Annotated in this window: 53 protein-coding genes, 2 tRNA genes and 2 pseudogenes (1 of these 57 only partly in view); 26 read left to right on the forward strand and 31 right to left on the reverse strand. The window is 62.9% G+C overall.

Going from position 1 to position 55,380, the window contains the following annotated elements; translation table 11 throughout:
• The first annotated feature begins 450 nt into the window (after positions 1-450).
• Both HUI96_RS05875 and HUI96_RS05880 read left to right on the forward strand, forming a co-directional pair.
• On the forward strand, positions 451-1,386 hold the full coding sequence (locus HUI96_RS05875) for a hypothetical protein (RefSeq protein ID WP_188253727.1): 936 nt from the start codon (positions 451-453) through the stop codon (positions 1,384-1,386).
• A 1-nt stretch (position 1,387) separates the two neighbouring features.
• Positions 1,388-1,873, forward strand: coding sequence for a hypothetical protein (locus tag HUI96_RS05880; protein WP_188253728.1), 486 nt, complete (start codon positions 1,388-1,390; stop codon positions 1,871-1,873).
• Positions 1,874-1,908: 35 nt separating this feature from the next.
• On the opposite strand, the gene HUI96_RS05885 is transcribed toward HUI96_RS05880, so the two are convergent.
• The 4 genes and pseudogenes from HUI96_RS05885 to HUI96_RS30235 form a co-directional block, all read right to left on the reverse strand.
• The gene (locus HUI96_RS05885; protein ID WP_188253729.1) at positions 1,909-2,898 is read right to left on the reverse strand and encodes an IS1595 family transposase; all 990 of its coding nucleotides are present in this window, start codon (positions 2,896-2,898) and stop codon (positions 1,909-1,911) included.
• Positions 2,899-2,972: 74 nt separating this feature from the next.
• A complete protein-coding gene (locus HUI96_RS05890; protein ID WP_188253730.1) occupies positions 2,973-3,614 on the reverse strand; it encodes a hypothetical protein in 642 nt (213 codons plus the stop codon).
• Positions 3,615-3,746: 132 nt separating this feature from the next.
• Entirely contained in the window at positions 3,747-4,043 is a 297-nt protein-coding gene (locus HUI96_RS05895; RefSeq protein WP_188253731.1) for a hypothetical protein, read from the reverse strand.
• 254 nt (positions 4,044-4,297) lie between these two features.
• A pseudogene (locus HUI96_RS30235) lies at positions 4,298-4,519 on the reverse strand (transposase); the annotation flags it as partial.
• Positions 4,520-4,754: 235 nt separating this feature from the next.
• Between HUI96_RS30235 and HUI96_RS05900 the strand changes: the two are divergent.
• On the forward strand, positions 4,755-6,764 hold the full coding sequence (locus HUI96_RS05900) for a putative bifunctional diguanylate cyclase/phosphodiesterase (protein WP_188253732.1): 2,010 nt from the start codon (positions 4,755-4,757) through the stop codon (positions 6,762-6,764).
• A 3-nt stretch (positions 6,765-6,767) separates the two neighbouring features.
• Here the strand turns inward: HUI96_RS05900 and HUI96_RS05905 are convergent, their stop codons facing one another.
• The 3 genes from HUI96_RS05905 to HUI96_RS05915 form a co-directional block, all read right to left on the reverse strand.
• Positions 6,768-7,784: an ABC transporter permease gene (locus tag HUI96_RS05905; RefSeq protein WP_188253733.1), complete on the reverse strand. Its 1,017-nt coding sequence runs from the start codon at positions 7,782-7,784 to the stop codon at positions 6,768-6,770.
• A gap of 52 nt (positions 7,785-7,836) precedes the next feature.
• Complete coding sequence (locus HUI96_RS05910; protein ID WP_188254152.1) at positions 7,837-9,303, reverse strand: sugar ABC transporter ATP-binding protein; 1,467 nt, start codon at positions 9,301-9,303, stop codon at positions 7,837-7,839.
• A gap of 93 nt (positions 9,304-9,396) precedes the next feature.
• Complete coding sequence (locus HUI96_RS05915) at positions 9,397-10,437, reverse strand: sugar ABC transporter substrate-binding protein (protein WP_188253734.1); 1,041 nt, start codon at positions 10,435-10,437, stop codon at positions 9,397-9,399.
• A 449-nt stretch (positions 10,438-10,886) separates the two neighbouring features.
• On the opposite strand from HUI96_RS05915, the gene HUI96_RS05920 reads away from it, so the two are divergent.
• The 4 genes from HUI96_RS05920 to HUI96_RS05935 all read left to right on the forward strand — a co-directional run bounded on the left by HUI96_RS05920 (position 10,887) and on the right by HUI96_RS05935 (position 15,743).
• Positions 10,887-13,049, forward strand: a complete 2,163-nt coding sequence (locus tag HUI96_RS05920; protein ID WP_188253735.1) for a PBP1A family penicillin-binding protein — start codon at positions 10,887-10,889, stop codon at positions 13,047-13,049.
• 147 nt (positions 13,050-13,196) lie between these two features.
• A complete protein-coding gene (locus tag HUI96_RS05925) occupies positions 13,197-13,778 on the forward strand; it encodes a DUF1214 domain-containing protein (protein ID WP_188253736.1) in 582 nt (193 codons plus the stop codon).
• A complete protein-coding gene (locus tag HUI96_RS05930; RefSeq protein ID WP_237683988.1) occupies positions 13,759-14,343 on the forward strand; it encodes a DUF1254 domain-containing protein in 585 nt (194 codons plus the stop codon). Before HUI96_RS05925 ends, HUI96_RS05930 begins: the two co-directional genes overlap by 20 nt.
• Positions 14,344-14,735: 392 nt before the next feature.
• Entirely contained in the window at positions 14,736-15,743 is a 1,008-nt protein-coding gene (locus tag HUI96_RS05935; protein ID WP_210320063.1) for a DUF2336 domain-containing protein, read from the forward strand.
• Here HUI96_RS05935 and HUI96_RS05940 read toward each other — a convergent pair.
• The 3 genes from HUI96_RS05940 to HUI96_RS05950 form a co-directional block, all read right to left on the reverse strand.
• On the reverse strand, positions 15,730-16,074 hold the full coding sequence (locus tag HUI96_RS05940; RefSeq protein WP_188253738.1) for a DUF1491 family protein: 345 nt from the start codon (positions 16,072-16,074) through the stop codon (positions 15,730-15,732). The genes HUI96_RS05935 and HUI96_RS05940 overlap by 14 nt on opposite strands.
• 264 nt (positions 16,075-16,338) lie before the next feature.
• Positions 16,339-17,016 carry a peptidoglycan-binding domain-containing protein gene (locus tag HUI96_RS05945; protein WP_337918005.1) on the reverse strand — a complete coding sequence of 226 codons (678 nt, stop codon included), beginning with the start codon at positions 17,014-17,016 and terminating at the stop codon, positions 16,339-16,341.
• A gap of 46 nt (positions 17,017-17,062) precedes the next feature.
• Complete coding sequence (locus HUI96_RS05950) at positions 17,063-18,844, reverse strand: sensor histidine kinase (protein WP_237683989.1); 1,782 nt, start codon at positions 18,842-18,844, stop codon at positions 17,063-17,065.
• 445 nt (positions 18,845-19,289) lie between these two features.
• Between HUI96_RS05950 and HUI96_RS05955 the strand changes: the two genes are divergently transcribed.
• Together HUI96_RS05955 and HUI96_RS05960 are read left to right on the forward strand one after the other, a co-directional pair.
• Positions 19,290-19,643, forward strand: a complete 354-nt coding sequence (locus HUI96_RS05955) for a DUF5330 domain-containing protein (RefSeq protein WP_188253740.1) — start codon at positions 19,290-19,292, stop codon at positions 19,641-19,643.
• An 81-nt stretch (positions 19,644-19,724) separates the two neighbouring features.
• A complete protein-coding gene (locus tag HUI96_RS05960; protein ID WP_188253741.1) occupies positions 19,725-20,153 on the forward strand; it encodes a SufE family protein in 429 nt (142 codons plus the stop codon).
• Positions 20,154-20,161: 8 nt separating this feature from the next.
• Here the strand turns inward: HUI96_RS05960 and HUI96_RS05965 are convergent, their stop codons facing one another.
• Positions 20,162-20,965, reverse strand: coding sequence for a DUF6456 domain-containing protein (locus tag HUI96_RS05965; RefSeq protein WP_237683990.1), 804 nt, complete (start codon positions 20,963-20,965; stop codon positions 20,162-20,164).
• 2 nt (positions 20,966-20,967) lie between these two features.
• A complete protein-coding gene (locus HUI96_RS05970; protein ID WP_237683991.1) occupies positions 20,968-21,258 on the reverse strand; it encodes a helix-turn-helix domain-containing protein in 291 nt (96 codons plus the stop codon).
• A gap of 322 nt (positions 21,259-21,580) precedes the next feature.
• Here HUI96_RS05970 and HUI96_RS30240 point away from each other — a divergent pair.
• Positions 21,581-21,841, forward strand: a pseudogene (locus HUI96_RS30240) (cytoplasmic protein); the annotation flags it as partial.
• 97 nt (positions 21,842-21,938) lie between these two features.
• Here HUI96_RS30240 and HUI96_RS05975 read toward each other — a convergent pair.
• Both HUI96_RS05975 and HUI96_RS05980 read right to left on the reverse strand, forming a co-directional pair.
• Positions 21,939-22,373, reverse strand: coding sequence for a MucR family transcriptional regulator (locus HUI96_RS05975; RefSeq protein ID WP_188253743.1), 435 nt, complete (start codon positions 22,371-22,373; stop codon positions 21,939-21,941).
• Positions 22,374-23,065: 692 nt separating this feature from the next.
• Complete coding sequence (locus HUI96_RS05980) at positions 23,066-23,374, reverse strand: SH3 domain-containing protein (RefSeq protein ID WP_337918007.1); 309 nt, start codon at positions 23,372-23,374, stop codon at positions 23,066-23,068.
• Positions 23,375-23,485: 111 nt separating this feature from the next.
• Between HUI96_RS05980 and HUI96_RS05985 the strand changes: the two genes are divergently transcribed.
• Complete coding sequence (locus tag HUI96_RS05985; RefSeq protein ID WP_188253744.1) at positions 23,486-25,594, forward strand: S9 family peptidase; 2,109 nt, start codon at positions 23,486-23,488, stop codon at positions 25,592-25,594.
• A 21-nt stretch (positions 25,595-25,615) separates the two neighbouring features.
• Here HUI96_RS05985 and HUI96_RS05990 read toward each other — a convergent pair whose 3' ends face one another.
• Complete coding sequence (locus HUI96_RS05990) at positions 25,616-25,975, reverse strand: winged helix-turn-helix transcriptional regulator (protein WP_188253745.1); 360 nt, start codon at positions 25,973-25,975, stop codon at positions 25,616-25,618.
• 102 nt (positions 25,976-26,077) lie between these two features.
• Here HUI96_RS05990 and HUI96_RS05995 point away from each other — a divergent pair, with 102 nt between their 5' ends.
• The gene (locus HUI96_RS05995) at positions 26,078-26,782 is read left to right on the forward strand and encodes a glutathione S-transferase family protein (protein WP_188253746.1); all 705 of its coding nucleotides are present in this window, start codon (positions 26,078-26,080) and stop codon (positions 26,780-26,782) included.
• Between the two features lie 22 nt (positions 26,783-26,804).
• Here HUI96_RS05995 and HUI96_RS06000 read toward each other — a convergent pair whose 3' ends face one another.
• The 4 genes from HUI96_RS06000 to HUI96_RS06015 all read right to left on the reverse strand — a co-directional run bounded on the left by HUI96_RS06000 (position 26,805) and on the right by HUI96_RS06015 (position 29,954).
• Positions 26,805-27,764 (reverse strand): cytochrome c, encoded by a 960-nt coding sequence (locus tag HUI96_RS06000; RefSeq protein ID WP_188253747.1) that lies wholly within the window; start codon positions 27,762-27,764, stop codon positions 26,805-26,807.
• A 12-nt stretch (positions 27,765-27,776) separates the two neighbouring features.
• Complete coding sequence (locus HUI96_RS06005; protein ID WP_188253748.1) at positions 27,777-28,214, reverse strand: c-type cytochrome; 438 nt, start codon at positions 28,212-28,214, stop codon at positions 27,777-27,779.
• A 151-nt stretch (positions 28,215-28,365) separates the two neighbouring features.
• Positions 28,366-28,965, reverse strand: coding sequence for a superoxide dismutase (locus HUI96_RS06010; RefSeq protein ID WP_188253749.1), 600 nt, complete (start codon positions 28,963-28,965; stop codon positions 28,366-28,368).
• A 110-nt stretch (positions 28,966-29,075) separates the two neighbouring features.
• Entirely contained in the window at positions 29,076-29,954 is an 879-nt protein-coding gene (locus HUI96_RS06015; protein ID WP_188253750.1) for a branched-chain amino acid aminotransferase, read from the reverse strand.
• 145 nt (positions 29,955-30,099) lie between these two features.
• Between HUI96_RS06015 and HUI96_RS06020 the strand changes: the two genes are divergently transcribed.
• Together HUI96_RS06020 and HUI96_RS06025 are read left to right on the forward strand one after the other, a co-directional pair.
• Positions 30,100-30,759, forward strand: a complete 660-nt coding sequence (locus HUI96_RS06020) for a haloacid dehalogenase type II (protein WP_188253751.1) — start codon at positions 30,100-30,102, stop codon at positions 30,757-30,759.
• A 150-nt stretch (positions 30,760-30,909) separates the two neighbouring features.
• Positions 30,910-31,662, forward strand: coding sequence for a L,D-transpeptidase (locus tag HUI96_RS06025; RefSeq protein ID WP_188253752.1), 753 nt, complete (start codon positions 30,910-30,912; stop codon positions 31,660-31,662).
• Positions 31,663-32,003: 341 nt separating this feature from the next.
• Here the strand turns inward: HUI96_RS06025 and HUI96_RS06030 are convergent, their stop codons facing one another.
• The gene (locus HUI96_RS06030) at positions 32,004-33,560 is read right to left on the reverse strand and encodes a helicase HerA-like C-terminal domain-containing protein (protein ID WP_188253753.1); all 1,557 of its coding nucleotides are present in this window, start codon (positions 33,558-33,560) and stop codon (positions 32,004-32,006) included.
• Between the two features lie 213 nt (positions 33,561-33,773).
• Here HUI96_RS06030 and HUI96_RS06035 point away from each other — a divergent pair, with 213 nt between their 5' ends.
• The 3 genes from HUI96_RS06035 to HUI96_RS06045 all read left to right on the forward strand — a co-directional run bounded on the left by HUI96_RS06035 (position 33,774) and on the right by HUI96_RS06045 (position 37,555).
• Positions 33,774-35,216, forward strand: a complete 1,443-nt coding sequence (locus HUI96_RS06035) for a methylmalonyl-CoA mutase subunit beta (RefSeq protein WP_188253754.1) — start codon at positions 33,774-33,776, stop codon at positions 35,214-35,216.
• Positions 35,213-37,336 (forward strand): methylmalonyl-CoA mutase, encoded by a 2,124-nt coding sequence (gene scpA / locus HUI96_RS06040; protein WP_188253755.1) that lies wholly within the window; start codon positions 35,213-35,215, stop codon positions 37,334-37,336. The genes HUI96_RS06035 and scpA overlap by 4 nt, the downstream gene beginning before the upstream one ends.
• A 66-nt stretch (positions 37,337-37,402) precedes the next feature.
• Positions 37,403-37,555: a hypothetical protein gene (locus HUI96_RS06045; protein WP_188253756.1), complete on the forward strand. Its 153-nt coding sequence runs from the start codon at positions 37,403-37,405 to the stop codon at positions 37,553-37,555.
• A gap of 57 nt (positions 37,556-37,612) precedes the next feature.
• On the opposite strand, the gene greA is transcribed toward HUI96_RS06045, so the two are convergent.
• Positions 37,613-38,086, reverse strand: a complete 474-nt coding sequence (gene greA, locus HUI96_RS06050) for a transcription elongation factor GreA (RefSeq protein ID WP_188253757.1) — start codon at positions 38,084-38,086, stop codon at positions 37,613-37,615.
• Between the two features lie 105 nt (positions 38,087-38,191).
• Between greA and HUI96_RS06055 the strand changes: the two genes are divergently transcribed.
• Positions 38,192-39,565 (forward strand): TIGR03808 family TAT-translocated repetitive protein, encoded by a 1,374-nt coding sequence (locus HUI96_RS06055; RefSeq protein ID WP_188253758.1) that lies wholly within the window; start codon positions 38,192-38,194, stop codon positions 39,563-39,565.
• Positions 39,566-39,625: 60 nt separating this feature from the next.
• On the opposite strand, the gene HUI96_RS06060 is transcribed toward HUI96_RS06055, so the two are convergent.
• Positions 39,626-40,639, reverse strand: coding sequence for an asparaginase (locus HUI96_RS06060; protein ID WP_188253759.1), 1,014 nt, complete (start codon positions 40,637-40,639; stop codon positions 39,626-39,628).
• Between the two features lie 78 nt (positions 40,640-40,717).
• Between HUI96_RS06060 and HUI96_RS06065 the strand changes: the two genes are divergently transcribed.
• Entirely contained in the window at positions 40,718-41,506 is a 789-nt protein-coding gene (locus HUI96_RS06065; RefSeq protein WP_188254156.1) for a DUF3750 domain-containing protein, read from the forward strand.
• Here the strand turns inward: HUI96_RS06065 and HUI96_RS06070 are convergent.
• From HUI96_RS06070 to HUI96_RS06080, 3 genes are read right to left on the reverse strand one after another with little or no spacing between them, the layout of a single operon-like run.
• Positions 41,500-42,009 carry a hypothetical protein gene (locus tag HUI96_RS06070; RefSeq protein ID WP_188253760.1) on the reverse strand — a complete coding sequence of 170 codons (510 nt, stop codon included), beginning with the start codon at positions 42,007-42,009 and terminating at the stop codon, positions 41,500-41,502. The two genes, HUI96_RS06065 and HUI96_RS06070, sit on opposite strands and share 7 nt — an antisense overlap.
• Positions 42,010-42,028: 19 nt before the next feature.
• The gene (locus HUI96_RS06075; protein ID WP_188253761.1) at positions 42,029-42,772 is read right to left on the reverse strand and encodes an SDR family NAD(P)-dependent oxidoreductase; all 744 of its coding nucleotides are present in this window, start codon (positions 42,770-42,772) and stop codon (positions 42,029-42,031) included.
• Positions 42,769-43,935, reverse strand: a complete 1,167-nt coding sequence (locus HUI96_RS06080) for an acetyl-CoA acetyltransferase (RefSeq protein WP_188253762.1) — start codon at positions 43,933-43,935, stop codon at positions 42,769-42,771. The genes HUI96_RS06075 and HUI96_RS06080 overlap by 4 nt, the downstream gene beginning before the upstream one ends.
• A gap of 200 nt (positions 43,936-44,135) precedes the next feature.
• On the opposite strand from HUI96_RS06080, the gene betI reads away from it, so the two are divergent.
• The 5 genes from betI to HUI96_RS06105 all read left to right on the forward strand — a co-directional run bounded on the left by betI (position 44,136) and on the right by HUI96_RS06105 (position 48,330).
• Positions 44,136-44,726 (forward strand): choline-binding transcriptional repressor BetI, encoded by a 591-nt coding sequence (betI, locus tag HUI96_RS06085; RefSeq protein ID WP_188253763.1) that lies wholly within the window; start codon positions 44,136-44,138, stop codon positions 44,724-44,726.
• A 70-nt stretch (positions 44,727-44,796) separates the two neighbouring features.
• Positions 44,797-45,438, forward strand: coding sequence for a glutathione S-transferase family protein (locus HUI96_RS06090; protein WP_188253764.1), 642 nt, complete (start codon positions 44,797-44,799; stop codon positions 45,436-45,438).
• Positions 45,435-46,424 (forward strand): threonine/serine dehydratase, encoded by a 990-nt coding sequence (locus HUI96_RS06095; protein WP_188253765.1) that lies wholly within the window; start codon positions 45,435-45,437, stop codon positions 46,422-46,424. The genes HUI96_RS06090 and HUI96_RS06095 overlap by 4 nt, the downstream gene beginning before the upstream one ends.
• A complete protein-coding gene (gene betA / locus HUI96_RS06100) occupies positions 46,417-48,069 on the forward strand; it encodes a choline dehydrogenase (protein WP_188253766.1) in 1,653 nt (550 codons plus the stop codon). The genes HUI96_RS06095 and betA overlap by 8 nt, the downstream gene beginning before the upstream one ends.
• A 184-nt stretch (positions 48,070-48,253) precedes the next feature.
• Positions 48,254-48,330: transfer RNA gene (locus tag HUI96_RS06105), tRNA-Pro, on the forward strand.
• A gap of 312 nt (positions 48,331-48,642) precedes the next feature.
• On the opposite strand, the gene HUI96_RS06110 is transcribed toward HUI96_RS06105, so the two are convergent.
• A tRNA-Ser gene (locus HUI96_RS06110) sits at positions 48,643-48,730 on the reverse strand.
• 662 nt (positions 48,731-49,392) lie between these two features.
• On the opposite strand from HUI96_RS06110, the gene HUI96_RS06115 reads away from it, so the two are divergent.
• Entirely contained in the window at positions 49,393-49,950 is a 558-nt protein-coding gene (locus HUI96_RS06115) for an OmpA family protein (RefSeq protein WP_188253767.1), read from the forward strand.
• A gap of 262 nt (positions 49,951-50,212) precedes the next feature.
• Positions 50,213-51,112 (forward strand): DUF1259 domain-containing protein, encoded by a 900-nt coding sequence (locus HUI96_RS06120; RefSeq protein ID WP_188253768.1) that lies wholly within the window; start codon positions 50,213-50,215, stop codon positions 51,110-51,112.
• A gap of 40 nt (positions 51,113-51,152) precedes the next feature.
• Here HUI96_RS06120 and HUI96_RS06125 read toward each other — a convergent pair whose 3' ends face one another.
• From HUI96_RS06125 to oppB, 5 genes are all read right to left on the reverse strand, one after another.
• On the reverse strand, positions 51,153-51,374 hold the full coding sequence (locus tag HUI96_RS06125; RefSeq protein WP_188253769.1) for a hypothetical protein: 222 nt from the start codon (positions 51,372-51,374) through the stop codon (positions 51,153-51,155).
• Between the two features lie 235 nt (positions 51,375-51,609).
• Positions 51,610-51,858, reverse strand: coding sequence for a glycine zipper domain-containing protein (locus tag HUI96_RS06130; protein WP_188253770.1), 249 nt, complete (start codon positions 51,856-51,858; stop codon positions 51,610-51,612).
• Between the two features lie 215 nt (positions 51,859-52,073).
• On the reverse strand, positions 52,074-53,717 hold the full coding sequence (locus HUI96_RS06135; protein WP_188253771.1) for an ABC transporter ATP-binding protein: 1,644 nt from the start codon (positions 53,715-53,717) through the stop codon (positions 52,074-52,076).
• 1 nt (position 53,718) lies between these two features.
• Positions 53,719-54,837: an ABC transporter permease gene (locus HUI96_RS06140; RefSeq protein ID WP_188253772.1), complete on the reverse strand. Its 1,119-nt coding sequence runs from the start codon at positions 54,835-54,837 to the stop codon at positions 53,719-53,721.
• Positions 54,830-55,380, reverse strand: partial view of an oligopeptide ABC transporter permease OppB gene (oppB, locus tag HUI96_RS06145; protein ID WP_188253773.1) — the 3' portion only. The gene runs 373 nt beyond the window's last position; the window shows 551 of its 924 coding nt (coding positions 374-924); the start codon falls outside the window, past its right edge; the stop codon is at positions 54,830-54,832. Before oppB ends, HUI96_RS06140 begins: the two co-directional genes overlap by 8 nt.

The following is a 55,380-nucleotide window of genomic DNA, read 5'->3' on the forward strand; positions in this document are numbered from 1 at the left end:
GGCGCTCACCGTCGCCCTACAATAAGGGGGTCAAAATTGGACGCCGATCAGGGGTCAGTTTTGCGCGCCGATTGACATCGCGGCCATCCTTTCCTGAAAAGACCGTGACGTAGAGGCGAAGGAGGTTTACCTCTACAACCGACCATGAGGCGATGGCTTCCATAGCAAGGGCGGCCAACTCGGGGCGCTGCAACAGGATGCCGGGGCTAGTGTGCGAGAACTCGAAGGTTGCGGTTCGTGAGACTCGGGATAAAGGTTGAGGCAATGCCGGACACCGTGAAAGAAGCAGATGAAAAGCGGTTCAACGAGACGCTGAAGCGGATGTTGAAGAGTCCGCCGCAGCCGCACGAGACAGTAAAGCACAAGACGAAACCTACAGTGCCACCAACACAGCCATTGTCCAAGAAAGAGTGAGCGTGATATCCCTTCTCCAGCAGGGGGAGGGGTGCAATGGCCAAGACTCGGCTAAAGACTGTCGTTTATAGGCGTGCGGTTTGGGTTGACGGACATGACCCAAAAAAGACTCTGGAATACTATCTGCGTGTAGCCCACAGAAAGCTTCCCAAGATCGGCAATCGGAAGTTTGTTCGCTCAGACGGTCAGATAATCAAGGGCAACAAGCCGAAGGACAACCCTGGCGGCGGGCTGCTCCTACATCTGGTCGCGGGGACTCCTGGGGATCATGCGAGCACTGTCCCTGCCGGTGATGACGACCTTGAAGAATTCGAGGTTGGGATAACTCCAGCGCCGGCCAAAAAAGACTACATGGACGGCGACGTATTTGCGCTGGTGCGAAACGACCACGTCTTCCTGTGTTCTACCGTGCTGAGGGATGCGTCGTTTTCTACCTATTGCCGCGAGTTGTTTAAAAGGGCGGGTATCAACGACGGCGCTGACAAGTTCGAGCTTCAAAACGTTGGCAACGTCGACAAGGTCAAGCTCATCAAGGCTCAAGGTGTAAAGGCGGTCGAAATGCGCGCAACGCTTTATGAGGCCAGCACCAGTTACATTGGGCGCAAGGACGATGCAGCGGGGGCTGTAGGCGCGGCGTTTAAGCATTTGAAGGCGCTGTTTGGCGGTGCCGTGCCTGTGGATTTGGAGAATGTAAGCGTCTCTCTATCGCTATCGTTCGATACCAGAAAAAAAGATGGCCGGATTTCCGGTGATAAACTGATGCGCAAACTCGCCAATGACGTAGTTGATGACGAGGAGGACGACTACGTTATTGTCACCGGGAACAACCAGCGAATAAGTCAAAAGGAAGTCTTTGTTCGCCAGAAGGTAACAATTGATCGCCACGGAAAATCCGTGTTGCGCGATAGTGCATGGGAATCCCTCCGTAAATTCGAGAGTGATCTGAAAAAATCCGGCATGATGGCGCAATGATATGCGAGCGCTCTATATTGCGTTCTCGTTCTTATGCGGGTGTTTTGTCTCGATATACTGGGGGGAGTATGTCGTTGGCAATGAGGCCGCTATCGGCATCTTTGTAACCGTCTACACGGTTCTAGCGGGCTTTCTTGTTGCGGTAATTGCTATTCTGGGAGACCCATCTCTTCTGCCATCCGGCTCTTGGCGATCAGCCGAAGGCCACCGGCAGGAGATAGAGGACAGGTTGATACGGCATACTTGGCTATTTGTTCTTTACCTCGTGACCATTGGAGTGATTTTTGTCGGCGCCCTTCTGAGCAAGGCGCCGGAAGATGTCGTATCAAGCTGCGTTAAGGCTATCATCGCACATATTCATTTAGGGCTTGGTGTCGCCGCATTCATATTGACCTTGGGAATGCCGAAGATGCTTATGGATATTCAACGAAAACGTGTAGACGCTGAGATAGATCGCAGGCGTGCCGAAGCGGGTATCAAGGACTAATCTTTCGTTTTCGAAGAAGCCTTCGCGCCTTCTGCTTAGGCGTGACCGGCTTCACCAGTCCGCCGATAGGTTAGGCGCTTACCTTCGATCATGGCGAGCAACTGGTCGTGACGCTCAGCGTCATTGACGCCAAGTGCCATGCGGCGGTTGTAGCGGAAATCGAATTCAGCAAGGTAACGGTGAAGATGGGCCTCACCGCAATGCTGATACACGCCGACCATGCCGCGCTTGAAAACCGAGAACACGTTCTCAATCGTGTTGGTGTGGACGACGATCTCGCCGTCGCGGCGAGCGTATTCCTTCGCAGAGTGTTTCACGGTGTCGTGCTTGGCGTACTCCTTGCCAGTCTCGACATAGAGGCGGGACTCGTCGGTGTAGAGGGTCGTATCGCGGGTCACGTTGCGGACCAGCACTTCGCGCACGGTGGAGGCCGTGGCGTTCTGTAGGTGGAACATGCGGGCCTTGCCGCCGCGCTCCACGAGGCCAACCACGATACGCTTCTCAGCGCCACCGGCCTTGCCCGACTTGGTGGGCTTCCAGTTCTTGCGAGCGCGCGGGCGGGCATATTCGCGGGGCGTCTCGCGCTTGCCGATGTAGGTTTCGTCGGCCTCAACGGTTTTACCTTCGCCACCGATCGGGCCGGACGACTTTACGTCTTCCTTCATGGCCTCGCGAATGCGATGCGTCATGAACCAAGCGGTCTTGTAGGTGACGCCCAACATGCGGTGCAGCTGGTGCGAGGACAGGCCCTTCTTGGAAGAGGCGAGCAGGAAGGTAGCCAGCAGCCACTTGTTGAGCGGGATCTTGGAGCGCTCGAAAACAGTCCCGACCGTCACAGTGAACTGTTCGCGGCATTCCATGCAGTTGTAGAGGCCAGGACGATGCGCCTTGCCCTTCATGGCAGTGATGCGGTCGGCCTGAGCGTTACCGCAATGCGGGCAGTTCGGACCATGCGGCCAACGCTGAGCCTCAAGGTGCTTACGGGCCTCGTCAGCGTCGGTGAAGATCGGATGATCAAGCTTCATGGGTCTGCCCTCTCGATAGCTTGACCCTACGGAATGGGACTTGCTTTGTCAAGTATATAATTAGGATTATTTTCCTAATTATATACTTTACGTACCAGGAAAATAGTCCTATGATTCGCGATGACAGGCCGGCAGAGAACGCGCTTGCGGAAGAGGTCTTCTCTGCTGGGAATAGAGAGGTTTATGACTCTTGCCCTAGTAATGTTTTTGAGCGGTCGGGTTCTAGCTTCCGCCACTAATGCATCGTGGGCGGCGATTCCCCTTCTGTTGTTCTCTTCAATCATTTTGGAAAGGAGGAACTTCCAGAAGCGGATGTCCCCTTCCGACATCGACGCAAGGCGCATGGAAACCGTGAAAGCGGCATCGATCTGGTCGCCTCGTACCGCTACGCCAACCTTGAACTGTTCAAGCGGACTGACTGAATGGGCGGCAAATTTGTCCGCGTTCGCCATCAATACGTCGTGGAACTCGGCTGCATTTTCATGCAGACCCTCGATATCGCCTCGCACCATTCTTGTCCGAGCGCCGTGAGTAAAGCACCTTCGATATGCAATGAGGCTTGAAGTGAATACGGCGGACCCAATGATGTCGTCGTCGGTTTCTAGCAGGATATCGAGATAGGAGACGACGCGTTGTAGATCATGAAGGATGCCAGACAGGTCGGCCATATCTCTGGCCAGTTGAGACCGGTATTCGTAAAGGACCACGCTCTGCATGCCGGAAGACCCCAAAGACAAAGACCAGGAAAATGGCGACGGGATGCTTCGCCGGCCTGCTGAACACCCATCCCGATCCGAAGACCGGAAAGGGAGAGAAGAAGCGGAAGAATACCAAGAGGGATGATGAACCTAGTTCAGGATAATAGGATCACCGCGGCGGCGGCCAGCACCACCCTTCCGGATCTCCTCAAGGGTCTTCTCAACAAGCTCCTCCCCGCCGCCCGTATAGAGAGCTGCCATGAAGGCGATGGTATTCGCTGCCGGGCCCGCGAATTCCCACTTGCATTCGGAGAACGTGTTACTTTTCAAAGCGGGCGGCATAAGCCCTGAAAAGAGCAAGGTGCATCTTTCAAAGGCGCAGCCCTCGAATGTACCGCCGTCCAAGTTTACAAGCGTGTCCTTGAACTTCTTATTGAATGCGAGCATGTCAAAGTTCCTGTCTGTGGTGCCACAGGAGGACTTGGCGTGAATCGCGATACGCGGGACAGGGTCGTGATCACAAAGAAGCCCGCCAACGGCTTGTTTCAGCAAAAGGCGACCGGCTGAACCATAGTCGCTTTTACCTTTTCACGATCCGTTCCTTTCGAGCAAGATTCATTGCGCATTAATCCCCGGTTGAATTAGAATTTGTGCTTCTCTTCTTGTGTCTCGTAACAAGTCGTAGCGCATTCTGCTTAGGCCTAACCGTCTTCATTAGCCAATCTATAAATCAAACGTTTGTCACGCGCGCCGCGAAGAAGATTTTCCGCGCTCCGTATCTTCAATGCCAAGGGCAGAGCGGCGGTTGTACCTGAAATCGAACTCGCAAGGTGGCGGTGAAGATGGGCTTCACCGCAGTGCCGTTAAACACCGATCATGCCGCGCTTGTACACTGAGCAGACGTCCTCGATCGTGTTTGTGTGAACGAGGTGTTCGCCTTTCCTGGCGTGCGTCTCAGCCGCCCCCAATACCCTGACTTTTCCGCTTAAACTTAAGCAGCCCGCAACCTTTGCCGGATAGTGGCCTCGCATTCTGGAATGCCGGCCAGGCGGCAGCGGTATGCCGACGGCTGCAGCCGGCTTGGTCGCGGTCCATACCGTCTCCTTCCAGCAAAAACACGAACGGAGTCCGGCCCAAAGCCGCGACCGGAGTATCTGCATGCGGGTCGTCTCGTGCATCGTCACCCTCCACAATTTGTGGCTCGTGGCCCTGGCGGCGGTGGTCTGCATCGGCGGAGCCTGGGTCGGCTTCGGGCTCTTCCGGCGGGCCCGGGAGCGGCGGGAGGTGCAGAAGGCGGGCTGGATCTTCCTCGCCGCAGTCGCTGCTGGCGCGGCGGTCTGGTGCACGCATTTCATCGCCATGCTCGCCTACGAGAGCGGCGCGCCCGTCACCTATGACCCGATCCTGACCATGGTGTCGCTGCTGGTGGCGATCGCCGGCATGGGGCTCGCCTTCTGGACCGCGCTTGAACCCGGCAGGGCTTCCGTCGTGCTCGGCGGTGGCATCCTCGGCGTTTCGGTCTCGGCCATGCACTACACCGGGATGATGGCCTATCATGTCGACGGCCTCATCTCCTGGGATGCCCCCTACGTGGTCGCTTCGGTGCTGATCGCGGCCGGCGCCGGCGTCGCTGCCATGCTCGCCTCTCTCGCCGACCGCAAGCTGCTGGCGCACGCCTGCTTCGTCCTCGCGGTCGTCGGACTTCATTTCACCGGCATGACCGCCGTTTCCGTCACGCCCTTCGCGACCGGCGCGGAGATTGCCGATCCGCAGGTCATCGCGGCTATGGCGGTGGCGGTGGCCGGCGTTGCCATCATCGTCATCGGCACGGGTGTGGCCAGCTACATGATCGACTCGGATGTCTCCGAGAAGAACCTCGATGCGCTCCGCCAGATGGCGCTGAACGATCCGCTGACCGGACTGCCCAACCGCACCAGTTTCAGCAACTATCTCGGCCATGAGCTGGAGCGGGCGCGAGCCGGCGGCACTAAGGTTGCCGTCATTGGCATCGATCTCGACAAGTTCAAGGAGATCAACGACCTGCGTGGCCACGAGGCGGGCGATCAGGCGCTGCAGATCATCGCCGGCCGCCTCGCCGCCCTCCTGCGCGACGGTGAGTTCGTCGCCCGCATCGGCGGCGACGAGTTCGCCGCGGTGAAGCGCTTCGACGAACAGCGCGAGTTGCACGACTTCGTCGCGCGCCTGGAGCGTGAGCTTTTCGCGGTGATGCGGATCGACGACTTCGACGTCGTCCCCGGCGCCAGCATCGGTATCTCGGTCTATCCCCAGGACGGCGGCACTGCGGCAAGGCTAATCGGCAACGCCGACCTTGCCATGTACCGGGCCAAAGCGGACGTGGCGCGTGCGGTCTGCTTCTATGAGGCAGATATGGACGAACTCGCCCGCGCCCGGCGCGATCTGGGGCTTGATCTGCGCCGCGCCATCGACCGGGGAGAACTGCAACTGCACTATCAGGTACAGACGACCGTCAGCAGCCGCGAGGTGGTCGGCTACGAAGTGCTCCTCAGGTGGAAGCATCACCGCCTCGGCTATGTCTCGCCGGCCGAGTTCATCCCGCTGGCGGAGGAGACCGGAACGATCCTTACCATCGGCGAATGGGTGCTGCGTGAGGCTTGCAAGGAAGCGGCATCATGGCCGCAGCCTGACAAGATCGCCGTCAATCTTTCACCGGTCCAGCTCGCCCATTGCGACCTGCCGCGTCTCGTCCACCAGATCCTTGTGGAGACGGGACTGCCCGCCTCACGGCTGGAGCTGGAGATCACCGAGTCGTCGATCATCCAGGACAAGGTGCGCTCGCTTCATGCCCTTCGGCAGATCCGCGCGCTCGGCGTGACCATCGCCATCGACGACTTCGGCACCGGCTATTCGTCGCTGGACACCCTGCGCTCATTCCCCTTCGACAGGATCAAGCTCGACCGCTCGTTCATGAGCGAGGTGGAGCAGAGCGCCCAGGCCCGCGCCATCATCCGGGCCGTCCTTGCGCTCGGCAAGAGCCTCGACATCAGTGTGCTCGCCGAGGGCGTCGAGACCGAGGGCCAACTGAAGCTGCTGCAGTCGGAAGGCTGCGACGAGGCGCAGGGCTATCATCTGGGCCGGCCGGAGCCCCGCCGCAGTTCTCCCCAGGCGGACGCGGCAGCCGCCGCGTGACGCCTACTCCCGCGCGCTTTCCCTCAGCTTCTGCGCATAGACGTTAATCACCAGCGCCGCGAGCAGGATCAGCCCGCGGATCAGGATTTTTAGGAAACTGTCGATCTGGATGTGGTCGAGGCCGTTGTTGAGCACGCCCAGTACCAGCAGGCCGATGATGGTGTTGCCGATACCGCCGCGCCCGCCGAACAGGCTGGTGCCGCCCACCACCACCGCCGCGATCGCGTCGAGCAGGAAAGTGTCGAACTGGTTCTGCTGGGCCGAGCCGAAATAGGCGACGCCCAGCATCCCGGCGATGCCCGAGCACATGGCGCAGATGATCATCACCGCGGCGATGATCATCTTGACGTTGACACCGGAATATTCGGCCGCCTCGCGGTTGCCGCCGACCATGTACACGTAGCGGCCGAAGCGCGTGTAGGTGAGCACGACATGCGCCACCAGCATGAAAGCCAAGCAGACCACGATGGTCCACTTAATCCCGAAGATCGTGCCGGAGCCCAGCGTGGTGATGATCTCGGGGTAGTTGTAGGCGATCTGTCCGCGCACCAGCATGGCCGAGATGCCGTTGGCGATCTGCATCATCGCTAGCGTCATGATGAACGACGGGATGCCGATCGCGGTCACGCCGAAGGCGGTGACGAGCCCGATGCTGAAGCAGGCGGCGAGCGTCAGGATGATCGCGATCCAGCCCTGCACCGGCATGTTGGCGATGTTCACATAATCCGGCTGGACCGTGAAATAGGCGACCAGGATGCCGATGGCGTTGGCGACCGCCGCCACCGACAGGTCGATCTCTGCCGTCAGGATGACGAAGGTCAGGCCGACCGCGATGATGCCGGTGATCGAGGCCTGCGACAGGATGTTCATCAGATTGTCGAACGTCCGAAAACTTTCGGCCTGCGTCGAGAAGAAGATCACCAGCACGATCAGGGTGAAGACCGGCGCGATGTTGCGCATCTGCTCGGCCATGAAGCGGCCGAAGGTGAAAGGCCGGGCCGTTTCGGTGGTGACGCTCATGTTAGCTGGTCCAATGGTCAGATGGGATTGTGAACGAGCTGGCAAGAGAACATTACGCAGCCGCCAGAAGGTCGCCCTTGTCGAGATGGCCGTGGGCGAATTCGCGCGCGACCACGCCGCGTTTCAGCACCGTGACCCGGTCCGCCAACGTCAGGATCGTCTCCGGCTCGGTCGACAGCACCAGCACGGCCACCCCGCGGTCGCGCAACGACTTGACGATGCGGATGACGTCTTCCTTGGCGCCGACATCCATGCCGCGCGTCGGCTCCGACAGGATCAGCACCTTCGGCAGTTCCGTCAGCCATTTTGCCAGCGCCACCTTCTGTTGGTTGCCGCCCGACAGGCTGCCCAAAGCGATGCCCGGCAGCGGCGGACGGATCTGCAGGTCCTTGATATGGCGCTGCGTGATATCCCGCTCACGGCCGGGGCGCAGGAAGAGGCGGTCGATCTTGTCGAGGATCGCGATCGAGACGTTCTTGTATACCGGCTCGGTGCGGAACAGCATCATGCGCCGGTTCTCCGGCACATAGGCGATCCCCGACCGGCGCGCGCTTGCCGTGGAGCGGAACGAGACCGGTCTGCCGTCCAGCCGGATCTCGCCTTCCGTTAGTCGGCCCTTGCCGAAGAGGGCGCGTGCAAGCTCCACCTGGCCGCACCCCATGAACCCGTAGACGCCGGTGATCTCGCCGCGGCGCAGGTCGATGGAGATATCCTGGATCATCGAGCCGTCGCTCAGGCTGCGAGCGGAGAGCACCACAAGCCGGTTGTCGTCGCCGGAGAGCTCGGTGCTCTCGCCCATGTGCATCTCGGCGGTACCGCGCCCGATCATGTGGGCAATGACACTGTCCTTGGTGAGCGCTGCCGTCTCTTCGGTGATGACCTTGCGACCGTTGCGGAACACCGTGATGCGGTCGGAAATCTCCAGCACGTCGTCGAGGAAATGCGAGATGAAGACGATGGTGCGCCCCTGGGCGCGCAGTCGGCGCAGCGCCTCGAACAGCCGCGCTACTTCGGGCGGCGAAAGCGCCGAGGTCGGCTCGTCGAGGATGATGATCCTGGCACCGGAAAACAGCACGCGGGAAAGCTCGATCAGTTGCTGGATGCCGACCGGCAGGCTGCCCATGCGCGCGGAGGGGTCTATGTCGAGGCCGAGGCTGGCGAGTTGCCGCTTCGCCTCGCGCTTCATCCGGCCCCAGTCCACCACGCCGCCGGCCATCAGCGGCTGGACGCCCAGGAACACGTTCTCGGCGACGCTGAGGTCCGGCACGATCGACAGTTCCTGGTGAACCATGCCGATGCCGGCGGCGAGCGCGTCGGCGGGCGAGCGCAGTTGCACGGGCTGTCCGGCAACGCGCATCTCGCCCTCGAACCCGTGATAGACGCCGGCAATGATCTTCATCATCGTCGACTTGCCCGCACCGTTCTCGCCGACGAGGCCGTGCACCTCGCCCTCGGCAAGATCGAAGTCGACCTCCCGCAGCGCTTGGACGCCGCCGAAGGTCTTGGACACCCTGACCATTTCCAGGATGGGCGCCGCGCGGGCACCATTGGGAGCCGGGGGCGAAGCGTCCCCGGCAATCAGGTCGACATTGTCAGCCAAGGGATCGGCCGATCACATCAGGAAGTTCTTCTGCAGCCAGAGATTGCCCGGTGCGGTATCGGCCGTGATCACCGGCCCATCCGCCCAGATGTAGTTCGGGATTTCCTTGCCGCTCTTCTCGCCGCCGACCACGGCCGCGACGCCGGCGGCCACCGCCCAGCCGTGGATACGGCTGGAAGGATTGCGCACCGTGGCGACCATGGTGCCGTCGAGGACGGCATTCACCGCCGGCGGCATTGCGTCGACGCCGCCGATGACGATGCCGGTGCGGCCCTTGGCCTTCATCACGTTATGGGCAGCGAGCGCCATGTCGTCATTGTGGAAGAAGGCGCCCGCGATGTCCGGATATTTCGTCAGCAGCGATTCCCAGATGCGGGCGACCTTGGTCACGTCCCAGTCGGCCGGCTGCTCGTCAAGCACCTTGACGTCCGGATAATTGGCGACGACTTCCTTGAAGCCCTTGGCGCGTCCTTGAGCGCCGGTGTGGCCGAGTGCGCCCTGGGTCATGATGACGTTGCCCTTGCCGCCGATCTTCTTCATGATTTCGGTGGTCACCACCGATCCCATGAAGATGTTGTCCGGTGCGATGAAGGTGTGCAGCGCCAGTTGGCCCTCCGGCGCCATCATCGTGTCCATGGCGATCACCGGCGTGCCGGCATCGATCACCTTCTTGATCGGGTCGTTGAGCGTGCCGATGCCGAAGGTCTGGAGCGCAACGAAGTCCCACTTCTGGGTGGCGAGATTGTCGACTGCCGCGCGCTGCTTGGTGGCCGAGAGCTCACCGTCGAACCAGGTGATCTCGACATTCATCAGCTTGCCCCAGGCTTCGGCCGCCTGTTTGCCCTGCGCGCACCATGTCGCCTGCAGTCCGGCATTGCCCATCGCAGCCTTCAGCGGCTTTCCGGAAGGTTTCAACTCCTGCGCGATAGCAGGATCGAAGCCAGCGGAGCCAATGAGTGCGCCGGCGAGAGCGGTGGCGCCAATTGCTTTGAAGATGTCGCGGCGTGTTTTGGATTCCTCGATAAGATCTTCTAGCACTGAAGTACCTCCCATTGTCCGGCAACTGCCGGCCTATGCCTATCGCCCGCGCCGGATCAATTCGCCCTCCTGAGAACTCCTCCTACTCATGAGGTATTTCTGCGCGTTTCGAAAAATTGGTCCGAAAACACCGAAAGGTCAACAAGCTACACGGTGTCGATCAACTGTATTTTACGGCGGTGAGACACGGCTGGCTGTCGGATGGACTCGGCTGCGAATGAGGATAGCTTGCCTAAGATCAATACGGCCGTGGCGGCAACATGACCTGGCGCTTACGGAACCCCGAATGGCAGATTGCCGTTCAGTAACGGCAGCGTGACCTGCGCTCGCATCAACTGGATCCCGGCTGTGACAAGCGTGCGATTGTGAACCTGGTATAAATGGGCAATGTGCTTGAGTGAGTTCCACCTAGAATTCGCCCGCATGCGCGAAGAATTTAGCTGCGTGATCGACCGGAAACCCGCGTGACAGACAATCCGTTCAGCCGAAAGAAGCCAAAGGCGCCGAAGGGCGGCATCCTGCTCGCCATCGACGCCTGGATCGACTCCACCTTCTATGAGGCGGGCTTCAGGCTGGGAGAAGCGTGGGAGAACATCACGATCTTCTTCCGACGCTTTCGTGTGAAAGGCTGGCAACGTGTCGGCGCCGAGCTTCTCGGAGAAGGGTTGACGCTCGGCGCCGCCGGGTCTGTCGTCATGCTTGCGCTCGCGCAACCTTCCATGAACGCGACGGCCGGCGACTGGAAGAGCCAGGACGATTTCGCCGTCGCCTTCACCGACCGACAGGGCAACGAGATCGGGCGCCGCGGCATCATCCAGCGCGACTCCGTTCCGGTCGACCAGATGCCCGACCACCTCATCAAGGCAGTGCTGGCGACCGAGGACCGGCGCTTCTTCGAGCATTACGGCATCGACTTCTTCGGACTGATCCGCGCCATGGCCGAGAACGTGCGCGCCAACTCGGTCGTCCAGGGCGGCTCCAGCCTCACCCAGCAACTCGCCAAGAACCTGTTTCTGTCCAACGAGCGCACCTTGGAGCGCAAGATCAAGGAAGCGTTCCTGTCGGTGTGGCTGGAATTCAATCTCTCCAAGAAGGAGATCCTCCAGCTTTATCTCGACCGCGCCTATATGGGCGGGGGCACGTTCGGCGTCGCCGCCGCGGCCGACTTCTATTTCGGCAAGGAGGTCAAAGATCTCGACCTGGCCGAGTCCGCCATGCTCGCCGGGCTCTTCAAGGCCCCCGCCAAATATGCGCCTCACGTGAACCTGCCGGCAGCGCGAGCGCGCGCCAACATCGTGCTCAACAACCTGGTCGAAAGCGGCTTCATGAGCGAGGGCCAGGTCCTCGTGGCGCGCCTGCACCCGGCCGACGTCGTTGACCGCGGCAAGAGCAAGAGCCCGGATTACTTCCTCGACTATGCCTTTGAGGAAGCCAAGCGCCTGGCCGAGAAGTCGGGTGTGCGCTCAATGGTGGCGCGTACGACGATCGATATGGACATCCAGCGGGCCGCCGAGGAGTCGCTGGAATTCAATCTGCGTCAGTACGGAAAGGAATACCGCGCCAGCGAAGGTGCCATCGTGGTGCTCGACACCAATGGGGCAGTGCGGGCGATCGTCGGCGGCCGTGACTATGGCGAGAGCCAGTTCAACCGTGCGACCCGCGCGGCACGGCAGACCGGGTCTTCCTTCAAGCCCTACGTCTACGCCACGGCCATGGAGCATGGCTTCAAGCCGAACTCCGTCATCTCCGACGGGCCGATCAGTTGGGGCGGCTGGGAGCCGAAGAACTACGGCCGCAACTATTCCGGTAAGACGACGCTCGCGATGGCGCTCATCAAATCCATCAACACCGTGCCGGTCAGGCTCGCCAAGGACCATCTCTCGATACCGCCGATCAAGGCGATGGCCGAGGCCATGGGGGTCGAGACGCCGCTCAACGGCCACAAGACGATGGTGCTCGGCACGTCCGGCATGACAGTGATGGACCAGGCGACCGGCTATAATGCCTTCGCCAATGGCGGCTTTGCCGGCACGCGCCATTCGATCCTTCAGATCCTCACCCATTCTGGCGAGGTCATCTACGATCACGACCGCGATGCGCCGAAGCCCCACCGGGTCCTTTCCGAACAGGCCGCCGCCTCGATGAACTCGATCCTCGTGCAGATTCCGGAGATCGGAACGGCGCGGCGCGCCGCCCTGCCTGGCATCCGCTCGGCCGGCAAGACCGGCACGACCCAGTCCTATCGGGACGCCTGGTATGTTGGCTTCACCGGCAACTACACCGCCGCCGTCTGGCTCGGCAATGACGACTACTCGCCCACGAACGAGATGACGGGAGGTTCTCTCCCGGCCATGGTGTGGCAGCGCCTGATGGCCTATGCCCATCGCAACGTGGACCTGAAGCCGATCCCCGGCATCGAGCACCCGTTCGTGGATCCGAAGGTCTTGGCGAAGGCCGCAGAGGCCGAGAAGAAGCAACAGGAGGCGCAGCCTGCCGCGTTCGAACCCGATCGTCCCGCCCCCCTCTCGCCTGCGACAACTCGATTCCTGCGCGGCCTCGCGCTGGAATTCAGCCAGGCTCCCGCCATTGCCGAGCCAGTCGGCCAGGAAAAGCTCTCTGCCCTCTGATCCTGCTTTTCGCTACGCGCCTCCGCTGCCTCCGGCCCGTTTCGCGAAGGCGCCGTCCAGCACGCTTCTCTTGTCACAGCGTCGGCCTTGTCGCGCGGGCCTCGGCAAGCTAGGCCGAAGCTCTCCCAGAAACTCAGGGCCAATACGGTGAGAACTGCGCTGCTTGCCCTTGTTGCACTTTCCGTCGCCATCGGCGGCGGCGCAGCCAGCGTCTGGTATGCGCTGCAGGCGCAGGAGGGGATCGGCGCCGTCACGATCGGCCGCTGGACCACCTACCCGGAACTCGGCACTCCGGACGCCAATCCCTATCTGCGGGCGCGAGTGGCCCGTGACGGGCTGCTGGCGCTCGGGCGCACCGAGGGTCTCTCTTTCGTCTCGGAACGCGATACGCGCGGCCGACTCATCCAGCGCCGATGCCGCTACACGATCAGAGGGACTCTCCCTCCAGCAAGGTTGTGGACGGTGCACGCCGCCGATACCGGCATGGCTCCGATCTCCTCCGCCGGCCGCCTCGGGAATTCGTTGAACTCCCAGAACGTGCTCTACGATGACGCCAACTCGGTTGCGATCGCGGTAGGCAGGAACCCGGCCCCGGGCAATTGGCTGCCGGTTTCTGGTGACGGACGGATGCTTCTGGTGCTGACCCTCTACGACACGCCCCTTTCCGGTGCCGGAGGAATGAACGGCGTGCGGCTGCCCGAGATCATCAATGACGGCTGCGATGCGTAGTCAGTTGAAGAAGCGCAGTCTCTGGAAGGGCCTGGCCTACGCCCTTCTGCTCGGGCTCGTGGGCGCCGGCATCGTCCACATCGTCATCCTGCTGCTCATTCCCTCGTTCTCGGAGCGGAATGCCTGGGGCCGACTGGCCGATGTCGCAGATCTCGAGACGATGGTTCGGATCGACACTAGCGCCGCGGGGCCGCCTCTGATCAGCGGGACCGATCCGGCGTTCCTCTCCGCTGCCTGCCGCTTCGATCTCTCTGACGGCATCCTGCATGTCCAGGCGCCTGGCCATGTGCCGTTCTGGTCGGCCTCCGTTTATGACCGCGGCGGCTCCAACCTGTTCAGCCTCACCGACAGGTCGGGACCTGCGGGCCTCCTCGACGTTGTGGTGCTCACACCCGAACAGATGATTGACGTGCGCGCAGACCTTCCGCAGGAGTTCAGCCAGTCCGTCTTCCTGGAACTGCCCATGTCGGAGGGCATCATCGTCGTACGCGCTTTCGCGCCCGACGCCAGTTGGCGGCCCGCACTGGAGGACTTCTTCCGTCGTTCATCGTGCAAGCTCGTTTGAGACTGGCCCTCCGTCGATCGCCTCAACGTCTCGCAGGCGACTGCACCGAGCATCGGTGCCGACTCGCCCGCCCCATCTTCGCTGGAGGCATAACGCTCGTATCTCACGCCCGGAAAGATGATCACGGTGGCGGAAAGCCCGTGCTGCCGCAGCGGCTCGTTCTCGCTCGCTTTATGCGGACGGAAAGCCAGTATGTTGCCCATGCCCTTGCCCTCTGCAAACCGGAGCAAATCACGCAACGCCTCCGGACACGATATCGCCACCAGAGAGTTAACGGGTCGCTAACAAATCGCCGCTAGTTTTAGTGTTGCCTGACCGCCCTAGTTGGCTCCCGGTCAGTTGCGAGTGCGTGAGCGTTTCTTGTGTCGGCAGCTGATTTCCGGAACATTGTGGTGAGGAACGACGCCAGCAGGCCGGAACGCCTCTTTCGAGCAGCGGTTTCGGCATTTTGTTCGATCACCCGGCCGACGCGCCGGGAAGTCGCGCAGCTCGAGGATTTGACGCTTCCGCTGCTCGATTTCGTTTCGATCGATGCCCGCCGATATGTCGCCGCGGCGCTCTCCGAGTGCCGCATTGCTCCGGCAGGCCTGATCTCTAGGCTGGCCGACGACCGGATCGACATCGCCGCACCGCTGCTATTGCGCTCGCCTTTGCTCCACGACGTCGAGTTGATTGCCCTGATCGGCCGTCATGGTATTTCCCACGCCCGAGCGATCGCCCGCCGTCCCGGCTTGAACCCGACCATCGCCCAGTTGATCCGGGCGCTCGAGGCGTCCGCCGATGCCCAGAAGAGCTTGTCGATGCGAATACCCGCTGCTCCGGTGCCACAGGCCGAGCCTGCCTCCGAACTCGCCCCAGCGGCTCAACTCAGCCAGCCGGTGGAGAGCGGCACCGCTGCGGATGAGGTGCGCGACCGGCTTAGGGAGATGATGATCCCGGCCGCCGCCCAGTTGCGCGACCCGCGAACCATGCTGCCGGACGACCGAAATGTCTTCTCCAAGCTGAGGGATACGGCCCTAACCGGCAACAATGGCTTCTTCACCACTGCGCTTGCAGATGCGCTGGGGATGAACCTCGAATCCGTCAGGCCTATCACCGCCGCGACCGGCTACTCCTTGTTGCTTTCGGCGTTGCGGTCGCTGGAGCTTCCCGAGGAACAGGCGTTCCTCATTGCGGCCGCTGTTTTTCCGTCACAGTTCCCCCACTCGGAATCGATCCGGATCTTCCTCGGCCGCTATCGCGCGCTCGACCTCGACATTGCCAGGGAACGGGTCCGCTCCTGGAAGCTGGAAATGGTCGCGAGTTGGATCAATCGAAACGCAGGCGGGGCGCGCAAGGCGTCGCTGGTGGCGGAAAACTCGGACAGCGCCAAGCGCCCTGCCCTCGTCAGGGCTTCGTGATAGCCAGCAGTTCCTCGATCCGATCCGGGTCTGCCTCGATCTCGACCACCCAGATATCAGGGTCGAAGCGACGTTCCTTGTCCAGCCGCGCGGCGACCTGAACCTCTTCGCCTCTCAGGATTTCCGCAAAGAAGCGGTCATCCGGCCGCGCGCTGTCATAGCTCGTCTGGGCAGCCGGACCGTAGAGGATGGTCTCGCCCGTACGCAGACGGCAGGTCACGAAGATCGCGCCCGCCTCGGTGGCGCCCCGATTGAGGATCGCACCGTAGCCGCCGGCGGAGAACAGGCGCCGAAGCAGCGCCGATACGAACAGATCAGACGTTACGCGCATTGGCGTGACCGGGAAGAGAACATCCTTTCGGCAAACCACGGCCACCGCGGCAAAGCAAGCGGTCAGTCGCTCTGCGCTCCTTCACCGCCCCTCTGCGCTGGCGCGAGCCGCCAACATAAGCGATTAGTGCGAACTGAAATGAAGTTCGTCATTCCCGACCTCGTGAGCGAGCGTGGCGAGTGGAGAGTGTCGGGAATCCAGGCCTCGGACTCGAAACCGCAAGGCCGAGGTAGAATCTAGCTATGAAGACTGCAGCCCGCGCCCCTAATTGGTCAGCCCGATCTCCCGCATCTTTGCGTAAAGCGCCGGATTGGGCTCGCCGGTGACCGGCAGGCCGAAGATCGATTCGAACTCGCGGATCGCTGACCGGGTCCTCGACCCCAGTATGCCGTCGATCTCGACGCCGTCGTTGCCGAATGCCTTCAGCCCTGCCTGTACCTTCTTGGTCAGGGCAGTCTGATCCTGCGCCTCGCCCTCCGTCGATCCGCGCGGCGCAGGCTGCGGGACGATCCCCGAGGTCGTGGGCGTGATCCCGAGTTGCATGAGCAGTGCTTCGTCTATGCTTCCGGAATCGGGCAGTCCAACACTCTGCCGATAGGTCTGGATCGCCCCGGTCGTCGCCGGGCCGGGCAGGCCGTCCACGGCTCCCTGGTAGTGCCCGAGTTGCTTCAGCACGTCCTGCACCTGCATGGCGACCCTGTCGGCCACGGGCGCGGGCGGCGAAGCCTGGGGGCGTTCGATCAGGAAAGTGGTCTCCGGTTCCTCCTCCTGTGGATACTGGTCCGGCCGGACGAAATCGCGAGTCGCGAAAAGGGCGCTGCGATGAATGTGCGGCTGGTACCAGATCGCATTGGCCGAAACGTAGCAGAACGCCACCAGGAAAGCGGTAGACCCTCCCGCAATCATCGGATTGCGCGCGATCAGGGCGCCCAGCGACGCCATGCCGCCTGTCGCCCGGCTCGGGCGAGCCTTGGCCTTTGACTTGCGCTTAGCTGGCTTTGCGGAGCGCGCCATACTCGTAAACCCCGGACGAAACGGTCGGCAGCCGGAGGGTTGCGGTTTCCCGCTGCACCTGCGCCCCTCCCGGCCCTTGGATCGGAAGGGTGATGGTGACCTTAGTCCCCTTGCCCAATTCGCTGTCGATCGACATGGTGCCTTCGTGCAGAGCCACAAGGCCCTTCACGAGCGCCAAGCCGAGACCTGTCCCTTCGAAGTGCCGCGTATAATCGTTTTGCACCTGAGCGAAGGGTTCTCCGATGCGCTTCAGGTCGTCCTCCGCGATCCCAATCCCGTTGTCCTTCACCCAGAAATGCAGGCGGCTGCCGATTCGCTTTGCACTGAGCCTCACCTCGCCGCCGCTCGGCGTGAACTTGATCGCGTTCGACAGCAGGTTGATCAGCATCTGCTGCACCGCCCGGCGATCGGCGTTGACCTCGCCGGTCGAGACGGGGACGTCTGAGACGATCCTGATCTGCTTCGATTCCGCCTGCAGGCGCACCATGCCGTGGCAAAACGTGGCCGCTTCGTCGAAGCGGAACGGCTCAGGCGTCGTCGCATAGGCTCCCGCCTCGATCTTCGACACGTCGAGTATCGAATTGACCACGCCGAGCAGGTGATTGCCGGCCTCGCGGACGATCTGGAGGTGCTCCTTCTGCCTCGGATCGGAAAATGAGCCGTGCACCTCGCAAAGCAGCATGTCGGAGAAGCCGATGATGGAGTTCAGCGGCGTGCGCAACTCATGGCTGACTGCGGCAAGGAAACGGCTCTTGGCCACCTCCAGTCCGGCATTCGCCTCCCTGGCGGCCGCCAATGCGTCCCGTAGCTCAGCGATCTCGGCATTGTCGCGGATGAAGCCAGTGAACTTCTCAGTTCCCGTGTTGATCATCTCGATGACCAGCGGGCGATACCGCGTCGAGGGCTGCTCGCCTGAGGCAGGCAGCCGCAGCCTGACTTCCACCTTTCGCCGGGCCGCTCCTTCGCGCAGGTCGGCCAGCGCACACAGGAAGCCAACACGGTCGGCGACATGGATACGGTCGAACAGACCGGTGCCGATCAGGAGATCCGGATCCACCCCAAGCAGGTCGCGCGCCGACGACGCAATGTCGGCGAGTTCGCCACCGGGCGCGAGGCGGACCTCGATCCTGTCCTCGTCCGTTTCCGGCTGGCTGGGCGCGCGGACAGTGCCACTCTCTTGGAGCGCAGCCGACTTCATCCGCGGCAGGACCAGACCGGCATAGGCGAGCGGCAGCAGCCAGTGCCAGGCAGTCGGGGAACCGCCAACGGGCAGGACGTTCGAGAAGATCGCTTGCAGCACGAGGCAGCCCAGCATTGCCGCGAAGCCCATGCCGAGCGTCTGTCTGTTTCGCGTCGCGAGCCAGGCTTCCGCCGGAAGAGCGGCCGCTAGAAGCGCGACTGGCGACGAAAGTCCGCCAGCCCCTGCAATGAAAAGGGCGAAGTGCGCAGCCCCGAGCAGAAGCACCACGGGAAGTGTCAGCGCCACGTTGCGGGAGGCGCCGAGGACGAGAGCAAGTATGCCGCAAAGGCAGAACGTGCCTGCCATGAGGCCGAAAGTCACCACGCTGCCAATGCTTGCCGGCAGCAGTATCCATGCCGCCGCGGACAGGAAGAACGGACCGGCGAGGAGCAGTCCCATCACACGGCGCTGCTCGCCCCGCGCCTCAGCATCTACCACGCTGGGATGGACAAGCCGGTCGCAGGCAAACGCTAAAGCGCGCTTCAGGTCGGCAAATCTGGGTGCTGGCAAACTCAAATCAACGCTTCCGCCATTGTCCGCTTCGCGGATCGATCTTGTTGGTAGGACCCTCGCATCCAGCCTTTAAGGAATGAATAAAAGCCGCCCTCAACCCGGCAGCCCTGATAGCCGAATCCGGTCGAAAGCTTCGGTTCGAGCGGGCGAATTCGTCCCATAGTAAACAGCGGGTTTTCTCTCCGGACCGGTCGAATCAATGATCTGCCTGGCAGGATAGGGGTTCCGGCAAAACGCAGGCACCGCTTCGCCGGCCGTATGGTTAATGAAGGGTTAATACCAACAACAAAAGCGAAATGTTCGCCCAGGGCGGTATATCCTTAAATATCTACTACAATCACACTCAAAATGCGGCTTTCCGATTCAATCAGATTTTTGCCTCCTCGTGCCATGATCATGTGAGGTTCAACCGGACATGCCTGTCCGGGAACGGATCGGGGTCGGTCGAATGGGTTTTCTTCTACGTATCGCTTTCTGGTTCTCGCTCGTGCTGCTCGTGCTTCCCTTCGACGCCGGGGTGGAGGGCCAGCCACAGGAGCGCGTGGGACCGATCGAGACCTTCTTCGCCGCCCGGGACGCCATTGCGGACCTGTCCGGCCTCTGCGAGCGCAAGCCGGAGGTCTGCGAAGTCGGACGCGCCGCCATGAACACGGTGGGTGTCAGGGCGCGTGAGGCCGCTCGCATTGCCTACGACGTGCTCGATGAGAACTTCGGCCAGACCGATCAGGCCGTGATGACCGGCGGCATCGAGAAGATCATCGAGGAGGCGGACAAGCCCGAACCTCCGCCCTCGCAGCCTTGATAGTCACGAGCCTCGCGCCGACCTTCTGAAAAGCGATCATTTTCCGTGACGTCGAAGGCTCGCGCGCCTATATCCGGGTCAATGAACGAGACCATTCAAAGCATCATCGACGACTTCGCCTTCCTGGACGAGTGGGAAGACAGGTACCGTTATGTCATCGAGCTCGGCGAAGCGCTCGCACCGTTCCCCGAATCGGCTCGCGATGCCGAGCACAAGGTGCCGGGCTGCGTGAGCCAGGTCTGGCTTGTCTCCAAGCGCGGCGAAGGCTCTGACCCTGCCATCGCCTTCCTCGGCGATTCGGATGCGCATATCGTGCGCGGGCTGGTGGCCATCATGCTCGCGCTGTTCTCCGGTCGCCCGGCCAGCGAAATCGTCGAGACCGACGCCGAGGGCCTCATGCGTAAGCTCGGTCTCGAGGAGCACCTAACCCCGCAGCGAGCCAACGGGCTCCGCTCCATGATCAAGCGCATCAAGCGCGACGCCCAGGAAGCGCTCACCGAGCGCGTCTGACGAACCCATCAGCCAAGTTGGGGCCGATAGTCCTCGGCGCCCCAGTGCAGCGTCCGCGGCCTTACCGCTCCCACCGGCGCGGGGTTGTAGTGACGGGCTAGCATCGCCAGCGCGGTTTTCAGCAGCATCTTTGCAGACCGGACAGGCCAGGCGCGTCCACGCTCCACCGTCTCAAGCCCCTTGAGGAAGCAGCACACATCGATGAGCAGGCCTGAAAGCTCTGGCCCGACTGCTTTTAGCGCCCGTTCCACCCGCATGCGGGCGGCCAGCGCCGCATCGGTAAGGTCGGCAATGCCGCTCCCCTCGCCTCTTCGGCCGGGTGCGACGCTCGCCTCCCAATTGGCACCGAGGCGCGGCATGATTCGCCCACGCGTAAAATCTCTGCGTAGCCGCTCGCCGGCCTCGAATTCGGCCCGCGTCAGGAACGGACGCCCGTCCTTGCCCTTCAGCCGCACCAGGACCGCCAGAGGCGATTCGGACAAGTTGATCTCGGCAACCGATTCTTCAGCGCCATCGCCTATCATGGCGTCTGCAAGGTCTCGGTGTTGTCGCTGGAACGGGTCTGCCGCCGCCTCAGTTCTCGCCATTGCCTTCAGTCCCGCCTCGGTCACTTGAACCGTCGCGTTCCGCCGGCGGATCGATCCATCGCTCGCCATTTTACCCAACAGCATCGCGGGTACCGAGATCGCTCCCTTCCCGTTGCGGAGCAGCAGGGATTGAGGATTGGCCGAGGTCTCCACGGTTGCCGCTCCAGCGACAAGCAGCGAAAGCACCCGTGCTTCGGTTTTGCGGCTGGTTCCGGTGGACTGCATGCTCACGCCTCCAGCCGGCTCTTGAACGCGGCGATCGCCACCCGCTCGGTGGTCATTACCGTGCGGTCGAACTCATCATCGTCGCGAAGATCCTCGATGAGGTGACAGGCGTGTCGCACGGTCGTTCGGTCACGCGCGAAGCAGCGACCGACCTCCTGCATGCTGATGCCAAGCGTGACATGGCTCACATACATGGCGATCTGGCGCACCCGTGCCACATCCGTCCCGCTGCGCCCAGACCGTCGCAGTTCCTTGCTGGAGACGCTGTAAAGCGCCGCGCAAACGTCGATCATGCCCTCGCACACCTCCATTACCCGCTCTTCGCGCCTGCCGGAGCTACCCGGGGTCGCATCTGAGGCTTCGGGCCCTGCTGGTTGGGCCGTCTCTCTCGCCAAAGCTGTCTTGAGCCCCACCCGACGCCTCCCATAGGAATTTCTTCCTTATAGCAAGAGACCCTCAGACTGGGAACAAACCAAGTACGATAAATGAACTGCGGAATTTCTTGAGCCTTGAGAACACTGCCTTTTTTGGCTTTGGACCTCGCTGCGCGGGGCGATTCTATCCCCGCTCCAGGCACTGCGGCTAGCCTGACGGCAAAGAAGCCGCGGAGCCGATATGTCAGCCTTGAACGATGAAATACGGGAGTTCCTGAGTGCGAAGGACGCTGCCCGTGACGAAGCCGCGCAACGCGCCGCTCTCCAACTCGCCTGCGGCATCGACCTCGACGCGCTTCGCACCTCGACGCCGCCTGCCAGGGCGGAGGCGCTCAGATCGATCGAACGACGGCTCCAACGCGAGCGGATGAAGGGGTTGGCCGGGCATTGGAGCTATGATCTCAACCGCCACATAGCTCTGAAGCAGGCTTATGACTGCCTTGCGGCGCAGGACGCATCGCAAGCGGGTCACCGGAATGCTAGAAACAAGAACGGCGCCCCAAGGCGCCGTTCAAGAAGAATCATTGTCGGTGCTCAGGTCAACGAGCGGCAGCAGCCTTGCGCTTGCGACCCAGGCCCATCTTCTTCGCCAGTTCCGAACGCGCGCTGGCGTAGCTCGGAGCAACCATCGGATAGGAGGGATCGAGGTTCCACTTCTCGCGATACTGTTCCGGCGTCAGGTTGTAGTGCGTCATCAGGTGGCGCTTCAGCGACTTGAACTTCTTTCCGTCCTCGAGACAGATGATGTAGTCGTCATGCACCGAACGTTTCGGGTTGACGGCGGGCTTCTGCTTCTCGACGACGGGCTGATCCACAGGACCGCCGACGCGGCCGAGTGCGGCATGCACATCCGCGATCAGGTTGGGCAGTTCGCCAACCGGAACCGGATTGTTGCTGACATAAGCAGCCACAACGTCTGCGGTGAGTTCGATCAGCATTTCATCGTTTTTGGAAGCGAGATCGGTAGCGTCCATATTATTCGAGCCCCAAGAGAGAGTGGTATTGTGCCCTGTCTTGTTCAGTCGCAGGGCTTCGGGTGACTTGACGCGAGCGGGTACCGCCGCGACTCTCGTGCAGTTGACTAAATGGGGCGGTTCGAAAGTCATGTCAATAGAATCTGGGGCCTTTATTGGGAGCAATTCCAGTGCGCCCAAATGTTGCAGGGGATTCTCTTGCAGACGCTCTGGTTGAAGCCAATGTCGCACGTCCATTCTGTGGATATTGACCCAACGGCATTGACAACAGGGCCCGTGGACAAGGGCCGATACTAGGCGGTTGCCAGCGACTAAACTCTGTCTTTGCGGACCCGCTATGTCGCGGTTTTTTCAACGTTAACAGCTTATTCGAATGCGATTTTGTCCGCCAGTAAAAGTGCCGCGCACGTAAAATAGATCTAATTAGAATCGAATTATCTCAAGAAGAGATTCGGGCTCCCGGATTCACCCTTGCGCGGCATACCCAGCCTGCACCTGTCACAACCTGAAGGAGTTGCCGCCGGCACGCGACAGGGATCGGCGGCGGTGCCGCAGTAACGCGGCTTTGAAGCGGCAGCAAGGCCGTTCGTCGCCGTTCCGTATCAGCCACTCTTGTGGAGCCAGACAATCAGTGCGGCGTAATGTAGCGGCCGTAAATCCAGCCAGAAACGAAGTCGCCGTTGCGCGCCGGGTCATGCCATATCTCGCACCACTGATAGCGCACCGCAGCCTTTTGCTTCCAGGCGGGGCTCTCCTGCGATGTCGAAAAGGTTAACGCCGCCCGTGCAGCGGCCGGTCATCTGAAGCACTGTCCCGCTCGGATAGGCCGCTTGCTTCCGAGAGTTTGAGGCAGGGTATTTGCGGACATTCAATACGTCCCCAAAGCCGACATTGGTGACTTCCCAAGCCGTGAATGTGCTCGCCTCCGCCCTGGCGGCGAAGAATGCAATTGTCGATGCAAGTGCAGTCGCAATGACGGTTGTCACAAGGCTGTTCCGCATTACCCTCCTCCAGTGTACGAGATCACAGCCCGATCCTGCTGTCGGGCGGCTGAACGCAGGTCGAACCGGCCATTCACGCGGCATTCACATCGTTCTTACCCGAGTCCCCTCATGAGCAAGACATTTCAAGCCGTTCCCGCTCCGACAACGCTGGAGCGCCCAACAACGGACACTCACCTCGGCATCACGCGCACTGACGAGTTCGCCTGGCTGCGTGCCGAGAACTGGCAGGATGTCTTCCGCGATCCCTCCCTGCTCGATCCCGCCATTCGCGCACAGTTGGATGCGGAGAACAGATATCAGCAGGCGCTGACGTCGGATCTCGAAGGTCTCCGCGGAAAACTGTTCGAGGAGATGAAGGGCCGGATCAAGGAAGATGATTCGTCGGTGCCCATGAATGACGGACCGTTCGCTTACGGCTCGTCCTACAAGAAGGGCGGAGAACATCCGCGCTTCTTCCGGAAACCCCGCGGAGGGGGCTCCGAGGAAATCATCCTCGACGGCGACCACGAAGGTCAGGGCAAGGCGTATTTCCATCTGGGCGGCTTCGATCACTCCTCGGACCACCGCCGGATCGTGTGGAGCTACGACGACAAGGGATCGGAATTCTTCACCTTGCGCACCCGCGATCTTTCGGCGGGTCGTGACCTTCCCGACATTATTTCCGACACGGCGGGCTCCGGCGTCTGGGACGCTGAGAACGAAGGCTTCTTCTATACGCGCCTCGACCAGAACCACCGGCCGTCGAAGATCTTCTATCACCGCCTGGGCAACGACCCTGTTCAGGACCGGCTTGTCTTCGAGGAGACCGATCCCGGCTTCTTCATGAACGTCGGCGGCACGCGCGATCACCGCTGGATCATCATCGGCATCAACGATCACGAGACGACGGAACACCTGATCATCGACGCGAAGAATCCCGGCTCGGAACCCAAACTGGTTCAAGCGCGGGAGACCGGAGTGCAGTACGATCTCGAGGAGGGCGGAGACGTCTTCTTCGTGCTGACGAACGTCGATGGCGCGAAGGATTTCAAGATCATGACCACGCCCGTCGACGATCCGCGCCGGGAAAACTGGTCGGAACTCGTGCCCCATGAGCCGGGCCGGATCATCCTGTCCATCTTCGGCTTCAAGGACTTCCTCGTCCGGCTGGAGCGCAAGGATAGCCTGCCGAGAATCGTCGTGCGCGACCGCAAGGATGGAAGCGAGCACGTCATCGCCTTCGAGGAGGAGGCCTATTCGCTGGGGCTCGCAGGCGCGCTCGAATACGACACCGAGATCGTGCGGTTTTCCTATTCCTCGATGACCACCCCATCGCAGGTATTCGACTACAATATGCGCACGCGTGAGCGCGTCCTCCTGAAGACGCAGGAGGTGCCCTCCGGCCACGATCCGGATCACTACGTCACGCGCCGTCTGATGGCGCCATCACATGACGGCGAGTTGGTTCCGATCTCCCTTCTTCATCACCGCGACACCCCGCTGGACGGCACGGCGCCCTGCCTTCTCTACGGCTACGGCGCCTATGGCCTGGCGGTCCCTGCCGCCTTCAACACCAATTGCCTGTCGCTGGTCGACCGCGGCTTCGTTTATGCCATCGCCCACATCCGGGGCGGCAAGGATAAGGGTTACGCCTGGTACGAGGACGGAAAGCGCGAGAAGAAGACGAACACCTTCCTCGATTTCATCGCCGCGGCCCGCCACCTGGTCCAGGAGCGCTACACCGCGCATGACCGCATGATCGCGCAGGGCGGCTCGGCCGGCGGCATGCTGATGGGGGCCGTCGCCAACATGGCGCCCGAGGCTTTCAGCGGGATCATCGCGGAGGTGCCGTTCGTCGACGTGCTTTCCACCATGCTCGACGACACGCTGCCGCTCACACCGCCCGAATGGCCGGAATGGGGCAATCCGATCGCTTCCGCCGAGGACTACCGGACGATCGCCGCCTACTCGCCTTACGACAATGTGGGCGCGAAGGATTACCCGCCGATCCTGGCCGTCGCCGGGCTCACCGACCCGCGCGTGACCTATTGGGAGCCCGCGAAATGGGTGGCTCGGCTACGCAAGCTCAAGACCGACGACAACCCTATCCTCTTCAAGATCAACATGGACGCCGGCCACGCCGGCGCCTCCGGCCGCTTCTCGCGGCTGGAGGAGATCGCCTACAACTACGCCTTCACGTTGAAGGTGGCGGGCAGGGCCGCGGCGGAACCGGCGTAGTGATTCTTGCGACGCAAACGATCAGGCAGCCGTTTCGCACGGCAGGTCCTGGTCGTGGCGTCTCGCAGGTCGAGGACGCACCTCCTCCCACCAGTTCCCAAGCGCGTCGACCAGCGGCACCAGCGACAATCCGACCGCTGTCAGATCGTATTCGACGCGCAACGGATAGCCCGGATAGGCCGTCCGCCTGACAATGCCGGCGGCTTCGAGCTTGCGCAATTCGAGCGTAAGGATGCGATGCGAGACCGTCGGATTGTCGCGGCGAAGCTCGTTGAACCGCCTGGTGCCATCCTTCAGGTAGTAGATCAGCAGCGTCGGCCAGCGCCCGCTCAGCACCCGCATAACATCCTCGATGGGACAGTTGGATACGGTGTCCTTCATCCGGCGCTCCTGGTTACAAGTTTGTGCGTAATTTACGCGAGGGCCCGCTGTTCATAGATCAGTTCCGCTGCGCAGCGCGATTTGAAATCACGGAGCTAAACTATGGACCCCATTCTGATCTATGGCTTCCCTGCGGGGAGTTCCATGGGCCTTGTCGCCGCGTTCGAGCAGATGGCGCTGCCTTATCGCCTGTGTCGCGTCGACATGCTGCACGACATGAAGAACAATCGCTACAGCCGGATCAACGGTCGGCAGGAAACACCTGTTCTGATCACGGACGATGGGCACACGCTCACCGAGACGATGGCGATCATCCGTTGGATCGAACGACAGGACGTCCATCGTCGGATCACATTCGACCCGAAATCCTCGGAAGCGGATCGGATGTACCAGTTCGCGGCATTCGTAAATACCGGCTTTACCGCTGCGTTCAGTCCCCTCTGGACGGCCTACGAGATCCAGGACGGCGACCCCGCTTATGTCTCCTCGCTTCGCAAATACGGGCGCAGGATCGTGGCGGAACGCCATCAGCGGCTCGAAGCCATGCTTCCGGAGAGCGGCTTGTGCATCGGGGATCGCCTCACCTTGGCCGACACCACGCTGATCGGCGTGGCGCGTTGGGCGGAATTCCATGACGCGGCGGAGGCCGGCGACTATCCAAAGCTGTCGGCATTGCGCCGGCGGATCGAGGCGCAGCCGGCCGTCCAGTTTGCAATGGCGATCGAGGCGGGGAAGTCACCGGACGGCTGCGGCGCTTTCCTGGGGCATGTGCCCCTGGACGAAGTCATCGATCGCTTCGGATCGTAGGCCGACCATCGCTCGACAGGGGCTATTGTCCAGCGCCTGTCGTTTGCGGGGCCGGATACCCATTCGGCCTCGGCGGCGCAGCCTTGAGATAGGCGGCGATCGCCGCGCGGTCGTCCGCGGTCAGGCGCGCCATGTTCTTTTGGACTTCCACCATGGAGCCGCCGACCGAATCGAAGTCGGGCGTGAAACCGGTCTCCAGATAGTAGGCGATGTCGCCTTCCGACCAACTGCCTATGCCGCCCTCGCCGCTGGTGATGTTCGAAACGGTGCCCTTGCCCTCCGCGGCCACGGCGCCGGCCAGCCATTGGTCCTTCCTTGTGCCGCCCAGGAAATCCCGCGGCGTGTGGCATTCGCCGCAGTGTCCCGGCCCCTCGACCAGGTAGCGGCCGTGAAGAACGTTCTCCGGCGTTCCGTCCGGCAATGCGATCACCGGATCGCTGCCGAGGTAAAGCCGCTTCCACAGGCCGATCCCGCGCCTGACTGTGAGCGGAAAACTTAGCGTGTGATGCGCCGTCTGCCCGGACACCGCCGGCAGTGTCTTCATGAAAGCGAAGAGGTCGGCCACGTCCGACGGCGCCATACGCGCGTAGGACGCGTAGGGAAAGGCGGGGTAGTAGTGGTGGCCTGAAGGAGAGACCCCCTTCAGCATCGCGTTGGCGAAATCCGGGAAGGACCAGTTGCCGATCCCGTCCTTGGGGTCAGGCGAGATGTTTGGCGCGACGAAGGCGCCGAAGGGCGTCTTCAGTTCCAGTCCGCCGGCAAGCTGCAGGCGAGCGTCTCCCTGCGACCCCGGGCGGGCGTGGCACGACGTGCAGCCGCCGGCCCAGAAGATGCGCTCGCCCCGCGCCGCATCTCCTGAGCCTGCTTCGGCAAGGTCCGTTTCCCTTAGCCGCTCGGGTTCGGTGAGAAACCAGAATGCTGCCGCGCCGGCAATGGCCAGAACGACGGCTCCAGCGACTACCTTCGAGAGTACCCTCCTCATCCGGTTTGCGGCTTAGTCCTTCTTCTGGCGGAATTTTTCGTGGCAGTTGCCGCATTCCGGCCCAATGATCCCCAACTGCTGCTGCAGCGCGGCGACGTCAGCCGGCGGATTAGCCGCTGCAGCGGCAACGTCGGTCTTCAGTTTGTCGGCTGAGGCCACGAAACCGTCCCAGTCCTCCCAGATCTTGGGCAGGGCTGCCGACTTCTCGCTTGTGCTTCCTTCGGGGAAGAGCGCGGCGACATCGAGCTTCTGGACCCGCTCGTTGAGGGTGGCCAGCGCCTCTTGCATCTGCGCCGCGTCGAATGGCTTCTCGCCCTTGGCCACCGGAACAACCTGTCCCAGTGCCTGGCCGAACGACTTCATCAGCGCCTCTCTCTCCTTGATCGGATCGGCGCACGCGACCGCACTGGAGAAGGTGAGCAGGGAGACTGCAAGCAGAAGTTTCTTCATCGGACACCCTTTGGTTGAACGTTTCCAGAGACAGGAACGTTCAACTTGCATCAGTTCTTTCCGGCGATAACTTCACGCTTTCGTGAGCAGCTGCCCTGTCCAAATGAAAAAGCCCCGGCGGACCGGGGCTTTAGCTATCTGACAGACCGGATCAGCGGGCCTTCTCGTAACACTCGAGCACGTAGTCCCAGTTGATCAGATTGTCCACGAACGCCTCGAGATACTTCGGCCGGGCGTTGCGGTAGTCGATGTAATAGGAGTGCTCCCAAACGTCGACGCCGAGGATCGGCGTCGCGCCGTGCACCAGCGGGTTCTCGCCGTTCGGGGTCTTGGAAATGGCGAGCTTGCCGTCCTTGACCGAAAGCCAGGCCCAACCGGAGCCGAACTGCGTCGTGCCGGCATTGATGAAGTCGGCGCGGAACTTGTCGTAGCCGCCGAGATCGCTGTCGATCGCCTGCTGCAGCGCGCCCGGCAGCTTGTTGCCGCCGCCGCCCTTCTTCATCCACTTCCAGAAGTGGATGTGGTTGTAGTGCTGGCCGGCATTGTTGAAAAGGCCCGGGTTCTTGCCGTAGGACTGCTTCACCACCTCTTCGAGCGACAGGTTGTCCATGCCGGCTTCTGCGGCAAGCTTATTGCCGTTATCGACATATGCCTTGTGGTGCTTGTCGTGGTGATATTCCAGCGTCTCCTTCGACATGTAGGGCTGAAGCGCCTCGTAGTCGTAAGGCAAAGGGGGTAGTTCAAAGGCCATCGTAGTACTCCCTCGTTTGAGCAAGAAATCCGGCTTTCCGCGCCGGACGAACACCGGCCGCAACCCCACCTTCAAACAACGTAGGGCGCGTATCCGTTCCTTCTAGCCGCTCAGGCGGCTGAAGTCGAATGCGCCCAATCCCAGTAGAGCTCCCGCGCCTTTCGCGCGATCGGGCCGGGCTGAAGGTCGCGATTCTCGATGCGGGTGACCGGGACAACCTTCGAATGATTCCCTGTCGAGAAGACTTCGTCGGCCTCCATGAAGTCGGCCACGGTCAGCGTCTTCTCGATCGTGCGGAAGCCATAGTCGGCAAGGAGCGACATGGTCCGCGACCGGGTGATGCCGGAGAGGAACGTCCCGTTCGGCGCGGGCGTGAACACCTGCCCGTCCTTCACCAGGAAGATGTTCGACGATCCGGTTTCCGCGACGTTGCCGAGCATGTCCAGCACGAGCGCGTTGTCGAAGCCGCGCTTGCGCGCTTCCATGATGGCGCGGCCGTTGTTCGGATAGAGACAGCCGGCCTTTGCATTCGTCGGCATGGTCTCGATCGTCGGCCGGCGGAACGGCGACACGGTCAGCGAGAAGCCGCTCGGCGCGATCATCGGCGCCTCGTAGAGGCAGAGACAGAAGCGGGTCGAGTCGGGATCGGCGGGGACGCCCATGTAGCCGCCGTGCTCGGCCCAGTACATCGGTCTGACATAGATCGCCGTCTGGCCGTCGAACTTCTTCACCCCGTCCCGGGTGAGGCCGACGATCTCCTCGACCGGCATGGTCGGGTTGAGCCCGAGCGCTACCGCCGAGGCGTTCACGCGCAAGGAATGGCGGTCGATATCCGGCAAAAGGCCTTCGAACCATCGGGCGCCGTCGAAGACGCTGGAGCCCAGCCAGAAGGCATGCGAGCGCGGGCCAAGAAGGGCGACGTTGCCTTCGTACCAGTCGCCGTCGACATAGGTCCAGGTGCGGGTCTGCGCGCTCGTTGCAAGGCTCATGGCATCTACCTCCTTCGGGCCGCGCATCGAAAGCGCCTTTGAGCGGCCGCGTCAACCGCCAGCGGGTCCAAAATTTGTGATGCCACAACTCACGGCAGAGCCAATTCGTTCTTGATTCCGAAGAAGCGTTGGAGGACCAAGAAGCATGCGCCACACGGCCTACGTCTTCGATGCCTACGGCACCTTGTTCGATGTGCACGCTGCGGTGCGCCGGCAAGCCGAGCGGATCGGCCCTGACGCGCAGCGTCTCTCCGAGCTCTGGCGCGCCAAGCAACTGGAATATTCCTGGATCCGCACCATGATGGGCGCCTACCAGGATTTCTGGTCGCTCACAGAACAGGCGCTCGACTTCGCACTCGCCAGTCTTAAGATTGGCGACGCCTCGCTCCGCGCGGATCTCCTTTCCGCCTACTGGACCCTCGACTGCTACCCCGAAGTGCCGCACGTATTGAAGGGACTAAAAGCCTCCGGCGCCCGGCTGGCGATCCTGTCGAACGGCTCGCCGGCCATGCTCGCCGCAGCCGTCAAATCGGCCGCCCTGGATGGCGTGATCGACGAGGTGTTTTCGGTCGATCCCGTCCGACGGTTCAAAACCGATCCCGCCGTTTACGACCTCGTGACCATGGGCTGGCGCCTTTACCCCAATGCGGTTTCGTTCCAGTCCTCCAACCGCTGGGATGTGGCAGGTGCGACGAAATTCGGTTTCCGCACCGTTTGGATTAACCGGTCCGGCCAACCGGATGAGTATCGCGATTTCGAGCCGGCGCTCATTCTCCCATCACTCGAAGGACTTCTCACCGCCTGACTATCTGTGGCGCATTTGCCACGAATGGCTCAGCGTACATTTGACTCATCGCCCGTCCGCGGGGAACCGTGTATCTCCGTCCAACATTGCAGACCTATTTGACGCCGCCTGCCTTATTCCTGCCGGTTGGCCGATGAGGATGGAACAAGCATGCCGATCGAACCCTCGACCAGCCTATTGATCTCGCGCCGTGGCTTGTTGGGAGCGGCTGCCGCCGGAGCCACCTCGCTTGCGCTCTCGGCCTGCGCATCGGCGCCGCGCGTCGCGGGATTCGTCGAACCTGCGCCGCCGCAGCCAGAAATCGTCGAGTTCGGCAGCCATGCCATGATGTATGCTCCGATCGAGGATGGCGGGTTCGAACTTCCGGGCGTCCCGACCACCAAGATCGATCCGCAATTCCTGCGCCAGGTCGTCCCGGATCCGACCGGCGAGGCTCCGGGAACGATCGTCGTCGATACCTCTTCGCATCATCTCTACCTTGTCCGCGAGGGCGGACAGGCGATCCGCTATGGCGTCGGCCTCGGCCGCGAGGGTTTCGAGTGGTCGGGCCGCGGCGTCATCCAATGGAAGCAGGCCTGGCCGCGCTGGTTCCCGCCGGAGGAGATGATCGCCCGTCAGCCCAACCTCGAGCCTTACCGTGCGCGGCAGATTCCGGGAAAGAACGAGTGGGAGGGCGGCATGCCGGCCGGGCCGCAAAACCCGCTCGGTGCGCGCGCCCTCTACATCTTCCAGAACGGCGAAGACACGCTTTATCGCCTGCACGGCTCGCCGGAATGGTGGTCGATCGGAAAGTCGGTCTCGTCCGGATGCGTGCGACTCATCAACCAGGACATCATCGATCTCTACGACCGCGTTCCGGATCAAACCCCGATCATGGTGACGGCCGGCGCCGGCTACGCGTGACCGTTTACGTATAGGCCTGAGCTCTCCCGATTAGGGCTGCTGTCTCTCATTTGCCATCCGGACATCTCTGCCCTTGGGAGCGGTGCGATCGCAAATCGTCGATTACCCCCTCATCCGGCCGCTTCGCGGCCACCTTCTCCCAGTTGGGGAGAAGAGGGAACGCGCCGAGTTCGGCGATCTCCTCTCCCCGCCGGGGGGGCCGCCGAGCGAAGCGGAGGCGGGGTGAGGGGGCACATGGTGTATACGCAATGGCCCGCCATACGCGTGGTGCGAGGGCCGGGCGCCTTTTCGCCAACCACCAGGTCGCCCGAGGCGGGTCCCACTGGCCTGGACGCGCCTCCTCAAAACCCCTTCTTCAGCGAGCCCAGAATGCCGCGGACAAGCGCTCGCCCGAGCGAGGACCCGGCCGAACGGACCACCGATTTGATCGCGGCCTCCGTTACCGTCTGTCGATTCGAGGACCGCGGCGCCGGCGTGCGCCGTGGCTTCCCGCCGTCTCCATAGCGATCTGCATCGCCGAAATCGGGCAGGCTCCAGCGCGAGCGGCCGCTCTGCTCGCCTTCACGCGCCGCAGCATCCGATTCGGCGCTATGCGCCCGCTCGGCGGAGCGCTTCAGGATCTCGAACGCCGACTCTCGATCGATTATCTGGTCGTACTGCCCGGCGACTGGGCTTTCCTGGATAATTTTGCGCCGCTCCTCGGGAGTGATCGGCCCGACGCGCGATGCGGGAGGCCGCATCAAGGTCCGCTGCACCATGGAGGGGATGCCCTTCTCCTCCAGCGTGGAAACCAGCGCCTCGCCGACTCCCAGTTGAGTGATCGCGGTGGCGCAGTCGAAATCCGGATTGGGGCGGAAGGTGTCGGCCGCCGTCCTCACGGCCTTCTGCTCGCGCGGCGTATAGGCGCGAAGCGCGTGCTGGACGCGGTTGCCGAGTTGCGCAAGCACCGTCTCCGGAATGTCGAGCGGGTTCTGGGTAACGAAATAGACGCCGACGCCCTTCGACCGGATCAGCCGCACCACCTGCTCGACGCGGTCGACAAGAGCCTTGGGCGCTCCGTCGAAAAGCAGATGCGCCTCGTCGAAGAAGAACACCAGCTTCGGCTTGTCCGGATCGCCGACTTCCGGAAGCTCCTCGAACAGTTCCGACATGAGCCAGAGCAGGAAGGTCGCGTAAAGGCGCGGGTTCATCATCAGCTTGTCGGCAGCAAGCACGTTGACCGCTCCGCGCCCGTCCCGGGTCGTGCGCATCAGGTCGGAGATGCGCAGCGCCGGTTCGCCGAAGAAATGACCGGCGCCCTGCTGTTCGAGGATAAGCAAGCTCCGCTGGATCGCGCCGACCGAGGCCTTGGTGATGTTGCCATAACGGGCCGAGATCTCGTCGGCACGCTCGGCAAGATTGGCCAGCAGCGCCTGCAGGTCCTTCATGTCGAGGAGAAGGAGCCCCTCCTCGTCGGCGATGCGGAAGGCGATGTTGATGACGCCCTCCTGCGCTTCGGTGAGGTTCATCAGCCGCGACAGGAGAAGCGGCCCCATCTCCGACACGGTGGCCCGTATCGGATGGCCCTGCTCGCCGAAAAGATCCCAGAAGATCACAGGAAATTCCTGGAACTCGTATGGCTCGAACTTAACTGCCTCGGCGCGCTTAGTGAGGAAGTCCTTGGCCTCCCCTATCATGGCAATTCCGGATAGATCGCCCTTGATATCGGCGCAGAACACCGGAACGCCGGCATTCGAGAATCCCTCGGCCAGGACCTGCAGGGATACCGTCTTGCCCGTGCCGGTCGCGCCGGTAATCAGCCCGTGGCGGTTTGCATATTTGAGGAGAAGCTGCTCAGGCCGCTGGTAGGTGTCGTCCGGCTTGCGGCTTGCGCCGAGGAAAATGGCACCGTCGGTCATGACTCGCGATACTCCGTTTCCGCGCGTCGCGGTATTATGCGGCTCGCCATTGGTATAAGGCCGCGGGCCATGATGCTACAATCTTGCCGCAGCGATATGCCAGACTTCTGTCGGGCTTGCGCTTGGGTCCGCGGTTTGGCAATCGAGGCGGTCCCCACGGATTTCCGGCGCGATCATCTCTCATGATGCTACCGCCTGGGAGGAGTGACGAGCATGAACCTCCACGACCTTATCCAGGAGTCCGGGTTTCCTCCCGCCGACCGGTCGCGCTGGGCTGCTCTGGCCGAGAAGGCGCTCGCCGGCGCGTCGTTCGAGGAATCTATGGTCGGCCGCACCGATGGCGGCTTGCGCATCAGCCCGATCGAGGAGCGTCGAAAAAACCCCGTCCCGCTGTCCCGCCGAAAGCCGGCTCTGCCCTGGACCATTGTCCAGCGCTGCGACGACACCGACCCGGATCGCGCCAACCGCCAGGCACGTGAGGATGTGGAGAACGGCGCGACCGGCTTGGCGCTCATCTTCGAAGGCGCCCCGAACGCCTTCGGCTACGGCCTGCCGGACCAACCCGACACGCTGAACCGAGTTCTCGATGGCATTCCGCTCGACAGGATCCACCTGCGGGTCGATGCCCATCCGTCCAGCCGGGCAATGGCAGATCGCCTTGTCGCCTTCCTGATGGAGAAGCGCGTCGATCCCGCGAAGCTCAATCTTTCATTCGGCATCGATTCCGCCGCGGTGTTCGCCGGCACCGGGCGTTTGCGCATGTCGATCGAGGCGCTGCAGGCCTCGATGCCGCAATCGCTCGCTCACTTCTTCGCGATGGGCGTTCCAGGTGTCCTGCTGGAGGCTGACGGGCGGGTGTTCCACAATGCCGGCGCCACCGAAACGCAGGAACTCGGGGCCGTGCTGGCGGGCGGAGTGGCGCATCTGCGCCTGTTCGAGGAGGCACGGCAGGCCCTGATCTATGCCGCGCCCTATATCGGCTTCGCGCTTAGCATCGACCAGGACCAGTTCATGGGCATCGCCAAGGTCCGGGCGCTCAGACTGCTGTGGCAGCGAGTGCAGGAGGTCGTATCGACAAGGCCGGCACGAGCGATAATCCATGCCGAGACCTCGTACCGGATGATGACGTCGCGCGATCCCGAGACAAACATTCTCCGCACTACCCTTGCTGCTTTCGCGGCCGGTGTCGGCGGAACTGACTCCATCTCGGTCCTTCCCTACACGGTTGCGCACGGACTGCCGGAACACTTCGCGCGCCGGGCCGCGCGCAATACCCAACTGGTGCTCGCCCGCGAAAGCCGCATCGACTTCGTCGCCGATCCGGTCGCCGGCTCGGGCAGCATCGAGTCCTTGACCGACACGCTCTGCGAAGCTGGGTGGGCCGAGTTCCAGAAGATCGAGCGCGAAGGTGGGCTGCTCAGGAGCCTGGAAGCGGGCCTGCTGCAGGGCCGCATCATCGAGGCGCGCGACCAGCGCTCCGTCGAATACAGGGCCGCCAGGCGCGCTATCGTCGGAACGACCCTGTTTCCCACCGCCGAACAGCCGCCTTTCGAGACCCTGCCGAGCGCCCGCCGCGAGCCTCCGAGCGACGGCACGGTGTTCTGCCGCAGGCTCGATTCGGCGCGCATCGACGAACTGGTCGGCACAGACGCATGATCCCAGAATTTTCTGAAATCGGCTGGAAGCGGCCGAAGCTTGCCGCACCCGCAAAGGACAGCGCCGTCTGGACCACTCCCGAAGGACTTGCGATCAGGCATTTCTACGGCGAAACCGATCTCGCCGGCCTTCCGGGGCTGGACACCTGGCCAGGCATTCCGCCTTACGTCCGCGGCCCCTACCCCACAATGTACGTCCAGCAGCCCTGGACGATCCGGCAATATGCCGGCTTCTCGACCGCCGAGGAGTCGAACGCCTTCTACCGGCGCAATCTCGCGGCGGGCCAGAAGGGTCTCTCGGTCGCCTTCGACCTCGCCACCCATCGCGGCTACGACAGCGACCACCCGAGGGTCGCGGGGGATGTGGGCATGGCGGGGGTCGCGATCGACTCCATCCTCGACATGCGCCAGCTCTTCGACGGCATCCCGCTCGGCGAAATGACCGTTTCGATGACCATGAACGGCGCGGTCCTGCCCGTCATGGCGCTCTACATCGTCGCGGCGGAGGAGCAGGGCGTCGCCCAGAATGACCTCGCCGGCACCATCCAGAACGACATCCTCAAGGAGTTCATGGTCCGCAACACCTACATCTATCCGCCGAAACCCTCGATGCGGATCGTGTCGGACATCTTCTCCTACACCTCGGCCAACATGCCGAAGTTCAATTCGATCTCGATCTCCGGCTACCACATGCAGGAGGCCGGGGCGACGGCGGACCTGGAACTCGCCTACACCATCGCCGACGGCATCGAATATGCACGCGCCGGCGTGGCCGCCGATCTAGACATCGACCGCTTCGCGCCTCGCCTCTCCTTCTTCTGGGCGATCGGCATGAACTTCTTCATGGAAGTCGCCAAGCTGCGGGCCGCCCGCCTGATCTGGGCGGCGCTGATGCAGAAAAATTTTTCGCCGAAGGACCCGCGGTCCCTGGCGCTGCGCACCCACTGCCAGACCTCGGGCTGGTCGCTCACCGCGCAGGATCCCTACAACAACATCATGCGTACCATGATCGAGGCGATGGCGGCCACGCAAGGCCATACCCAGTCGCTTCACACGAACTCCTTCGACGAGGCGCTGGCGCTGCCGACCGACCATTCGGCACGCATCGCCCGCAATACCCAACTCATACTGCAGAAAGAGTCCGGCACGACCCGCTTCATCGACCCTTGGGGCGGATCGGCCTTCGTCGAGCGGCTGACGCAGGACCTCGCCGAGAAGGCGCTCGGGCACATCGACGAGGTCGAGCATCTCGGCGGCATGGCCGCTGCCGTGGAGAAGGGTATTCCCAAGCTCAGGATCGAGGAGGCGGCCGCACGCACGCAAGCGCGCATCGATTCCGGCGAGCAGCAGGTGATCGGCGTGAACGCCTACCGTCCGCACAGGGAGATCGACGTCAACGTCCTGAAGATCGATAATGCCGAGGTGCGCGCCCGCCAGCTCTCAAAACTGCAGCAACTGAAGGGCACGCGCGACGTGCAGGCGGTCGAGAAGGCGCTGGACGAACTGACCTCAGCCGCCCGAAGCAACGTCAACCTGCTCGAGTTCGCGATCCGCGCCGCCCGGGCGAAAGCGACGGTCGGCGAGATCTCGCTGGCGCTGGAAAAAGCCTTCGGCCGGCATGTCGCCGAGGTACAGACGATTTCAGGCGTCTACCGCCAGTCGATCGGCGAGAACGAAGTCGCCGACCGCGTCCATACCAAGGCAAAGGCCTTCGAGAAGGCGACCGGCTCGAAGCCGCGCATCCTGGTTGCCAAAATGGGACAGGACGGCCACGACCGCGGCCAGAAGGTGATCGCCACCGCCTTCGCCGACTTGGGCTTCGACGTGACCGTCGGCGCCATGTTCCAGACGCCGGAGGAGGTCGCCAAGCTCGCGGATGAGCATGACGTCCACATCATCGGCGCGTCGTCTCTGGCGGCCGGCCACCTGACTATGGTCCCCGAGCTTAAGGAAGCGCTGAAGAAACTCGGCCGCGAGGACATCCTGATCGTGGCCGGCGGCGTCATCCCGCCCCAGGATTACGATGCGGTCCGCGCCGCAGGTGCAACAGAGATCTTCCCGCCCGGCACGGTCATTCCGGAAGCGGCGGAGAGGTTGTTGGAGAGGTTGGCAAACGCCTAACTCCTGACCGTCGCCTGATGTAGAGTCACGTGGTATTGTGAGCGCCGACGATTGGGATCGCTCTCAATGACCAGCAAAACCGTGAAGGACATCAGGCAGGTCGAAGCTGCCCGTACCGTTATGGATCGGTATACTGCGGCTCTCGAGGCGCTTGCGGGCAAGGACGACGCTGCGGAAGAGCGGCTTCGCGTCAGCTCGAAACGGCGCGTAAGCGGATGAGGAAGTATCAATCGGAATATCGCGAACTGGCTAGATAGCTTCCGCTTGCATCAGCCCTCAGCCGGCCTTGATCGCCACGATCTCCCATTCCTTGCCGTTGACCGTCGCGATCTCCCCTTCCCCCTTGCCGAACAGGGCCTGCGCCATCGGCGAGACGTGGCTGATCTTGCCTTGCGACGCGTCGGCCTCGTCCTCGCCGACGATCGTCCAGGTGTGCTGCTTGCCGTCCGGCCCCTCCAAGGTCACCGTCATGCCGAAGCGCACCACGTCCGAATCCGGCTCCGGCACGGAAAGCTCCGCTGTTTCGCGCCTCGCCGTCCAGTAGCGCAGGTCCCGTGAAACGCGCGCAATGTATTCGCGGTCGGCCGACCGCTCGGCCTCGCCGAGTTGCTCGCGGAGCTCCGCAAGGGCGGCCTCGATCTGCGCCAGGCCGGTCTCGGTGACGAGATTGCGATGCGGGCTGACCGGCCGCTCTCCGATGTCGGCCAGCACGTTCTCGTTGTCGTCTTGACGCGTGAAAGCTCTGCTCATCGCGCCAGCCTATGCCTTCGCTGGCGGGCCGGCAACATGATAACGTTCATCCGGCCTCTGGCACGGATCATGCTTTGTTGAACGGGCAACCGGAAACCCGTGCCGATGCTGAACAGACGCGCATTCCTGGCGGGCTCGGCCAGCCTTGCCGCCACCGGCCTCGCCGCCGCCCAGCCCTCGCCCGCGCCGACCACCATCGAACTCGCCTCCCTTCGAGGCTCCATCAATGCCGCCGAGTACGGCCTGGCTCCCGGCACGCTCGACGACCAGAGCCACGCCTTCTCGCGCATGCTCGAAAGGGCGGCGGCCTCCGAGGCGCCGGTCTTCCTGCCGCCTGGCACCTATCTCGTCTCGAACATCAAGCTGCCGCCGAAAGTGCGGCTCGCCGGAGTGCCCGGGGCGACGCGTATCCTCTACGGCGGCGACGGCTATCTTCTCATGGCGGAGAACGCCCAGCACATTGAACTCACCGGGCTCGTGCTCGACGGAGCAAACCGCTGGATCGCCGACTATGCGCAAGGGCTCGGCGACTTCCGGCGGGTGGCTCATCTGGTCGTCGACAACTGCCAGGTCATCGGCAGCGGCAGCAACGGATTGGCGCTGGAGACCGTCTCGGGCCGCATCGAGCGATCGATCATCTCCGGCGCCGCCGAAGCTGGACTCTACTCGGTGGAGGCCGGGCGGCTGCAGATCACCGGCAACTCGGTCCTCGACTGCGCCAATGGCGGCATCCTGGTGCATCGGTGGCAGGCGGCCGACGATTTCACCATGGTCACCGGCAACCGCGTCGAGCGGATCGCGGCAAGGCGAGGCGGCACCGGCCCCTACGGGAACGGCATCAACGTCTTCCGCGCCGACAAGGTGATCGTCTCCGCCAATTCGGTCGCCGACTGCGCCTTCTCAGCCATTCGCGCCAACAGCTCCGGCGACATCAACATCAACAACAACATCTGCGTGCGCAGCGGCGAGACGGCGATCTACGCCGAGTTCGCCTTCCAGGGCGCGGTGATCAGCGCCAATACGGTGGACGGCGCCGCCAACGGCATACACGTGGTCAACTACAACGAGGGCGGGCGGCTAGCGGTGGTCAGTGGCAATATCGTGCGCAACCTGTTGACCTCTGGCCCCTACCCCTCTGACCCGCCCGGCTTCGGCGTCGGCATCTCGGTGGAAGCCGACACGACGGTCGTCGGCAATGTCGTGGAGGCGGCGCCGCTCTACGGCATCATGCTCGGCTGGGGTCTTTACATGCGCAATGTGACCGCGACGAGCAACGTGGTGCGGGAGGTAGGAACGGGGTTCGCGGTCAGCGTCGTTGAGGGCTCCGGCTCGGCCGTCATCACCGACAATGTCGTCGAAGGGGCCAAGGCGGGCGCAATTGTCGGCTACCGCTGGAGCGATCCCGTGACCGCCGACCTGGCTCGTTCCGGTGGCGCGGACTATCGACACCTCACCGTCGAGCGCAACCATGTGAGTTGAGCCGGTGAACCAGCAGCCGCGCTCACTCAGTTGATGCAGCCTCGGCGGATTCCTCTATCTTCAGACGCCTTCCGCCAGCGGCCCGGCCGGGCGGATCACGCCAACGGTGACGCCCCTTCGGTTCAGCACCGGCGGATTTGCCAGCGCCCATATCTTGCGCGCTAGCTCCTCATCCTGCTTCAGCAGCCGGGCAAGCACGGCAGCTATCACAGCGGACGCGGCGCGCCCCGCTCCATCGTCGCATTTCAGCGCAATACCCAGTCCCAGTTCCGGCAGCGCGGCGCAATAGACCCCTTCCGCCCCAATCTTGACGAAGATGCGTCCGGGTGCCGCCTCCATCAGCCGTGTGTCGGCCTCGCCGGTGCCCGACGTGAAGACCGGCTCAGCCATGCAGGCCGCAAGCAACCGTTTGGCGGCCTCTGCCCGCAGCGGTGAAAGCCCCTGCCCTGTCGCCATTCGCGCAAAGCCGAGCGCGAGGCTTCGGATCGGCACCGCATAGGTCGGGATGGAACAACCGTCCGTGCCCATATTGTCCAGACCGTGCACCGCGCCGGTGACGCCTTCCATCGCTTCCCGCACGAGTTCCTGTTCGGGATGCCCATAGGCGACATAGCCGCGATGCTCGATCCCGAGATGCCGGCAGGTGCAGAGGAAGCCCGAATGCTTTCCGGAGCAGTTATTGTGCAGGCCGCTCGGCTCTTTCCCCGAGCGCGCAAGCGCCACGAACGACTCGTGGTCGTACGGCCAGTGGACGCCGCATTCGAGCGCCGACTCGTCCAGCCCGGCTTTGCCCAGCATGAAGGCCGCCCGCTCCACATGCGCCGGCTCGCCCGAATGCGAGGCGCAGGCCATCGCCAGTTCCCTGTTGCCGAAGCCGTAGGCGTCGGCCGCGCCGCTCTCGACCAGCGGGAGCGCCTGGATCGACTTCACCGCCGAGCGGGGGAAGATCGGCTGGTCCACCTCGCCGATCTCGAGCACCATCTTCCCGCCGGCGTCGACGACGGCCATTGCGCCGCGATGCCTGCTTTCCACGATCTGCCCGCGCAGGACTTCGATCAAAATGGGATTCGCCATGATTTCACCACCAATATGACTTGCACTGTACGCAAGGGCGTCACCTCCGTAATGCGCCAAACCTCCGTGCTTCGCCAGATGCGTCTCGCGTTTCTGCTCGTCCTGTTTGTGTTCCTGGTCTTCATCATGCCGGCAGTCGCCGCAATCGGCTGGTGGGCGATGCAGGATCGACCTTCTTCCTGGCGCGAGGCGGACTGGAAGGCGACGGGCCTTCTGCCCGACCCGAAATCCGACCGGGGGGCACGCATCTACATTCTGGCGGCACGCACCGGTGGACTTAAGGGGGCTCTCTCGGTCCATAGTTGGATCGTGACCAAGGCGGTGGGCGCCGACACCTACCAGCGCTACGACAAGGTGGGATGGGGCTCGCCGGTGCGCCACAACGCCTATCCGCCGGACGGGCGCTGGTATTCGAACATGCCGACGATCATAGGCCAGGTCTCGGGCGAACGGGCCGAGAAACTCCTGGCCCGCGTGGAAGCTGCTATCAAGAGCTACCCCTTCTCCCACCCGGGCGACTACAAGATCTGGCCGGGACCGAACTCGAATAGCTTCGTCGCCCACGTGGTCGCCGCAGTGCCGGAACTCGGGGCGAGGATGCCGCCCAATGCGGCGGGCCGCGACTATGCGCCCGGATGGGCGTCGCTGACCTGGTCGCGCCCGGGCTGGGACGTCCACGCCACGCTCGGCGGCTATCTCGGCTTTGCCGTGGGCGCGGTCAGCGGCCTGGAGTTGCACTTCATGGGCCTCGTGGCCGGCGTGGATCTCGCCGACCCGGCACTGAAGATCCCGGGTTTCGGCCGCCTTTCCCTATCCTGGGAGGCCTCAGCCGATGAAGGCGACGCACCGGACGGTCTCGCCTACTGATCGAACGCGTCGCTCAGGATTTCTCGCAAGGTGTAGGAGTCGCCGCCATCCGCCGCGCCTGGGAAGCGAATGTCGTCGATCAGCATCTTGCCTTCCACAAGAGTAAGGATCAGCGTGTCGGTCCAACTCGCCTCAGGCGCGGCAGCGATCGCATAGGTCACGGGCGCTTCGGTGATTCCGGCTTTTGCAACCGGCTCGTCCGGTACGCAGGTGTCGGGCTTGTCCGGAAAGGACTGATACGGGATGCCGTCGCCGAAGGGAGGCTTCTCGTCTGGCTGGGCCTGTGCGATGGCCCGGCTGCGCTGCTCCGCCTCCTCGACCAGCTTCAGCAAGGCCGGCGTGAGCAGTGGCTTCACCTCCGTGTCGTTCCCCGCCATCCGCGTCGCACAGAAGGCGGCGGTCAGCTCTGCCGCGGTGCTCTGCGCCCACGCATTAGCCACCGTCATCGACACGACCATAACGCCGGCCGCAAGGGCAGCGGCAAGCCTTGCGGCCACGGACATTCCAGATTGCATATTGTCGTTACCTGTCTTCAAGGACGCCGGCTGACAGGAACCCGCCGTCGACGACCAGTGTGTGGCCGTTGATATAGCTTGCTTCGGGCGACAGCAGGAAGGCTACCGGGGCGGCAATCTCCTCCGGCTCGCCATATCGGCCCTGCGGTACGCCCTTCAGCCAGGATCTGCGGTGCTCTGCCGCATATAGCCGTGACACACCCGAGGTCTCGACATGCCCCGGGGCGACGCAGTTCACCCGCACGCCTGCCGGGCCATACTCAAGCGCGAGGACCTCGGACATCAGCTTCAGCCCGGCCTTGGACGCACCGTAGGCGGCGCGGCCGCGATCCGCCCGCATGCCCGAGACGGAAGCCATGTTGACGATCGCGAGGCTCTCCCCCATGCGCTCGAGGGCTGCTCGCGACGTAATGAAGGATCCGACCAGGTTGACGTCGAGCATCTGCCGCAAGAACTCGGCGCTGGTCTCTTCGACGGGCAGATCCCGAGCCATCGCGGAACAGTTCACCAGCCCGCCGATCAGCCCCAGGCTGTCCACGGCCTGGTCGAACACATCGGCGATTTCATCATCGTCGGTGACGTCGGCGAGGAGGAAAATCGCGTTCTCGTCCGAGAAGGCAGCCTCGGCCTCGGCAAGCGCAGCCCTGTCCGAATCGACCACCGCCACCGGCCAGCCGTCTTCCAAAAGCCGCTTGACCACAGCCTTGCCGATGCCTGACGCACCACCGGTCACGACCGCGGAGTGCCTCATCTGATCCGGTCCAGGATCGAGACATAGTTGGCGACCGCCGCACCGCCCATGTTGAAGATGCCCCCGAGCTTGGCGTCCTTCACCTGAATGCCGCCGGCCTCTCCGGCAAGCTGCATTGCAGTCAGCACATGCATCGAAACGCCGGTCGCCCCGATCGGATGGCCCTTGCTCTTGAGGCCCCCGGAAGGATTGACGGGAAGTCGCCCGTCCTTGTCGGTCTGGCCTTCTAGCGCGACCCTGGGGCCGTGCCCTCGCGGCGCAAGCCCCATAGCCTCGTATTCGATCAGTTCGGCAATCGTGAAGCAGTCATGGGTCTCGACGAAGGAGAGGTCGTCGAGCGTCACGCCGGCCGACTTCAGCGCCCGCGTCCAGGCTTCCTCGCATCCCTCGAACAGCAGGATGTCGCGCTTCGACATCGGCAAGAAGTCTTGCACGTGTTCGTTGGCGCGGAAGGCGATGGCCCGGCGCATGGAAAGTGCGGTAGTCGCATCGGTCAGCACCAGCGCCGCCGCGCCGTCCGACACCAGCGAGCAATCCGTGCGCTTCAGCGGGCCCGCCACATAGGGATTCTTCTCGCTCTCCTGCCTGCAGAACTCGAAGCCGAGGTCCTTGCGCATCTGCGCGTAGGGATTGTCGACGCCGTTTCGGTGATTCTTGGCGGCGATCATGGCCAGCGCGTCGGACTGGTCACCGTAGCGCTGGAAGTAGGCGCTGGCGATCTTGCCGAACACGCCCGAAAAGCCGGCCGGGGTGTCGCCGTCCTCCGGCAGGTAGGAGGCCCGCAGCAGGTTTCTGCCGATCTCCGGCCCGGGCGTGGTGGTCATCTGCTCGGCACCGACGACGAGCACGAACTTGGCCGGACTCGCCTCGACGGCCCTTATGCCTTGCCGTACCGCCGCCGAGCCGGTCGCGCAGGCGTTCTCGACCCGCGTCGCCGGCTTGAAGCGGAGCCGATCGTCCGTCTGCAGCACCAGGCTTGCCGTGAAATCCTGCGGCGAGAAGCCTGCGTTGAAGTGGCCGAGCACGATCTCGCCGACATCGTCGGGGCCAATCCCGGCATGCTCCATCGCGTCGGCCGCGACACGGGTGATCAGGCTCTCCAGCGTCTCGCCTTCGAGCTTGCCGAAACGCGTATGCGCCCAGCCAACGATGCATGCGGTCATGGCGGTCTCCTTGCCTCGCACTCTGCGTCAGAATCGAATGGAAGCCAATCGCGGGTCGTTGCACCAGTTGCCGAAAGAAGGCTCCGCCGGTCATTGCCAATCATTGTATCTACCATCCGCCTGCGCCGGCTCCCAGCGGAGCAGGATTTTTATTGATTGATCACTCAATTAAAAATAGATTGGCAGAAGGAGAAAGTTCGATGCCCAAGGTCGGAATGCCACCTCTGCGCCGCAAGGCGCTCATCAATGCGGCGATCTCAGCGATCGGCGACCGTGGTTCGCTCGACGTCACAATGACCGAGATCGCGAACCGCGCTGGGGTCTCCTCCGCGCTGGCCCACCATTATTTCGGGGCCAAGGACGATCTGATCCAGGCGACGATGCGGCACCTGCTCACCGATCTCGGCCGCGACGCGGTTGGGGCGCTCAATGCGGCGGAGACTCCGCGCGACCGGGTCACCGCTATCATTCGGGTCAACTTCGCCGTCGGGCAGTTCCGGCCGGAGGTCGTGCACGCCTGGCTCGCCTTCTATGTCGAGGCGCAGAAATCGGCGCCGCTACGGCGCCTACTTAGGGTCTACAGCCGCCGGCTCTATTCGAACCTGATGAGCGGCCTGATCGACCTGGTGCCGCGGCCTGAGGCCGAGCGGATGGCTGAAGCGATCGCAGCCATGATCGACGGCCTCTACATTCGCCGCGCGCTGCGCGACGGCCTGCCCCGTCCGCTGACTGCGGCGGCCCTGGTCGAGGACTATGTCGAAACCAAGTTGAGGATGCTCGCAGCGTCATGACCTGGAGAACCTGCAATGGCTCTCAACCACTGCCGATCGACGGCAGCCGTTCTCCCGGAGGGAGGTTCGGATGATCAAGGTATGGGGACGCGACACCTCGTCTAACGTCCAGATCGTCGTCTGGGCGCTGACCGAACTTCGCGTCCCATATGAGCGCATCGACGCCGGCGGAAAGTTCGGCCGCACCGACACGGAAGAGTACCGGCGGATGAACCCGAATCGTCTGGTTCCGGTCCTCCAGGAGGGCGACCTGACCCTTTTCGAAAGCGCCGCGATTGTCCGCTACCTCGGCGCGCGATACGGCGGCGAACAGTTCTGGCCGTCCGATCCTGCCAGGCGCGCGCCGCTCGACATGTGGGCGGAATGGATCAAGACCACGTTTGGACCCGCTCTGCTCACCGGGCTGTTCTGGCCGCTGGTCGGCGTGCCCGTCGAGAAGCGCGATCTGGCCGCCATCGCGGCCGCCGAGCAGCGCATGGAGGGGCTTGCCGCCATTCTCGACGAGCGTCTTGCCAAGGTTGACCCGTATCTCGGCGGCGAAAGCATCTGCTTCGCGGACATCCTCGTAGGCACGCTGCTCTACCGCTATTTCACGCTCGATTTCGAGCGCGCCGACACGCCGCACCTCAGCGCCTATTACGACCGGCTGACTACGCGCCCGGCCTACGCCCAGCGCGTGATGATCTCCTACGAAAGCCTGAGGGCGAAATGATCCCGGATCTCGAGCACCTGAGGCGCGCCTACGCCGAAACCTCTCAGGCGACGCAGGTCACGCCGCTCTTGGAGTCGCCGGCGTTGGCGCGTGAGACTGGCGCGGCGCGCGTGTTCGTGAAGCCGGAATCGCTGCAATGGGCCGGCTCATTCAAGGTGCGCGGCGCCTATTGGCGGCTGAAGCAACTGTCGACCGAGGATGCCGGGCGCGGGGTCGTGGCTTACTCCTCGGGCAATTTCGCGCAGGGGCTTGCCGCGGGTGGACAGGCGCTCGGCATCCCCGTCACGATCGTCATGCCGATCGACGCGCCGGCAGCCAAGCGCGAGGCGACCGCAAGCTATGGAGCAACCGTCGTCCTCACTAATCATGGCGAACGGGCCCGCGAAGAAGTGGCCGCTGAGCGCTCGAGACAGATCGCTGCCGAGCAAGGCCTCATTCTCCTCCACCCGTTCGACGATCCGGAGATCGTAGCGGGCCAGGGTGGCGCGGGGCTGGAGGCTCTCGACCAGTTGGCCGGCCGCAAGGCCAAGGCAGACCTGCTGTTCTGCCCGATCGGCGGCGGCGGGCTGATCGGCGGCGTTGCGCTCGCCTTCCATTATATTTCGCCCGAGACTGCGCTCTACGGCGTTGAGCCCGAAGGCTTCAACGGCATGGGACAATCGCTCGCGCAAGGCGAGATCGTCACGGTGCCGCTCGGCGTCCCCTCGATCTGCGACGGCCTCATGGCGCGCCGTCCCGGCGTGGCCCCCTTTGCAGCCGCGCAGGCAGCCGGGGTCCGCGGCCTTAGCGTGAGCGATGCGTCGGTAAGGCGCGCGATGAAATTCGCCTTCGAGAAGTTGAAGCTCGTGCTCGAACCGTCCGGTGCTGCATCGCTCGCGGCCCTGCTTGCGGGTCCCGTCGATGTGGCCGGCAAAACCGTCCTGGTCGTCGCCAGTGGCGGCAATGTCTCTCTCCAGGATTTCCAACGTCATATAGAAAATGCTTGAAGCAGACTTCGTTATCGTAGGCTCGGGCTCGGCGGGCTCGGCCATGGCTTACCGTTTGTCCGAAGACGGGCGGCACAGCGTCATCGTCATCGAATATGGCGGCACCGATATCGGGCCGCTCATCCAGATGCCGTCGGCGCTTTCGATCCCGCTCAACATGCCGCGCTACGACTGGGGATTTGCCAGCGAGCCCGAGCCGCATCTGGGCGGGCGCGTGCTCGCCACGCCGCGCGGCAAGGTGCTGGGCGGCTCCTCCTCCATCAACGGCATGGTCTATGTGCGTGGCCATGCGCGCGATTTCGACCACTGGGCCGAGCAGGGCGCCACCGGCTGGAGCTATGCCGACGTGCTGCCCTACTTCAAGCGCATGGAGCATAGCCATGGCGGCGAGGACGGCTGGCGTGGCACGGACGGGCCGCTGCACGTTCAGCGGGGCACTAGGAAGAATCCACTATACGCCGCCTTCGTCGATGCAGGCCGGGAGGCCGGCTTCGAACTGACCGACGACTATAACGGCTCCAAGCAGGAAGGGTTTGGGCCGATGGAGCAGACCATCCATCGCGGCCGCCGCTGGTCGACGGCCAATGCCTATCTGCGCCCCGCCCTGAAGAGGAAGAACGTTCGACTGGTCAATGGTTTCGCTCGAAAGGTGGTGATCGAGAATCTACGCGCCGTCGGAGTCGAGATCGAAACTCGCGGGAAGATCGAGGTCGTCCGCGCCAAGCGCGAGGTCATCATTGCGGCCTCGTCGATCAATTCGCCGAAAATCCTGATGTTGTCTGGCATCGGCCCTGCGCAGCACCTGAAGGACCATGGGATCGCCGTCGTCGCGGACCGCCCCGGCGTCGGCGCCAACCTGCAGGATCACCTCGAACTCTACATCCAGCAGGAATCGATCAAGCCGATCACTCTGAACTCCGTGCTCAACCCCTGGTCCAAGGCGTTGATCGGCGCACGGTGGATGCTTTTCAAGAGTGGCCTGGGCGCCACGAACCATTTCGAATCGGCCGCCTTCGTGCGTTCGGCTGCCGGGGTCGACTATCCCGACATCCAGTTCCACTTCATTCCGGCGGCCGTGCGCTATGACGGCAAGTCGGCGGCGAAGTCGCACGGCTTCCAGGCCCATGTCGGCCCGATGCGCTCGAAATCACGCGGCACGGTGACGCTGCGCTCGCCCGACCCCAAGGAAAAGCCGGTCATCCGCTTCAACTATATGTCGCATCCCGACGACTGGGCCGACTTCCGCCACTGCATCCGGCTGACCCGCGAGATATTCGGCCAGGCTGCGTTCGACCCCTTCCGCGGCAAGGAGATTTCGCCGGGCAGCTATGTGCAGACCGACGCGGAACTCGACGCCTTCATTCGCGACCACGCCGAGAGCGCCCTGCATCCGAGCGGCACCTGTCGCATGGGCAAGGCCAGCGACCCCATGGCCGTGGTGGACCCGGAATGCCGCGTCATCGGCGTGGAGGACTTGCGCGTGGCGGACTCCTCGATCTTCCCGCGCATCACCAACGGCAACCTCAATGGGCCCTCGATCATGACGGGCGAGAAGGCCGCCGATCACATCCTCGGCCGCCAGCCGCTCGCCCCGTCCAACCAGAAACCGTGGATAAATCCGCGCTGGCAGGTGAGCGATCGTTAAACGTCGCCGATTGCGCCGGCACACGGAGCTTACCTCCGCGCCGGCAACGATCAAAAGGCGTTTTTGGACAGCGACTTGCGATCCTTCCCGAGGCTCTTTCCACGACGCCGGAATGCTGATTGGGTAAGGCGATTTCGGCCTTGCAGGGGAGCAAGAGGGCGGTTATAAGCCGCCCGTCTGGTCGCGGAGTGTAGCGCAGTCTGGTAGCGCACATCGTTCGGGACGATGGGGTCGCAGGTTCAAATCCTGCCACTCCGACCAGAAAAATCATGTACGACCCTGGGACATAGGTAACAGTCTGTACCTGAGACATGGGTGACAACCTCGTGCCGAATGGGTTGTCGATGATCTGCGAGGTCCTCTGTTCGAGGTCGATGTATCCAAGATCATAGTGCATGAAGGAGACGAGCCAAATGGCGTCGTCGACTTCGGTGATTCCGAGCCTCTGGCCTGCGAGCACGGTCGAGATATTGATCTTCTTGCGGTGCATGCAGATGCGACCACAGGCAGTGACGACGGATGGTCGCCGATCTTCTCCCGAAAGATTAAACCCGGCTCTGTGGCCGGGATGGGTGGCGGTAGGTATAGGAATCGAACCTATGCAACCTTGCGGTTGGCCTTCGGTTAGCAACCGAGCGCATTTCCTCTCGGCCAACCTACCATGTAGGATTGGCGGAAGGTGAAGGAATCGAACCCTTATCCTTTCGGGATAGCCCGGTGTTCAGGACCGGTTGCCCACCATTGAGCGCCACCTTCCGCACGCAAGTCGTCACGTCCTGTTAGGACGACGATCGACTTGATGATGAGAAATGGCTGAAGCGCATGCTTGCTCTCATGGTGGGTGGCGCAAGTATCGCCAATACGATTTGCTTACCACCCTTGGTTACCAACGTCAACCGGCAAACCGAAAGTGCCTTGCTACCGTAACGAGATCGATACGGAGAGAGTGCGCCATTGCTTTCCGATCGACGCCGTACTTCGAGCCTATCTGCTTGGTCATATTATTAGCCAGGATGCAGAAGTCGATGTGGCCGGTACGAAACGTCGCCTATGTCTCGGATCGTTCACAGAGGGTTACTTCCACGCCCTCTCACTACCCCTCGGATTTCTCACGCTTGTTCTCAAGTCGAAGTTGGCGCGCCCTTGCAGGCTGTATCATCTTGCTCGTTCGTCATCCTCTTAATCAGGCCCAAGGCCGGCACGAGAGTGCCTGCTCTCGGCGTCAAGGATCTTGAACGCCAGCCAACCGCAGCATTCACCTCGCCTTCAGGAATCGGCTGATAGCTCGCGTCTCCTACGTCGGTGCTAAGAAGGAGACATGACATGAACCGCCGCTTTTTCCTGACGGGTGTTGCGATGGCGATTGCCGCGCCGGGGCTGGCGATGGCGCAAGAGCGCCCCGGTCCCTCCTCGGGCGAGATCATGCGCCGGCTCGATGCAGCGCCGCGGCGGCGCGTGCGCCCCGAAGAGCGCGTGACCATTCAGGAGTTCCGGCGTCGTCCGGACTTGCGCCGCTCCGCACCCTCGATCGATATCCAGGCAATCAATTTCGAATTCGGTTCGGCCGAGATTCCCCGCTCGGAGTTCCGCAAGCTGCGCGAAATCGCAAACGCCTTCGACCAGTTGTCGCGCCGGCGGCGTGGTGCGCGTTTCCTGATCGAGGGCCATACGGATGCAGTCGGATCGCGTGAGTCGAACCAGATCCTGTCGGAGCGCCGGGCAGAATCGCTGAAGAGAGTTCTTGTGCGCGAATTCCGCGTGCCGGCGCGGATGCTGGAAACGGTCGGCTATGGCGAGGATTTCCTGCTGATCGAAACGCCCAACGAGGACTGGCGAAACCGCCGTGTCACCATTCGCCGTATCGACGAATTCGTTCGCTGACAGAAGCGATCAAGCCCGCCGGACACAGAGACCGGCGGGCTTTCTGCGCGTTCTCTTGGCCTAAAGGACTGGTGGCGAAGCGGGAAAAATTGAACGGCTGTGGCCCCGCAGCCTCTCAGAAGGCGTGTTATCATCCGGCTGATCCTGAATTTCGCGGGAGGCCGGTCTCAAAGCCTCCTCGACCCGCGCCAGGCGCAGCCAAATGATCCGCCGGTCTGAGGTCTCCCGCCGGTTCCCAAGCTGATGACGAGGAGTCATCTCCATGCGCGCAATCCGTCTTATGACCGCGACCATCCTCGCGCTCGCACCCGTCCTGCCTGTACATGCCGACCCGAATTGGGATGCGGTCTCCCAGGCCTTGGGCAAGGAAGGGGCCGTCACGGATGGCATCTACCGGGTCGGGCTGCCACGCTCGGACCTGAAGGTCCAGTTGGACGGGATCGAGATCAGACCGGCACTTGCGCTGGGTTCCTGGCTCGCGTTCCAGCCAATGGGCGACAAGGACGCCATGGTCATGGGTGACCTCGTCCTTACGCAAGATGAAGTCACCCCGGTCATGACGTCCTTGATCGAGAGCGGTGTGGAAGTCACTGCCCTGCACAATCATCTGCTACGGTCAGAGCCTGCAACCATGTACATGCATGTGCGTGGCCACGGCGACGCCGTCGGCCTCGGAAGGACGCTCCATCAGGCGCTTGCCATGAGCGGCACGCCCATCGAACTGACGACTGCCTCCACTTCGGCTCCTGCCGCGGCCGACAAGAAATCCGATCTCGACACCTCAACTATCGACCAGGCGCTCGGGTACCAGGGAAAGCTGAGCGGGGTTGTCTATCAAGTTTCGATTCCGCGCGCAGACCCAGTGCAGGAGGACGGGGCCACCATCCTGCCGGCAATGGGCTCGGCCATCGCGATCAACTTCCAACCCACCGGCCCGGGCATGGCGGCGACCACCGGCGACTTCGTCCTCACGGCCGGAGAAGTGAACCCCGTCATGCGAGCGCTTCGAGAGAACGGAATAGAGGTCACCGCCCTGCACAATCATATGCTCGGCGAGCAGCCCAGGCTGTTCTTCATGCATTTCTGGGGGCATGACGAGACCGCAAAGCTCGCCAAGGGCCTTCATGCGGCCCTCGGACATGTCGCTGTCAAGAAGGGCTGAGCAAGAAGGGCTGGGATTCGAGAGGCTCCGATGGCGCCGCTTACACCAGCGGATGATCGCGTTGCTCGCCCTCGCGGACCAGACCGTCGTCGTCCGGCCTCCCTTCGTCCGTGTTGGCATAGCCGCCACCACCGTTGTCTCCGGCGATCTCCGGGTCCTCCACCAAGTCTTCATCGCTACGGTCGGTCTCGTCGCCGGTCCGGCGCGGTTCCTGCGGGCGACCATCGGGGGTGAGGCGCGGCGGTTCGGTGTCAAATGTCATTGGAACCTCCTCTGCGTCCGGTTTGGCGACGCGTGAACTTCCGCCCGCAAGCCCCTTAAGCACAACGAAGGCAAGCAGTGTCGGCGCGAGGCCAGAGCAAGTCATCAGGGAGGTAGGAGCCTCGAAGCAGGCGTCAATCGCCATGCAGAACAAGCAGCGATCGCTTCTTCACGAGGCGGTAGAAAGCGAAACGCCCGCCGGTGGCGGGCGCTCCAGGACTTGATCAGCCGGTCCCTCAGCAGCGTGCGATGTAGACGCGGCCATAGCGGTCGCGATAGCGGCACTTGCCGGGCTCCGACGCGTTGCCGATCAGCGCGCCAGCAGTTGCACCGGCGACGCCGCCGACGATCGCACCGCCTGCATCACCTGTGATCGCAGTGCCGATAGCAGCACCACCCAGGCCGCCGATTGCGGCGCCTTTCTCGGTCTGCGTGCAACCGGCTACGCCCGCGGCGAGCGCCGCAACGAGCAAAATCTTCTTCATCGAAAAATCCCTCTACCGTGGTGACAATGCCCCTAACGCCGGGCCGAACCTATCGTTCCAACAAACCTTCCGCAAGCAACCGCCCGCAAACCCAACCCTGCATTATGGTTACAATTTTTGCTTCGGGTAGCATTGGCTCGTTACAGACCAGGGGTAGCTTCGGGGCATTCCAGATGGATTTGCTTTCGAGACCCGGTTCCTGCCCCTGCCGGGTCTCATTTTCTTTGTTCGACAGGCTCCAGCTTGCCGAGCCGGAAGCGCTTCGCGTCCACGGCCGCTGCCATGAGCGTCCTCGTGTATTCCTCGCGCGGGTTGTCGAAAATGTCGTCGGTCAGTCCCTGCTCGACCACCCTGCCCTGCCGCATGACGATGATGTAGTCGGCCATGGCGCGCACCACAGCCAGGTCATGGCTGATGAACAGGTATGACAGCTCGTACGCCGACTGGAGATTGCGCAGAAGTTCGACGATCTGCTTCTGCACCGACCGGTCGAGGGCGGAGGTCGGCTCATCGAGCACGACGACCCGAGGCTTGAGGATCATGGCGCGGGCGATCGCGATTCGCTGACGCTGACCGCCCGAGAACTCGTGCGGATAGCGGTTTCGCATGGCGGGATCGAGCCCAACCTCCTGGAGCGCCTCGGCCGCGCGCCGGTCGCGCTCGGCGCGCGACAGCGCCGGCTCATGCACCAGAAGGCCCTCGGTGACGATCTGCCCGACGGTCATGCGCGGCGACAGCGATCCGAACGGGTCCTGGAAGACCAACTGCAATTGGCGTCTCAACGGCCGCATCGCCTCGCGGTCGGCCTTGCTTATGTCCTTCACCCCCAGCCATACCACACCTTCGCTGGGGAGCAGCCTCAACAGCGCTCGACCGAGCGTCGACTTGCCCGATCCCGACTCGCCCACGATGCCGATCGTCTGCTGCTGTCTCAGCGCGAGCGAGACCTTGTCCACGGCCCTCAGAATCATCGGCGGGCCGCTCAGGAATCCGCCGCCGATGCTGAACGTCACCTCGACATTGCGGCCCTCGAGGATCACCGGAAAACCGTTCGGCGGCGGCTCCTTGCGGCCGCTCGGCTCGGCTGCCAGCAGCATCTTCGTATAGGAATGGCGGGGCTCGGCGAAGATTTGCTCGGTTTCACCTTCCTCCATGACCTCCCCGGCCCGCATCACATAGACCCGGTCCGCGAACCGCCGCACGATGCCGAGATCATGCGTGATGAAGACGATCGCCATGCCGAGCTTCTGCTGCAGTTCGGCCAGAAGCGTCAGGATCTGCGCCTGGACGGTGACGTCGAGCGCCGTCGTCGGTTCGTCGGCGATCAGGATGTCGGGGTTGTTGGCCAGCGCCATCGCGATCATCACGCGCTGGCGCTGGCCGCCGGACAGCTCGTAGGGGTATGACTTGAACCGCCGCTGAGGGTCGGGAATGCGGACGAGGTCCAGCAGCCGGATCGCCTCCGCCCTGGCCTCCTTCGCGCCGAGCTTGCGATGCCGCCTTATCGGCTCCATCAGTTGGCTGCCGATCGAGTAGAGCGGATCGAGCGAGGTCATCGGCTCCTGGAAGATCATGCTGATCCGGCTGCCGCGGATGCGGTTCAACTCGCGCTTCGAAAGCTCCAGAAGATTGCGTCCGCGATAGTCGACCGCGCCCGTCGCGCTGCCGTTCGAGGCGAGCAGGCTCATCGCCGCCATCATGGTCTGACTCTTGCCCGACCCGGACTCGCCGACGATCGCCACCGTCTCGCCGGCGTTCACCTGCAGGTTCACGCCCTTGACAGCCTCCACCACGCCGTCGAGCGTTCGGAAACGCACCCTCAGGTCGCGCACGGCCAGGATCGGATCGCCGCCCGCCATCTCAGCGGTCCTTCGGGTCAAGCGCGTCCCGCAGCCCGTCGCCGACGAAATTCAGGGCGAAAAGCGTTGAGACGAGGAAGAAGGCGGGAAACAGAAGCAGCCAGTTGGCCGTGCCGATGTTCTTGGCGCCGGCCGAGATCAGCACGCCCCAACTCGTCATCGGCTCCTGCACGCCGAGCCCAAGGAAGGATAGGAAGCTCTCCAGGATGATGACCTGCGGTACCAGCAGGGTCATGTAGATCACCACCACCCCGAGCAGGTTCGGTACGATGTGGCGTGCGAGGATTCCCGTGCGCGAAACACCGAGCGCCTCGGCCGCCTGCACATATTCCTGGCGCCGGATGGAAAGGGCCTGGCCGCGCACGATGCGCGCCATGTCGAGCCACAGCACCGCGCCCACAGCCAGGAACATCAGCACGAAGTTGCGGCCGAAGAACACGACCAGCATGATGACGAAAAAGATGAAAGGCAGCGAATAGAGCACGTCGACGACACGCATCATGGCCTCATCGATGCGGCCGCCCAGGAAGCCGGCCGTGGCGCCATAGACCACGCCGATCACCACGGCGACCACGCCCGCAAGCAGCCCGATTGCCAGGGAGACGCGCCCCGCCATCAGCGTCCTCGAGAGCAGGTCGCGCCCGGTGTTGTCGGTCCCGAACAGGAAATGCTGCTGCTTGATCGCGGCGCTCATCACCATCGTCTTCCCGTCCGGCGACTTCTCCTCCACACGGGCGTCGTCGAAGGTGTCGGAGCGGTCGATATAGCGCGTGTTGCGCTCATCGATCTCGCGGCTGGAGGTGATGGTGACGAAGATACGATCGCTCTCCTGCCGCCATTCCTTCACGTCGACACGCATGCGCTTGAGTACGTCGCCGAGCGCCGTTTCGATCATCTCCGGCTTCGGATAGGGCGAGAGGCTCGGCGGGATGCGGACGTAGTCGGGATAGATCGTGGTGTACTGGTGCGGCACCAGCAACGGCCCGACGATGCAGGCCACTGCCATCAGGCCGAGATAGACCAGGCTCACCATGGCGGCGCGGTTCGCCCGGAGCCTGGCCCAGGCATCGCCCCAGAAGGAGCGGCCCGGGACGGCGTGCGTTATGGCGAGTTCAGTCATAGCGCACCCGCGGGTCGACCACGGCATAGAGAATGTCTACGGCCAAGTTGAACAGGATCGTGAAGATGGCGATCACGACCACCGTGCCCATGACCAGCGTGTAGTCGCGGTTCAGCGCGGCATCGACGAAATAGCGGCCGACGCCCGGTATGGCGAAGATCGTCTCCACGACGATCGAGCCCGTGAGCAGCGCTGCCGCCGCCGGCCCGGCATAGGAGATGATCGGCAGCAGCGCGCCTCTTAGAGCATGCCGCACCACCACCGACCATTCCGACAGTCCAAGCGCGCGTGCGGTGCGGATGTGATGGGAGCGAAGCGATTCGATCATCGAGCCGCGCATCAGGCGGGCGACGATGGCGATCTGCGGCAACGATAGAGTGATCACCGGACCAATCTTGTTGACGAACGCGCCTCCCCCCCAACCGCCGATCGGCAGCAGGGTCCAGGTGAGCCCGAAGACGAGTTGGATGATCGGGGCGATGACGAAGGTCGGGATCGTACTGCCGGCTGCGGCGGTAGCGATCACCGCGTAGTCGGCGGTGC

It is taken from the genome of Pseudaminobacter soli (ex Zhang et al. 2022), from assembly GCF_014595955.1.
Taxonomy (GTDB): domain Bacteria; phylum Pseudomonadota; class Alphaproteobacteria; order Rhizobiales; family Rhizobiaceae; genus Kumtagia; species Kumtagia pseudosoli.

Excerpts from the sequence above, each read along its gene's own strand:
- HUI96_RS05875 (WP_188253727.1), top strand. The coding sequence starts at position 451 with ATGGCCAAGACTCGGCTAAAGACTGTCGTTTATAGGCGTGCGGTTTGG.
- HUI96_RS05880 (WP_188253728.1), top strand. The coding sequence starts at position 1,388 with ATGCGAGCGCTCTATATTGCGTTCTCGTTCTTATGCGGGTGTTTTGTC.
- HUI96_RS05885 (WP_188253729.1), bottom strand. The coding sequence starts at position 2,898 with ATGAAGCTTGATCATCCGATCTTCACCGACGCTGACGAGGCCCGTAAG.
- HUI96_RS05890 (WP_188253730.1), bottom strand. The coding sequence starts at position 3,614 with ATGCAGAGCGTGGTCCTTTACGAATACCGGTCTCAACTGGCCAGAGAT.
- HUI96_RS05895 (WP_188253731.1), bottom strand. The coding sequence starts at position 4,043 with ATGCTCGCATTCAATAAGAAGTTCAAGGACACGCTTGTAAACTTGGAC.
- HUI96_RS05900 (WP_188253732.1), top strand. The coding sequence starts at position 4,755 with ATGCGGGTCGTCTCGTGCATCGTCACCCTCCACAATTTGTGGCTCGTG.
- HUI96_RS05905 (WP_188253733.1), bottom strand. The coding sequence starts at position 7,784 with ATGAGCGTCACCACCGAAACGGCCCGGCCTTTCACCTTCGGCCGCTTC.
- HUI96_RS05910 (WP_188254152.1), bottom strand. The coding sequence starts at position 9,303 with ATGGTCAGGGTGTCCAAGACCTTCGGCGGCGTCCAAGCGCTGCGGGAG.
- HUI96_RS05915 (WP_188253734.1), bottom strand. The coding sequence starts at position 10,437 with ATGGGAGGTACTTCAGTGCTAGAAGATCTTATCGAGGAATCCAAAACA.
- HUI96_RS05930 (WP_237683988.1), top strand. The coding sequence starts at position 13,759 with ATGACGGCTGCGATGCGTAGTCAGTTGAAGAAGCGCAGTCTCTGGAAG.
- HUI96_RS05940 (WP_188253738.1), bottom strand. The coding sequence starts at position 16,074 with ATGCGCGTAACGTCTGATCTGTTCGTATCGGCGCTGCTTCGGCGCCTG.
- HUI96_RS05945 (WP_337918005.1), bottom strand. The coding sequence starts at position 17,016 with ATGGCGTCGCTGGGCGCCCTGATCGCGCGCAATCCGATGATTGCGGGA.
- HUI96_RS05955 (WP_188253740.1), top strand. The coding sequence starts at position 19,290 with ATGGGTTTTCTTCTACGTATCGCTTTCTGGTTCTCGCTCGTGCTGCTC.
- HUI96_RS05960 (WP_188253741.1), top strand. The coding sequence starts at position 19,725 with ATGAACGAGACCATTCAAAGCATCATCGACGACTTCGCCTTCCTGGAC.
- HUI96_RS05965 (WP_237683990.1), bottom strand. The coding sequence starts at position 20,965 with ATGCAGTCCACCGGAACCAGCCGCAAAACCGAAGCACGGGTGCTTTCG.
- HUI96_RS05970 (WP_237683991.1), bottom strand. The coding sequence starts at position 21,258 with ATGATCGACGTTTGCGCGGCGCTTTACAGCGTCTCCAGCAAGGAACTG.
- HUI96_RS05975 (WP_188253743.1), bottom strand. The coding sequence starts at position 22,373 with ATGGACGCTACCGATCTCGCTTCCAAAAACGATGAAATGCTGATCGAA.
- HUI96_RS05980 (WP_337918007.1), bottom strand. The coding sequence starts at position 23,374 with ATGCGGAACAGCCTTGTGACAACCGTCATTGCGACTGCACTTGCATCG.
- HUI96_RS05985 (WP_188253744.1), top strand. The coding sequence starts at position 23,486 with ATGAGCAAGACATTTCAAGCCGTTCCCGCTCCGACAACGCTGGAGCGC.
- HUI96_RS05990 (WP_188253745.1), bottom strand. The coding sequence starts at position 25,975 with ATGAAGGACACCGTATCCAACTGTCCCATCGAGGATGTTATGCGGGTG.
- HUI96_RS05995 (WP_188253746.1), top strand. The coding sequence starts at position 26,078 with ATGGACCCCATTCTGATCTATGGCTTCCCTGCGGGGAGTTCCATGGGC.
- HUI96_RS06000 (WP_188253747.1), bottom strand. The coding sequence starts at position 27,764 with ATGAGGAGGGTACTCTCGAAGGTAGTCGCTGGAGCCGTCGTTCTGGCC.
- HUI96_RS06005 (WP_188253748.1), bottom strand. The coding sequence starts at position 28,214 with ATGAAGAAACTTCTGCTTGCAGTCTCCCTGCTCACCTTCTCCAGTGCG.
- HUI96_RS06010 (WP_188253749.1), bottom strand. The coding sequence starts at position 28,965 with ATGGCCTTTGAACTACCCCCTTTGCCTTACGACTACGAGGCGCTTCAG.
- HUI96_RS06015 (WP_188253750.1), bottom strand. The coding sequence starts at position 29,954 with ATGAGCCTTGCAACGAGCGCGCAGACCCGCACCTGGACCTATGTCGAC.
- HUI96_RS06020 (WP_188253751.1), top strand. The coding sequence starts at position 30,100 with ATGCGCCACACGGCCTACGTCTTCGATGCCTACGGCACCTTGTTCGAT.
- HUI96_RS06025 (WP_188253752.1), top strand. The coding sequence starts at position 30,910 with ATGCCGATCGAACCCTCGACCAGCCTATTGATCTCGCGCCGTGGCTTG.
- HUI96_RS06030 (WP_188253753.1), bottom strand. The coding sequence starts at position 33,560 with ATGACCGACGGTGCCATTTTCCTCGGCGCAAGCCGCAAGCCGGACGAC.
- HUI96_RS06035 (WP_188253754.1), top strand. The coding sequence starts at position 33,774 with ATGAACCTCCACGACCTTATCCAGGAGTCCGGGTTTCCTCCCGCCGAC.
- scpA (WP_188253755.1), top strand. The coding sequence starts at position 35,213 with ATGATCCCAGAATTTTCTGAAATCGGCTGGAAGCGGCCGAAGCTTGCC.
- HUI96_RS06045 (WP_188253756.1), top strand. The coding sequence starts at position 37,403 with ATGACCAGCAAAACCGTGAAGGACATCAGGCAGGTCGAAGCTGCCCGT.
- greA (WP_188253757.1), bottom strand. The coding sequence starts at position 38,086 with ATGAGCAGAGCTTTCACGCGTCAAGACGACAACGAGAACGTGCTGGCC.
- HUI96_RS06055 (WP_188253758.1), top strand. The coding sequence starts at position 38,192 with ATGCTGAACAGACGCGCATTCCTGGCGGGCTCGGCCAGCCTTGCCGCC.
- HUI96_RS06060 (WP_188253759.1), bottom strand. The coding sequence starts at position 40,639 with ATGGCGAATCCCATTTTGATCGAAGTCCTGCGCGGGCAGATCGTGGAA.
- HUI96_RS06065 (WP_188254156.1), top strand. The coding sequence starts at position 40,718 with ATGCGTCTCGCGTTTCTGCTCGTCCTGTTTGTGTTCCTGGTCTTCATC.
- HUI96_RS06070 (WP_188253760.1), bottom strand. The coding sequence starts at position 42,009 with ATGTCCGTGGCCGCAAGGCTTGCCGCTGCCCTTGCGGCCGGCGTTATG.
- HUI96_RS06075 (WP_188253761.1), bottom strand. The coding sequence starts at position 42,772 with ATGAGGCACTCCGCGGTCGTGACCGGTGGTGCGTCAGGCATCGGCAAG.
- HUI96_RS06080 (WP_188253762.1), bottom strand. The coding sequence starts at position 43,935 with ATGACCGCATGCATCGTTGGCTGGGCGCATACGCGTTTCGGCAAGCTC.
- betI (WP_188253763.1), top strand. The coding sequence starts at position 44,136 with ATGCCCAAGGTCGGAATGCCACCTCTGCGCCGCAAGGCGCTCATCAAT.
- HUI96_RS06090 (WP_188253764.1), top strand. The coding sequence starts at position 44,797 with ATGATCAAGGTATGGGGACGCGACACCTCGTCTAACGTCCAGATCGTC.
- HUI96_RS06095 (WP_188253765.1), top strand. The coding sequence starts at position 45,435 with ATGATCCCGGATCTCGAGCACCTGAGGCGCGCCTACGCCGAAACCTCT.
- betA (WP_188253766.1), top strand. The coding sequence starts at position 46,417 with ATGCTTGAAGCAGACTTCGTTATCGTAGGCTCGGGCTCGGCGGGCTCG.
- HUI96_RS06115 (WP_188253767.1), top strand. The coding sequence starts at position 49,393 with ATGAACCGCCGCTTTTTCCTGACGGGTGTTGCGATGGCGATTGCCGCG.
- HUI96_RS06120 (WP_188253768.1), top strand. The coding sequence starts at position 50,213 with ATGCGCGCAATCCGTCTTATGACCGCGACCATCCTCGCGCTCGCACCC.
- HUI96_RS06125 (WP_188253769.1), bottom strand. The coding sequence starts at position 51,374 with ATGACATTTGACACCGAACCGCCGCGCCTCACCCCCGATGGTCGCCCG.
- HUI96_RS06130 (WP_188253770.1), bottom strand. The coding sequence starts at position 51,858 with ATGAAGAAGATTTTGCTCGTTGCGGCGCTCGCCGCGGGCGTAGCCGGT.
- HUI96_RS06135 (WP_188253771.1), bottom strand. The coding sequence starts at position 53,717 with ATGGCGGGCGGCGATCCGATCCTGGCCGTGCGCGACCTGAGGGTGCGT.
- HUI96_RS06140 (WP_188253772.1), bottom strand. The coding sequence starts at position 54,837 with ATGACTGAACTCGCCATAACGCACGCCGTCCCGGGCCGCTCCTTCTGG.